This window comes from Microbacterium tenebrionis (assembly GCF_903645325.1).
Taxonomy (GTDB): domain Bacteria; phylum Actinomycetota; class Actinomycetes; order Actinomycetales; family Microbacteriaceae; genus Microbacterium; species Microbacterium tenebrionis.
In genome coordinates this window covers 1-55,422 of sequence record NZ_CAHJXQ010000007.1, presented here as the reverse complement: position 1 = coordinate 55,422, position 55,422 = coordinate 1, and the positions used below count along the sequence as shown (strand labels likewise).

Sequence of the window (55,422 nt, the reverse complement as noted above, 5' to 3'; positions counted from 1 at the left end):
CGTGCCGGAGCCCGGAGACGTCGTGCTCGCCGACATCAGTGGCGGCAGCCTCACGATCGACGAGGCCGCGGCGCTCGCCGCATCCGGCATCCTGCTCGACGTGCGCGCACCCGAGCGCTTCCGCGGCGAGGTCGAGCCGATGGACCCGATCGCCGGTCACATCCCCGGCGCGGTCAATCTGCCGACGACCGCGCACGTGGATGAGCGCGGGATGCTGCGCGATCCGGACGCCCTGCGCCGCACGTTCGCCGAACGGGGCATCACGGACGGCGTCGCGGTCGGCGCGTACTGCGGTTCGGGCATCACCGCCGCGCACACGGCGCTGGTGCTCGCCGAGATCGGCATCGACGCGAAGCTGTTCCACGGCTCGTGGAGTCAGTGGTCGAACACCCCGGGCCGGCCGGTCGCGACGGGGGAGTGAGCACTCAGTCCCGGTCGTCGTAGCCCCAGCGGTGCAGCAGCATCCCCGGTCCCCAGTTGCGGCGGACCTCGTGAATGGCGGTGGCGCCGTCGAGGTAGTGATCTGCGACCTCTGTGCCGTCCGGAGTCTCTTCCACGGCCTCGATCCAGGTCGGAAGGGCGTCGGGGTGGAACCGGGTCCACAGCAGCACGTCGCGCGCGTTGCGCGCGACGCCGTGACCTGTCTCGCGCATGCCGGGATACTCGGGCGGGAACTCGAGCCGCCACTCGATCATGGTGGTCTGCGCCGGGCCGAGCGGCCGCTCGAGCTCGATCATCATACCGTGCACCTCGCCGGTGGGATGCGAGTGCCGCCGCGTGATGCGACCGCCCGAGACCATCGTGAACGTCGGTGCGGGAACCGGCTGGTCGGGAGTGAGATCGAGGTAGGGAACGTGCGTGATGGTGCCCGACGTGCACTGGAGGATCGTTCGGGTGGTGCGTGAGATCACGAAGCCGTCCGCACCGACCTCGGTCACGGCGTGCGTCGAAACGTCGCGTCCTGGATCCATCACGGGCGACCCGAGGGCGATGAACGTCTCGGCGACCGCCTTCTCCAGGCGCGCCTGCTCGAGCGGGTACTGCGGGGTGCCCAGCGGACCTACCCGCTGGGTCGGGCCGATCAGCGACAGCAGTGCGCCCGTCTCGAGACGCAGCAGCGACTCGAGGTGTTCGACGGCGGCGAGCGACTGCGGACCCTCGGGACGCCGCGCCCCCGAACGCCAGTAACTGAGCGTGGCCCCCGAGACGGGGTTTCCGTTCGCGGCGAGACGCTCGCGCAGCCATGTCAGGGTGACGTCTCGTGCGTCGATCGCCGCGCGCAGCGTCGCGGAGAAATCGGCACGCGAACCATTGGCGGCAGGATCCTGCGCTGGCATCACAGCCCTCCCCGGGGTATGTGACGAACGACGAAGTACTGTCGAGCATACGACCAGAAGAGGGCGCCGCGGGCCCGAGGCGCCCGTCGACGGTCGAGTGGACGGGTCGTCGCAGCTGGGGTGAGATTCTGCGCACGACTCGGCCGACGCAGTGCCTCCCTGCGTGCGTCGCGGGGCTCGGAGTCGATCTGGGGAGGATCCCGAGCCCCGCGTCAGCGCCGGCCGTTCGCCCCCGCGTAGACTGGAGAGACCACTCCGACCGAGGATTCGTCATGTCTGCCCCTGCTCGCACGTTCACCGTGCGCCACATCCAATTGCTGCGCGCGCTGTTCGCGGCGGCCGCGGCGCTCATGATCACCTTCTCGCCCGACCACTCAGCAGCGATCGGCTTCTCAGTGTTCGGCGGCTTCGTCGCCGCGAGCGGGTTCATCCTCATTCTCGGCGCCTGGGTGGTGGCATCCGCCGGCCACCGATGGCCGTTCATCCTGCTCGCCGCGATCGATCTCGCTGCGGCGATCATCAGCGGCATCCCGACCTGGCGCACCGACTCGGCGTTCTTCATCGTCGTGATCATCTGGGCGGCGTCATCCGGCCTCGTCGAGCTCATCGCCGGCCTCCGTGAGCGCCGCACCGACCCCGCAGCGAAGGACGCGATCGTCGTCGGCACCCTCGGTCTCGTGCTCGCCGTCGTGCTCCTGCTCATCCCGGCGAACTACGCGCTGCAGTACGTGGTGCCGGGAGCGGGGGAGCTGACCCTCACCGGGATCATCCTCGCCGTCGGCATGTTCGGCGGATACTCCGCGATCGTCGCAGTCTTCCTGGCGATCGCCGGGTTCTCACCGCGCCGCAGCGTGCCGGCGCAGGATTCGACCACGGTGGGAGGCGCCGTATGAGCGACAAGAAGTCCACCCGGCGCGAACTGCTGCGGCCGCTGCACCTCCTCGGGATCGCGCTGGCGGCCGGCATCTTCGCCGCTGTCGTCACCCTCGTCTCGACCGGTGCGTTCACCGCGCGCGTCAACAACGCGATCGCCAGCGGCACCTACCAGGGGCTGACCCCGGTCGGCCTCGGCCTCGTGATCGGCGGCGGTGCGTTCATCGTGACGCTCCTGATCCTCTCTATGCTCATCCTCGCCGTGGATCCGCGCCAGTACGAGGAGAAGACCCTCGACCGACCGGTGCTGTTCGACGAGGACGCCGATGCCTCCGCCGCAGGCCCCGAGGCGAGCGGCCCCCACGCCACGGGCGCTCCCGGCACCGACCCCGCCTGACCGACCGAGTCCCAGCGTCGAAAGAAGACTTTCGGGGCCATCTCGGCTTCGGCAGCCCCGAAAGTCGTCTTTCCGGGCGCGGTCGCGCGCGGACGGCGCGCGGGCGAGGCCGGCCGACGCGCGGGACGACGGGGCGCGAGGACTACTGCGCGAGGCGCTCGGCGAGGCCCGTGTACGTCGCGGGGGTCAGGGCGAGCAGACGCTGCTTCGCGGCATCCCCGATCTCGAGGCCCTCGACGAACTCCGCCAGCTCCGCTGCGCCCACGCGGTGACCGCGGGTGAGTTCCTTCAGCAGCGCGTATGGATCGCTGATCGTCGAACGTCCGGCCACCACCTCGGCGCGGATGACGGTCTGGATGGCCTCGGCGAGGACCTCCCAGTTGTGGTCCAGGTCGTCCAGCAGCACCTCGCGGGCGAGGGAGATCTCGCCGAGGCCGCGGCGCAGGTTGTCGAGCGCGAGCAGCGAGTGCCCGAACGCGACGCCGATGTTGCGCTGCGTGGTCGAGTCGGTCAGGTCGCGCTGCATGCGCGACGTGACCAGCGTCTGAGACAGCGAGCCGAGGAGTGCCGCTGAGAGCTCCAGGTTCGCTTCGGCGTTCTCGAACCGGATCGGGTTGATCTTGTGCGGCATCGTCGACGAGCCGGTGGCGCCCGCGACCGGGATCTGCGTGAAGTAGCCGATCGAGATGTACGTCCAGATGTCGGTGGCGAGGTTGTGCAGGATGCCGCCGACGTGACGCACGCGGTCGTACAGCTCGACCTGCCAGTCGTGCGACTCGATCTGCGTCGTGAGCACGTTGAAGCCCAGCCCCAGGCCCTCGACGTACTCGCGGGCGATGGTCGGCCAGTCGGCATCCGGGTCGGCAGACAGGTGCGCCGACCAGGTTCCGGTCGCGCCCGAGAACTTCGCGAGGTAGTCGGATGCCGCGATCTGGGCGCGCACGCGCTCCAGACGCCACGCGAACACCGCGAGCTCCTTGCCCATGGTCGACGGGGTCGCGGGCTGGCCGTGCGTGCGGGAGAGCATCGCGGCATCCGCGTGCTCCACGCCGAGTTCGCGGAGCTTCGCGATCACGGCATCCAGTGCCGGCAGCCAGACGTTCTCGACCGCGCGCTTGACGGTCAGCGCGTACGAGACCGAGTTGATGTCCTCGCTCGTGCAGGCGAAGTGCGTGAGTTCGGCGATGGCATCCAGGCCCAGAGCCGAAAGGCGGTCGCGCACGAGGTACTCGACGGCCTTCACATCGTGGCGGGTGACCGCCTCCTTCTCGGCCAGCCAGTCGATCTCGGCCTGGCCGAAGTCGCGGTACAGGCCGCGCAGCTGCTCCTTGACGTCTCCCGGGAGCGGCGAGGTCTCGAACAGCGAACGGTCGGTCAGCGCGATCAGCCACTCGACCTCGACCTCGACGCGGGCGCGGTTCAGTCCGGCCTCGGAGAGGTAGTCGCCGAGCGGAGCGACGGCAGGACGGTAACGGCCGTCGAGGGGGCTGAGCGGCTGGACGGGGAAGGCGTTCGGGGAAGTCAGGGGAATCCTCCTGATCGGGCCCCTCAGATCCGGGGCATCGTGCGGGGCGTGCGGCTCTGACGCAGGGCGGGTTCGAGCTGTCGGAACAGGCCTCGGGTCGCCGACTCAATCATAGCCAGCACCGAATCGAACATCGCGGCGTCGGCGTAGTAGGGGTCGGGGACGTCCAGGCCGTCCGCGTCGCGGTCGTACGACAGCAGCAGGGTGACCTTGCCCTCCTGGTCGTCGTCGCGCGCCCACTGCTTGAGGATGCGCTCATGCGTGCGGTCGAGCGCCACGACGAGGTCGTTCTCGGCGAAGGACGCTGCGGTGAACTGCTTCGCGCGATGGTTCGACCCGTCGTAACCGCGGCGCTCCAGCGCCGCGAGGGTGCGGGCGTCGGCGCGCTCGCCGACGTGCCACTCGCCGGTACCGGCGCTGCTGGAGACGATCAGCGGGCCGAGCCCCTGGTGCTCGGCGAGGTCGCGGAATACCGCCTCAGCCATGGGGGAGCGACAGATGTTGCCCGTGCACACGAAGATGACGCGGAAGGGGTCTGTCGGGGACACTCGTCCATTCTGCCGCGCGGGGCGGCATCGCACACCCACCAGATCAGCTCGCGTCTCGTTGTGCACATTCGGACCGGTGCGCCCACTGTGCACCGGTCATGGGATTCCCGCTCATGGCCGATGCCAGGTCGGAGGATGCTGAGCGCATGCTCAACATCGTCGCCGCCGAGGCATGGGCTTCGGACTCCCTGTGGTTCTGGCATTCGGCGCAGCGCGCGCTGCGCGATGCGATCATCGAGCTGGAGGATGCGGGTGCCGCGCTGCTTCCGCTGATCGACGCGAGCCAGTGGCATGCGAAGGGGGCGATGGCTCTGTGCGCGCTCCTCGTCGAGGAGAGGGCGCGCACTGCGGCCGAGATCGGAGAGCTCAACACGAGGCTCTGGGAGATCGAGACGATGGTGACCTCATGAGCGACGACCTCGAGATCCGGCACGGCGGCATCGTCTCGGTCGACCCCGAGGCGCTGCGCGTCGTCGCCGACGCGCTGGTCGCGCTGGCGCCGAAGTTCGCGGATGCTGCGGCCGCCGTCCGCCGGGCGCACGGATGCCTCCTCGCCCTGCCGCCGGCGACGCTGCGCGTCGACACGTCGGCATTGTGGGGGAGTGCCGAGCGGGCCGAGGCGCTGCACGCGGAGTGCCGAGAGACGGGGGAGAACACCCGGCTCATGGCCGATGTGTTCGAGCTGGTCGAGCGCCGGGCGGAGCTCGACGCCCTGGAGATCCAGGGCAAGGCGGTGCCGGATGCCCTGTACGACCGCATCGACGAGCTCGTGGCATCCGACCCGCGGATGCTCGACATGGAGGCATGGCTTCTCTCGGAGTGGGAGGACGGGCACTACGACGGTCCCGTCATCGGCGGGGTCACCGCGTTCGCGGCGCTGGGACTCGGGCGCATCCCACCCGGCGTGAAGCTGGCGGGCGGCGGCGGTCCCGTGAGTCTCACGCCCGTCAGGCAGAGCGCCCCGCTCGTGCCGCCGGGCAGTCTCGCCGAGGCGTTCCGACGCTTCCCGACCGCCGATGGTGCGCAGTTGAAGGTCGAGAAGTACACCATGCCCGACGGTGCTCGTCAGTTCGTCCTGTACTCGAAGGGCACGCAAGTGAGCCTCGATCCGGACGAGCCGTTCGACATGAAGTCGAACGCTCAGTTGTACCTGAGGCAGGAGTCGGCTTCTTACCTGGCGACGGTCGAGGCTCTGGAAGCGTCAGGGGCTCGGGCGGGAGACGAGGTGCATCTCTACGCTCACTCCCAAGCGGCGATGAACGCGGCCTATCTCATCGCCCAGAGTGATCTCGACGTGACGGTGTCGGTGACGGCGGGCGGTCCGATGCAGACGGCGGCGGGTGACGACGTGCTGAAGATCGACTTCGTTCACACCGGCGACATCGTCGGCAGCCTCGCCGACGGCGGCTTCCCCGGCGGTACTGGCTCACCCGACAGCATGGTGATCACCCGCGACACCAGCTCGGTCGATCTGGGTATCCCCGATCACCTGATGTCGGAGTACGAGCACACGGCCGAACTGGTGGACGAGTCCGGGGACCCCCGCCTGGAGGCGTGGCGCGACAAGCAGCGCGTGCTCACCCAGGCCGTCTCGATCGAGTCGACGGAGTACGTCGCGAAGCGGGAGTGACGAGGGTCAGTCGCGCCGCTTGCGCTTCTGCGGACGCAGGATGGCGCCGAACACGGCGTTGATGATCGAGATGATGATCGCGGCGAGCACGCCCCACCAGAAGCTCCCGACGGAGAGCCCCCAGCCGAAGCCGGAGGTGATCCAGGCCGTCAGCCAGAGCAGGAACCCGTTGATCACCAGGCCGATCAGGCCGAGGGTCAGGATGTACAGCGGGAACGCCACGACTTTGATCACCGTGCCGATGATCGTGTTCACGAGGGCGAAGATCGCACCCACCGCGAGCAGCGTGAGTACGAGCTGCAGTGTCTCGCCGGGCGGGAATGCGACGATCGCGACCTGCAGGGCCGGGATCAGCGTCACCACCCAGATGGCGAACGCGTTGATGACGACTCGGATGATGAAGCGCATGGTGGGTTCAGTCTCGCATGGTGCCAGAGGAACTGTCGCAGAATCTGCGACGATTCGAGGTCACCGGATGTGCGCGCGGAACGCTTCGGCGATCTCTGACAGTTCGAGTCGACTCTGTGCGACGGCGAGGACGAGATCAAACGCCTCGTCGTTCGTGAACGTGATGTCGAGTCCGTTGATCCGAATGAACGCGAACGTCACATACAGCGACAGTCGCTTGTTGCCGTCGAACAAGGGGTGGTTCTGGGCGAGCGAGCTGATGAGCGCTGCAGCCTTCTCCGGGATATCGGGGTAGGCGTCAACGCCGAACATGCTGGCTGAGGGGCGGGCGAGCGCCGAGAACAGCAGTCCCTGGTCGCGGACGTGGAGTCCGAGCTTTTCGACGACCGCGAGCGCCTGCTCGGGTTCGATGTACTCGATCACGCGTCTTCAAGGCGGGTGATGGTCTCGGCGTAACGGTCGCCGATCTCATCGATCGCGGCGAGCACGCGCGAGGTCTTCGACTCGGTTGCGCTGAACCGCTCCGCGGCCTCGATGAGCACCGCGTGCTTGGAGATGTGTCGGGCGCGGGCGATCGCCTCGAGCTTCGCGTCGAGTTCTTCGGGGAGGCGCACCGTCATTGCCATACCAGAATGATACCACCGCGAGTTCCGTGGCGACCACGCCGGCGCTCGTAGACTCATCTCGTGACCGAGCCGATCCTTCCCCGCATCCGCCCCGAGATCGCCGCCCTGGCGCCGTACCGACAGGGCAAGCAGGCGGGCCCCGACGCGTTCAAGCTGTCCAGCAACGAGAACCCGTTCGAGCCGCTGCCCTCGGTGCTCGAAGCGCTGCAGGCGACGACGCCGATCAACCGCTATCCGGATGCCACGGCCACCCGTCTGCGCGAGCGCCTCGGCGAGCGCTACGGCGTCGGCGTCGACCAGGTGCACGTCGCGAGTGGCAGTGTCGCGATCCTCTATCAGCTCGTGCAGGCCGCGGCATCCGTCGGCGACGAGATCGTCTACGCATGGCGCTCGTTCGAGGCGTACCCCGGGCTCGTCCTCGTCGCGGGCGCGACAGGCGTGCCCGTGCCGCTCACCGGCGACGGCCGGCACGACCTCGACGCCATGGCGGATGCCGTGACCGACCGGACCCGCGCGATCATCGTCTGCACGCCCAACAACCCCACCGGGCCCATCATCACGAGCGACGAGTTCGAGGCGTTCGTGAATCGGGTGCCGCAGGACGTGCTCATCATCCTCGACGAGGCCTACACCGAGTTCGTCACCGCGCCCGACGCCGTCGACGGCCTCGACGAGCGCGTGTTCGAGAAGCACCCGAACGTCGTCGTGCTGCGCACCTTCTCGAAGGCGTACGGGCTCGCCGGGCTCCGCGTCGGCTATGCGATCGGCCACGCGAAGGTCCTGGATGCGGCCCGCTCCACAGGCATCCCGCTGTCTGTCACCTCGGCCGCCGAGGTCGCGGCGATCGCGAGTCTGGATGCCGAGGCGGAGCTGCTCGAGCGGGTCGCCGTGCTCGTCGAGCGGCGCACCGTGCTCGCCGAGGGCCTGCGGGCTCAGGGCTGGGACGTCCCCGACACGCAGTCGAACTTCGTGTGGCTGCCGACGGGTGAGCGGACGGACGAGATCGCCGACGCCTTCCGTGCCGCCGACATCATCGTCCGGCCCTTCTCCGGCGACGGCATCCGCATCTCCGTCGGCGAGGAGGAATCGATCGAGAAGGTGCTCCGGGTCGCCGCCGACGTCCGCGGCTGAGGCGCCATCGTCCGCATTCCGGGCATTTGCAAGGGACCCCTAATTATGCGTGACCGGGCATGCCGACGTGGGTAGCGTGGGGCCCGTGACCTCGTCAGAGACCGAATTCGTACGCGTCCTGGAGGCGGACGGCAGCTACGCGCCGAACGCCGCCGCCGAGCAGTATCTACCGCTGATCGACGCGATCAGCGACGCCGAGCTCGAGCAGTTCTACCGCGACATGGTGGTGATCCGCGCCATCGACAACCAGGCGACGAACCTGCAGCGTCAGGGGCAGCTCGCGCTGTGGCCGCCCAGCCGCGGGCAGGAGGCCGCACAGGTCGGATCCGCCCGTGCCGCCCGCGCGCAGGACACCGTCTTCCCGTCGTATCGCGAGCACGCCGTGACCCGCGTCCGCGGCGTCGATCCGCTCGGCATCATCAAGATCATGCGCGGCGTCTCGCACGGCGGCTGGGACCCGACCGACCCCGCCAACGGCAACACCCGCCTGTACACGCTCGTGCTCGGATCGCAGACCCTGCACGCCACCGGCTACGCCATGGGTCTCGCGTTCGACGGCCGCAGCGGCACCGGCGACCCCGAGCACGACGAGGCGGTCATCGTATACTACGGCGACGGCGCATCCAGCCAGGGCGACGTGCACGAGGCCATGGTTTTCGCCGCGAGCTACCAGGCGCCGACCGTGTTCTTCCTGCAGAACAACCAGTGGGCGATCTCGGTTCCCGTCTCGACCCAGACGCGGGTGCCGTTCGCGCAGCGCAGCAGCGGATACGGCATCCCGAGCGTGCGCGTCGACGGCAACGACGTGCTCGCCAGCTACGCCGTCTCCCGCGTGGCGCTCGACGAGGCGCGCGCCGGCAAGGGTCCGCGCGCGATCGAGGCCGAGACGTACCGGCTCGGCGCGCACACGACGAGCGACGATCCGACCAAGTACCGCACGAGCGACGAGGAGCGGTCGTGGGAGCGGCGCGACCCGATCGCGCGCATGCGGGCGTTCCTCGTCGGCAGGGGCGCCGCGGAGTCGTTCTTCGACGACGTGGATGCCGAGGGCGCCGCCGCCGCGGACGATCTGCGTGTGCGTACCCTCGAGCTCGGGCCGCCGCCCGCGAACACGGTGTTCGACCATGTCTACAGCGAGCCGCATCCGCTGATCGCCGAGCAGCGCGCCTGGCGTGAGCAGTACGAGGCATCGTTCGAAGGGGGCCAGGCATGACGCTCGAGGCGATGCCGTTCGCGAAGGCGCTCAACGCCGGACTGCGCAAGGCCATGGAGGACGACCCGAAGGTCCTGCTCATGGGCGAGGACATCGGAAAGCTCGGCGGCGTCTTCCGCATCACCGAGCACCTGCAGCGCGACTTCGGCGACAGGCGCGTGCTGGACACGCCGCTCGCCGAGTCGGGGATCGTCGGCACGGCGATCGGCATGGCGATGGCCGGGTTCCGCCCCGTCATCGAGATCCAGTTCGACGGGTTCGTCTTCCCGGCGTTCGACCAGATCACGACGCAGCTCGCGAAGCTGACGAACCGCCACGAGGGCGCCGTGTCGATGCCGATCGTCATCCGCATCCCGTACGGCGGGCACATCGGCGCCGTCGAGCACCATCAGGAGAGCCCGGAGGCGTACTTCGCGCACACCCCGGGTCTGCGGGTGGTGTCGCCATCGACGCCGAACGACGCGTACTGGATGATCCAGGAGGCGATCGCGTCGAACGACCCGGTCATCTTCATGGAGCCCAAGAGCCGCTACTGGCAGAAGGGCGAGGTCGATCTCGAGCAGTCGGCCGTTCCGCTGCACACCTCGCGGGTCGTCCGCACCGGCACCGACATCACGCTCGTCGGACACGGGGCTATGGTCACGACGCTGCTGCAGGCGGCCGCGATCGCCGAGGGTGAGGGCACGAGCTGCGAGGTCGTCGACGTGCGTTCGCTGTCGCCGGTCGACTACGGCCCGATCCTGGACTCGGCGCGCAAGACCGGACGCATGGTCTACGCGCAGGAGGCGTCGGGCTTCACGAGCATCGGCAGCGAGATCGCCGCCACGGTCATGGAGCGCGCGTTCTACGCGCTCGAGGCGCCCGTGCTGCGGGTGTCGGGCTACGACACCCCGTTCCCGCCGGCGAAGCTCGAGGGAACGTTCCTGCCGGATGCTGACCGCATCCTCGAAGCCGTCGACCGCTCGATGGCCTACTGATCCCGTCGGAATGAAGGGCACCTCATGACAACGCAGAACTTCAACCTCCCCGACGTCGGCGAAGGACTCACCGAGGCCGAGATCGTCGCGTGGAAGGTCGCGCCCGGCGACACCGTCGCGGTCAACGACGTGCTCGTCGAGATCGAGACGGCCAAGTCGCTCGTCGAGCTGCCCTCGCCCTACGCAGGCGTCGTCGGCGAGCTGCTGGTGACCGAGGGGACGACCGTCGAGGTCGGGGCGCCCATCATCAGCTTCGAATCGGACCCTTCGACGGGCTCAGGGACCGGTTCGCCATCATCGGCGACTGAGCCTGTCGAAGCCCCGGGCGGATCCGTTCTCGTCGGCTACGGCACGGGCGGGGGTGCCACCTCGCGCCGGACTCGCCCGGCCGACCGCCCCGTGCGCTCGTCGGTGGGTGTGATCGCCAAGCCGCCGATCCGCAAGCTCGCCCGTGACCTCGGGGTCGACCTGTCGGCCGTGGCGCCGACCGGTGCCGACGGCGAGGTCACGCGTGACGACGTGGTGAAGCACGCATCCCAGGCGAGCGTCTTCCGCAACATCGAGACTCCGGAGTGGGGCGACGTGCGCGAGGAGACGGTGCCGGCATCCCTCGCACCGCTGGGTCTCTCGCGCGGCTCCGAGCCCGCACAGGCGGGCGGTGACGCCGACCGCACCGAGTCGATCCCGGTCAAGGGCGTCCGCAAGGTCACCGCCGCCGGCATGGTGCGCAGCGCCTACACCGCACCGCACGTGACGGTGTGGAAGGAGGTCGACGCGACCCGGACGATGGAGCTCGTCAAGCGCCTGAAGTCGTCGCTGGACTACGCCGACATCAAGGTCTCTCCGCTGCTGATCGTGGCCAGGGCCGTGATCTGGGCGATCCGCCGCAACCCGATGGTCAACGCCGCATGGGTCGAGACCGAGGACGGCGCCGAGATCGCCGTGCGCCACTACGTGAACCTCGGCATCGCCGCGGCGACCCCGCGCGGACTGCTCGTGCCGAACATCAAGGACGCCCACGAGCTGAGCATGAAGGACCTCGCCCGGGCCTTGAACCGGCTCACGCTCACGGCACGCGACGGCAAGACGCCGCCCGCCGACCAGCAGGGCGGCACGTTCACGATCACGAACATCGGCGTGTTCGGGATGGATGCCGGCACCCCGATCATCAATCCCGGCGAGGCCGGCATCCTGGCGATGGGGACGATCAGCCAGAAACCGTGGGTCGTCGACGGCGAGGTGCGTCCGCGCTACGTCACGACCGTTGCTGGGTCGTTCGACCACCGCGTCGTGGACGGCGACGGCATGAGCCGCTTCATCGCCGACGTCGCCGCTATCCTCGAGGAGCCCGCGCTGCTCGTGGACTGATGCCGTGCGGGGCAATTCTCATGCCGCCTATTTCCTCGTGTTGAGAATGGTTATCATTAGCGTGTAGCATCGGAGCATGCACAAGTTCCGCGCCGCCGTCATTCTGTCCGCATCCGCCCTCGTCCTGGCCGGATGCTCGACGACGGCGAGCGCCGGCGGCGGCGATGGCGACGGTCTCATCCGCGTCACGGCATCCACGAACGTCTACGGCTCGCTTGCCGAGCAGATCGGCGGCGATCGCGTCGAGGTCACGACGATCATCGACTCCGCGGCGCAGGACCCGCACTCCTATGAGGCGACCGCCCGCGACCGCCTCGCCGTAGCCGATGCCGACCTCGTCATCGAGAATGGCGGCGGCTACGACGCGTTCGTCGACACGCTCCTCGACGGATCGGACGCGCACGTGTTCACAGCCGCCGAGTTCTCGCACGACTACCCGGGCAATGCCGGGCACGACGACGAGGCGACCGAAGAGGGCCACGACCACGCCGAGGACGAAGCGCACGACCACGAGGGCGAAGAAGACCACGAGGGGCACGATCACATCGAGGGCTTCAACGAGCACGTCTGGTTCGACCCGCACACGATGATCCACGTCGTCGAGGGCATCGCCGACGAGCTGTCCGAGCTCGACCCCGACGGCGCCGCCGACTTCACCGCCGCGGCGGACGACATCATCTCCGACCTCGAGGGCGCCGAGTCCGAGCTCGAGACCATCAAGGCGGACGCCGCCGGCGCGGGGATCTTCATGACCGAACCGCTTCCCGGTTACATCGCCGCAGCCGCCGGACTCACCGACCTGACGCCCGAGGGCTTCGCCGAGGCCGTCGAGGAGGGAACCGACGTCGCCCCGGCCACGCTGCTCGAGGCGCTCGATGTCATCGGCAGCGGCGACGTGAGGGTTCTGCTCACGAACGCGCAGACCGGCGGGTCCGAGACGGACAAGGTTGAGCAGGCCGCGCAGGATGCCGGCATTCCCGTCGTCGCGTTCAGCGAGCTTCTCGAGGACGGATCGTCGTACGCTGAGTGGATGCACGACGCGATCCAGAGCCTCGCCGACGCACTGAATTCGTGAGTGCGGACGACGCGGCGCGCGGTACGAAGCGCAGCGCCCCGATCCTCGAGATCGCGGGCGCTGCGCTCCGGCGCGGAGAGCGGGAGCTCTGGTCAGGACTTGACCTGACCGTCGAGCCCGGGGAGTTCATCGCTGTGCTCGGCCCGTCCGGCTCGGGCAAGACCACCCTGATGCGGGCGATCCTCGGCCTGCAGCCCCTGAGCGCGGGCAGCATCCGGGTCGGAGGCGAAGCGGTGCAGCGCGGCAATCCGCGCATCGGCTACATCCCGCAGCAGCGCCCGCTCCCGCCGGACACGAGCATGCGCGCCCGCGACGTCGTCGCACTGGGCGTGAGCGGCACCCGGTTCGGTCTGCCGATCCCGCGCCGCGGCGACCGCGAGCGCGTCGACCGACTCCTCGAAGGAGTGGGAGCCGCGCACTTCGCCGACCGCCGCGTCGGCCTGCTCTCCGGCGGCGAGCAGCAGCGGCTGCGCGTGGGCCAGGCCCTCGCGGACGAGCCGACCCTGCTGCTGTGCGACGAGCCGCTGTCGAACCTCGACCTCGCCAATCAGGTCGGCGTCACCGAGATCATCGACCGGCAGCGGCGCGAGCGCGACGCCGCCGTGCTGTTCGTCACCCACGACATCAACCCGATCCTGGGGCGGGTCGACCGCATCCTCTACATCGCGGGAGGCCGGTTCGTTCTCGGAACCCCGGACGAGGTGCTGCAGAGCCGGGTGCTCACCGACCTCTACGGCACGCCGGTGTTCGTGCTGCGCGCCGGCGACCGGCTGGTCGTCGTCGGAGCTCCGGATGCCACGCCGCACCACCACCACGACCACGACCACGACGAGGGCGAAGCATGATGGTCCCCGCGCTCGACTGGAGCGACATCTTCTCCTTCCAGGACTACGGAGCCCTCGTCGCGCTGCTGGCGAACTCGATCATCGCCGGCGCCGTGCTCGGCGTCGTGGGCGGTCTCATCGGCGTCTTCGTCATGCAGCGCGACCTCGCCTTCGCCGTGCACGGGGTCAGCGAGCTGTCGTTCGCGGGTGCCGCCGCGGCCCTGCTGTTCGGCGGCAGCGTCGTCGCCGGCTCCCTGGGCGGCGCGCTCGTCGCCGCCATCCTCATCGGCATCCTCGGCTCGAAGGCCCGCGACCGCAACTCGATCGTCGGGGTCCTCATGCCGTTCGGCCTGGGCCTGGGCATCCTGTTCCTCTCCCTGTACGAGGGACGCAGCGCCAACCGGTTCGGCCTGTTGACCGGCCAGATCGTCTCGGTCTCGAGCCCCGACCTCGGCTGGCTCGTCGGCATCAGCGCATTCGTGCTCGTCGCGCTCCTGCTGATGTGGAACCCGCTGCGATTCGACTCGCTCGACCCGGTCGCCGCGTCCGCCCGTGGCATCCCGACCCGCTTCGTGAGCCTCGCGTTCATGGTGCTGCTGGGTCTCATCGTCGCCGTCAGCGTCCACATCATCGGGGCGCTGCTCGTGATGGCGCTGCTCGTGACTCCTGCCGCCGCCGCGATGCGCGTCACCGCAGGCCCCCTGGCGGTGCCGCTGCTTGCCGCCCTGTTCGGCTTCGTGTCCGCGGTCGGCGGCATCCTGCTCGCGCTCGCCGGCACTCTGCCGGTGAGCCCGTACATCACCACGATCTCGTTCCTCATCTACGCCGGATGCTGGGCTGCCCAGCGCATCCGCGGACGCGTGCGCCGTGCCGCCTCTCCCAGGTCCGGCACAACGCTTCCGGCCTAGAATCAAGGGCATGGCTCAGCGGAACACCTGGCAGCGCGAACGCGTGCGTGAGGCGCTCTCGGACGCGCGCGGATTCGTCAGCGCGCAGACCCTGCACGCCACTCTCCGCGAGGAGAAGACCGGTATCGGTCTGGCCACCGTCTACCGCGCCCTGTCCGGGCTCGCGGCATCCGGCGACGCCGACTCGCTGCAGAGCCCCGAGGGCGAAGCCCTCTACCGCGCCTGCTCGACCGAGGGCCACCACCACCACCTCATCTGCCGTTCGTGCGGGCTCACCGTCGAGATCGAGGCCAAGGACGTCGAGGCCTGGGCCCAGCGGACTGCCGCGCTGCACGGATTCAGCGAAGCCGAGCACGTCGTCGACATCTTCGGGCTCTGCACGCCCTGCGCCAAGAAGCGCGCAGGCGCCGAAGGCACCGCGTGAGCACGGCGACCGCGACGCGTCCGCCGTCGCATCGACCGCCGGCACGGCGCTCGCCGTGGATCGGGGTGGGCATCGGCGTCGTCGTCATCGCCGCACTGTTCCTCATCGACCGGTTCGCCCCGACGCTCTTCCAGGACTCCCTGCCCGACCGGGCGCAGGACGGACTCACCCTCGCCCTCAGCGTGCTCATCGAGGCGCTGCCGTTCGTCGTCCTGGGTGTCGTGCTCTCGATCGTCGTTCAGGTGTGGCTGCCGCCGGATCTCATCCACCGCTGGCTGCCGCGCGCCGGGTGGGCCCGTCGCGCCGTGCTCTCGCTGCTCGGGATGCTCATCCCGGTGTGCGAGTGCGGAAACGTGCCGTTCGCCCGCGGCCTGATGATGCGAGGCCTCGCCCCGGCCGAGGCGCTGACGTTCCTCATCGCGGCGCCCATCGTGAACCCGATCGTCATCATCACCACGCACGCTGCGTTCGGCTTCGACGGCGGCATCCTCGTCATCCGCCTCATCGGCGGCTACCTCATCGCGAACCTCATCGGATGGATCTACAGCCGCCACCCCGATCCCGACGCGCTGCTCACCCGCCAGTTCACGGCCACGTGCGAGCGCGTCGTGCACGAGCACGGCACGCCCACCCGCCGGAGCCTCACGCAGTTCCTCATCGAGCTGCGCGCGGTGATGCCTGCCCTCGTGATCGGATCGGCGCTCGCCGGAGCCGTGCAGGTGCTCGTGCCCCGCGACGCCCTGCTCGCGATCGGCTCGAACCCCGTGCTCTCGATCGTCGCGATGATGGCGCTCGCGATGACCGTCGCGATCTGCTCGAACGTCGACGCGTTCTTCGCGCTGTCGTTCGCATCGACGTTCTCGTCGGGCGCTCTGATCGCTTTCCTCCTCGTCGGCCCGCTCGTCGACATCAAGATGCTCGCGCTGCTGCGCACGACCTTCACCGCCCGCACGCTCGTCGGCATCGTCGCCGTCGTGCTGACGAGCGCCTTCGCGATCGGGATCGGGGTGAACGTCTTTGGCTGAGTCCTCCTCCCTGTGGGCAGCGGTCGGCAACCGCTGGCTCGGCATCGGCCTCGCCGTCGTCATCTCGATCATCACGCTCGGCCTCGCCGTCACCGGTCAGCTCACGCTCTACATCAGCCCTGAGTCGATCTGGTTCGCGTGCGCGGGCGCCGTCGTCGTCATCCTCGGCGCGATCTGGTCGTTCGCGCTGCCGCTCGGTGCGGAATCCGATCACGGTCACGATCACGGTGACATCGACGCGTCCGCCGAGCCGTCGCGGCGCCCGCTGGCGCTCGCCGGCACCATCTCTGCCGGGGTCGTCGCGACCGGTGTCGTCGTCGCAGCGCTCGTGCTGCCCCCGGCGTCGCTGTCGGTGCAGCTCGCCCTCTCTCGAGCGGATGCCGGAGGCACGCTGTTCGCCGGCGCCGACACCCCGACCCTCGGCGTCGCCGACACCACGACGTTCGGGATCGGCGAATGGTCGAGCGTGTTCGCGACCGCCTCGCGCCCCGAGGCGTACGACGGCTCGCCCGTCACCCTGGTCGGCTTCGTCACGCCGGGCGAATCGGATGCCGTGAACCTCACCCGCATGATCATCACGCACTGCGTGATCGACGCGCAGCCGGCCGCGGTGCCGGTGACGATGGATGCCGGTGAGTTCGGAACCGGACAGTGGATCGAGGTCACCGGCACCGTCAAGGCGGATGCCGACGGCTCGCTGCGCGTGCTCCCCACGTCCGTCAAGGCCGTGGACGAGCCGAAGGACCCGTATGAGTACTGACGACCAGCCCGGCCGTCCGCAGACCCGCGCCGAGGCCCGCGCCGCGCGCGAGGCCGCCGAGCGCGAGGCGGCTGAGGCCGCGGTTCCCGAGATCCCCCAGGCTCCCGAGGACGCGAAGCTTCGACTCCCTCCGGTCGCTCAGCCCGTTTCGGCTTCGGAGGCTGCGCCTCCTCCGCTCAACGCCCCGCATGAGTCTTCCGCTGAGGCCGGGGCTTCATCTCACGGATCGTTGAGCGACCCGCAGGCGAGACGAAACGGGTTGAGCGACGAGCGGAGCGAGGAGTCGAAACCGGCATCGCCCCGCGACCGCCGCTTCCTCACGACGATGCTCGCGGTGGTCGGCGTTCTCGTCGTCATCGCCGGCGGCCTCGGCGCCGTCAGCCTGTTCCAGGGGCCGCGCATCAGCCAGGTGACGGTCGACCCGGCCGAGGCGATCCAGGTCTCGGGCAGCCGCGTGATCCTCACCGCGAACCAGTCGCTGCAGCAGATCGACGAGTCGCAGGTGACCGTCGAGCCCGCCGTCCCGTTCACCGTGGATGCCGCCGGGCGCAGCATCGGCATCCGATTCACCGTCCCGCTCGACGACGCGACCGACTACACGGTCTCGATCGCGGGCGTCACCGGTGAGGGCGGCGGGCCGGCATCCGACCTGCGCACGTCCTTCTCGACGCCGCCATCCGAGGTCTTCCTGCTCAACCGATCCGACAAGGACGATTCGATCTTCCGCACCGATCTCTCTGGTGAGAAGGCGGTGCCGGTGTTCACGCACGCGCGCATCAACGACTACCGCGCGACGGCCACCTCGCTGGTCGTCGCGGTCGAGGACGACGACGGGTCGCGCGTGCTCGTGATGGATCACCAGGGCGAGAACGTGCACGAGTTGACCCTGCCCGGCGACGGTTACGTCAGTTCGGTGCAGGTGTCGGACCGCGGCGGACTGGTCGGCTACATCTACTCCGACCGGACCATCACGGAGGACAGCGGCCGGGCGAGCGTTCTGGTGACGCAGCTGCTGAGCGGGGATGACGAGCCGCACATCGTGGAGGTGGGCGGCGAAGAGGCGAGCATCGCCGAATGGCAGTTCGTGCCCGATTCCGCCGCCGTGCTGTTCATCGACTTCGCCGGGACTCTTTCGCTCGATGACCGCTCCGGCGATGCCGGCGCACAGAACATGGGTATCGCGATGCAGCTGCTCGGGGTCTCCCGCGGCACCTACACCGCGATCGTCGAGCGCGCCGACCAGAGCATCGTGGAGCTGAACCTGGCCGACGGGTCGGAGACGCCGCTGGAGGCATCCGATCCGGATTACGGACCTGCGACGTCGATCTCGCCGTTCCCCGGCGGAACCCTGCGCCACATCGTCGCCCGCGACGAGAGCGGTCTGCCGACCGGACAGGCGATCATCCGCGTGGACGACGACGGCGCGGCCGAACCGATCATCGAGGTGGCCGCAGGCAGTGCGATCCTGCAGGCGTGCCCGTCGCCGAGCGGTCAGTACGCGGCTGTGACGGTCGCTCCGGACCTCGTCGACAACGCGTATGACGACATGCTCGTGCCGTTGCCGACCACGCTCGAGACGCACCTGATCGATCTGCGGTCCGGCGAGGAGCTGGTCGCTCTGACCGGTTTCGACGTGTCGTGGTGTCAGATGGCGCCGGCATTCTGATGCGGCGCGCGCAGCGCTCAGACCTCGAGGGTCTGCCGCTCGAGGTCGCTCCGCGCTTGCTCGGAGCAGAGCTGCGCACGGTCGCCGACGGCACCGAGGTGCGGCTGCGCATCACCGAGGTCGAGGCGTATCACGGTCAGGGGACAGGCGATGTGCCCGACCCCGGTTCGCACGCCCGCATGGGACGGACCGCCCGCAACGACACCATGTGGGGCGAGCCGGGTCACCTGTACGTGTACCTCAGTCACGGCATCCACTCGTGCGTCAATGTCGTGTGCGGTCCGGAGGGCCTGGCGGGCGGTGTGCTGCTGCGAGCCGGATCCGTCACGACTGGGGCGGATGCCGCGGCATCCCGCACCGCATCCGCGACCGGCGCCGTGCGGTCAGGGCGCGACCTGGCGCGAGGACCGGGGCGGTTCGGGCAGGTGTCGGGCCTGCGGCATCCGCTTCACGATGGCATCGACGCGATCACCGGCGAGCCGCGCGCGGGGGCGACCGCGGAGCTGTGGTGGGACGAAGCGCCGGTAGACGTCGTCTCGGGCCCGCGGGTCGGGGTGGCCGGGATCGCGGGGACGGATGCCTTCCCCTGGCGGTTCTGGATCGACGGCGATCCCACGGTGTCGCCGTTCCGCTGGGGAAGGGGCCCGGCCGAAGCGCAGGCCGTGCTAGACTGACTCCTTGTCTGTGCACACTCCTGTGCGCAGTTCGTGTGCCGCTCGATCGCTGAGCCTGTCGAAGCGTCGGCGGCGCGCAGACAAGGGATCTTGGGTGAGGCCGTCCGGTCTCACGGTAATGAAGGAGTAATCACATGGCAGCAGTGTGCCAGGTGACTGGAGCAGTTCCCGGCTTCGGTCACAACGTCTCGCACTCGCACCGCCGGACGAAGCGCCGCTTCGACCCGAACGTGCAGAAGAAGACCTATTTCGTTCCGTCGCTCGGTCGTAAGATCACGCTCAACGTGTCCGCCAAGGGCATCAAGGTGATCGACGCCCGCGGCATCGAGAACGTCGTCAAGGACCTCCAGGCGAAGGGTGTGAAGCTCTAATGGCCAAGAAGGCTCAGGACGTCCGTCCGATCATCAAGCTGCGTTCGACGGCAGGCACCGGTTACACCTACGTGACCAAGAAGAACCGTCGTAACACCCCCGACCGTCTCGTGCTCAAGAAGTACGACCCGGTGGTCCGCAAGCACGTCGAATTCCGCGAGGAGCGCTAAACATGGCGAAGAAGAGCAAGATCGCTCGCAACGAGCAGCGCAAGGTCATCGTCGCCCGCTACGCGGAGCGCCGTGCCGAGCTGAAGAAGACCCTGGTCGACCCGAACGCGACCGACGAGGCCCGCGAGGCCGCACGCGTCGGCCTGCAGAAGCTGCCGCGCAACGCGTCGCCGGTTCGCGTGCGTTCGCGTGACGCCATCGACGGACGCCCCCGTGGAATGCTGACCAAGTTCGGCATCTCGCGCGTGCGCTTCCGTGACATGGCCCACCGTGGCGAGCTGCCCGGTGTGACCAAGTCGAGCTGGTAAGCATCGCTTTGTGAGGGGCGAGGATCTTCGGATCCTCGCCCCTTTCGCGTTCCCGGCATCCTGCTTGCCCGCGCCGCGAACGGGAGGACTTCACACGAACCGGAGGGCGCGGATGCGGCATCCCGTCCTCCATTTCGTGTGAAGTCCTCCGTCTTCGCGTCGCGCATTTCTCCTGCACAGGAGTGGCACGTTGCGCATTTCTGTCCGATCGTGGGATCCCGCGGGCACCCCCGCGCACCGACGGGCATCCTCGAACGATGGATCCCATCGCACAGTTGCGGGAACGCGGCGGAGTCGCGCGGACGAACACCCTGTTGCTCGACGGAGCGAGTCCGCACGCGCTGCGCAAACTCAAAGAGTCGGGACGAATCCAGACCGTTCGCAACGGCTGGGTCGCACTTCCGGATGCCGATCGCATGAAGATCACCGCCGTGAAGCGAGGCGTCATCCTCAGTTGCGTAACGCTCGCGGAGCGAAGCGGTCTCTGGGTGCCGGACGGCTCACGGATCCACGTCGCGGCCGCAGCGCACTCGGGACGCGTCGACCCCGGAGGTGCGGTCGTCCACTGGGCTCGACCGGTCGTGCCCAGGAACCCGGACGCGTGCGAGGACTCTCTCGTGAACGCCCTGGTTCTCGTGGCGATCTGCCGTCCGTTCGAAGAAGCCCTTGTCATATGGGAGTCAGCCCTCAACAAACAGCTGACGGACCGTGAGGCGATCGCTCGGCTGCCGTTGCCACCGTCCGCGCTGGCGGTGTTGGAATCTGCGCGGCCGTTCGCGGATTCCGGACTCGAGACGATGGTGATCCACCGACTGCGGTGGCTGAGGCTGCGTCTGCTTCCGCAGGTGTGGATCCTCGACCGGCCCGTCGACGTCCTCATCGGCGACCGGCTCGTGCTGCAGATCGACGGCGGGCACCATGTCGGTCGGCAGCGCACCAGCGACATCGAACACGATGCGCGCCTCAAACTGCGCGGCTATCACGTCATCAGGGTCGGATACGACCAAGTGATGAATCAGTGGCCGCAGGTACAGGCCCTGATCATGGATGCCGTCGCTCAAGGGCTGCACCTGGGCTGAGTCGCGGTTCTCGACCCCAATCCTTGCACTGCGCACCCGCGAAACGGAGGAGTTTGCTCGAAGCGGAGGGTGCGGATGCGGCATCCACTCCTCCATTTCGTGAGATCTCCTCCGCTTCGGCGGATCGCTGCGGCCGGGCAGCACGCCCCGAAACGTGTGACGGATGTGACGGATGTGACTCGACTCGCCTGAAAAAACCCCAAAACCCGCGAAATGACGCGGAAATACGGGTGTCGGTTGGTACATTCGAGGCGGTCGATCGACCAGGAGCATCCGCTCCGACAAACACGACAATGCGACGTGACATCGTCGCTGGAGGATGACATGGCTGACAAGTCCATCACCAAGACCGAGCTCGTCGCGAGCATCGCTTCCGCCACCGGCCAGAGCCAGGCCACCGTCTCGGGCGTCCTCGACTCGCTCTTCGCCACGGTCTCGGACGCTGTTGCCAAGGGCAGCAAGGTCTCGATCCCGGGCTGGATCTCGTTCGAGCAGGTCGACACCGCTGCCCGCACCGGCCGCAACCCGCAGACCGGCGCCGAGATCAAGATCCCGGCCGGCAAGCGCGTCAAGGTGACCGCCGGCTCCAAGCTCAAGGCTGCCGTCAAGTAAGACTGCTCCCTTCAACGAAGGCCGTCCCGATCGGGGCGGCCTTCGTGCGTCCCGCAGGGCACAGGCGCGAGCTTAGGCTTGAGGGGTGAGTTCCTCCGGCAAGCGCACGCCCACTGCGGCCAGCGGCGCGCCCGCGTCGTCCTACCGCGCCGCCGGCATCCTGATCCTCGCCGTGACAGCGGCGATCGCCCTCGTGGTCGCCCTCGTCCTCGGCGGCGGTGCGGCGCCTCTGCTCGTCGGCGATCCCGGCGACGCCATCCGCTGGGGCCTGCCGATCGCCCGCACCGTGAACAGCATCGGCGCGGCCCTCATGATCGGCCCCATGGTACTCGCCCTGTTCGCCCTGCGCGCGGGCGAGAAGGCGTTCGACACCGCGATGGATGCGGCATCCATCGGCGCGGCCGTGTTCACCGTGTCATCGGCCGCGACCGGATTCCTCACCTTCCTCGCCGCGTTCAACCCGCAGATCAGCCTCGAGCAGCAGTTCGGCGAGCAGCTGGGCCGCTTCCTCCTCGCCCTGCCCCTCGGCCAGGCGTGGCTCATCACGACCGTCATGGGCGCCGCCGTCACGATCCTGGCGTTCGCGTGGCGCAGCTGGACGCCGACGCTGTTCACCGCGATCATCGCGCTCGCAGCCCTCGTGCCGATGGCGACGCAGGGCCACTCCGGCGAGCTGTCCGGTCACGTCGTGGCGGTCAACTCCATCCTGCTGCACACGATCGGCGCGGCCGTGTGGCTGGGCGGCCTCATGCTCCTCGTCATCCTGCGCCTGTCCAAGGGCGTCGACGAGAAGCACCTCGTCAGCCGTTACTCGAGCCTCGCGATCGCCGCGTTCTTCGTGGTCGCCGTCTCGGGTGTCGTGCGCTCCACCGTGGGGCTCGGCAGCTGGGATGCGCTGTGGTCGCCGTACGGGCTCATCATCGTCGCCAAGGCGGTGCTGCTGTGCGCCATGGGGCTGCTCGGCGCCTGGTACCGCACGCGGCTGATCCCGAAGCTCGAGACCGAGCGCGCGTCGAGCCGGTTCTGGATGCTCGTGCTCGGCGAAGTCGCCCTCATGGGCCTCGCATCCGGTGCCGCCGCCGCCCTCGCCCGCACGCCCCCACCGGTCGGTGACACGGCCGCCGTCCGGCAGACCCCGGCCGAGATCCTCACCCGCTCGCCGCTGCCGCCCGAGTTCACGCTCGACAAATGGTTCACCGGCTGGGACATCGACATCCTCTGGCTGCTCGCGGCGATCCTCGGCGCGTTCTTCTACCTCGCAGGTGTCCGGCGGCTGCACCGCCGGGGAGACCGCTGGCCCATCCACCGCACCGTGTTCTGGATGCTGGGCCTCCTCCTGCTCGTCTGGGTCACCTGCGGCCCGATCAACCTGTACCAGGAGTACCTGTTCAGCGTGCACATGCTGGGCCACATGATCCTGTCGATGGCGATACCGCTGCTGCTGGTCTCCGGGGCGCCGATCACGCTCGCCCTGCGCAGCATCCACAAGCGGGACGACGGCACCCGTGGCGGCCGGGAATGGATCCTGTGGGCCGTTCACTCGCCGTTCTCACGCGTCGTGACACACCCGTTCGTCGCGGCCGGCATCTTCATCGGCTCGCTGTGGGCGTTCTACTTCACCGATCTCGTCCGCTGGTCGATGTACGAGCACCTCGGCCACGAGTGGATGATCATCCACTTCCTCATCTCGGGCTACCTGTTCGTGATGAGCCTCGTCGGCATCGACCCGGTGCCGTACCGTCTGCCGTACCCGGGCAGGCTCATCACCCTCATCGCCGTCATGGCCATGCACGCGTTCTTCGGCATGGCGATCATGATGCAGGAGGGGCTCATGGTCGCCGAATGGTTCGGGTCGATGGGGCGCACGTGGGGCCCGACGCCGATGTTCGACCAGTACGTCGGCGGCGGCATCGCCTGGTCGGTGGGCGAGATCCCGACGCTCATCCTCGCGATCACGGTGGCGATCCAGTGGAGCCGCGACGACACCAAGGTGCAGCGCCGGCGTGACCGGCACGCCGACCGCACCGGGGAAGCCGAGCTCGAGGAGTACAACGCGAAGCTCGCGGCGCTCGCCGAGAAGGACGCGCGCGAAGCCGCCCGCTGATCAGGCGCCGTCGGGGTTGCCGACGCGGATGGATGCCGATCCGTCAGGCAGGATCGTGATCGACCCGTCGATCCGGAACGGCACGTCCTCCGAGACGTGCTCGACCGAGCCGTCGTACAGCGACTGGATGTCGACCTCGATGTGCGCCACGGCATCCGTGGGCGGGATCATCCAGTGCGCGCCCGAGGGCTCGACCGTCACGGACGGCTGCGCCGCGATCGACCACACCGGCGGGGCGACGATGCGGTTGTGCACCTCGAGTCCGAATGGGCAGGCGGTCGGCTGCAGCACCTGCTGCGTCGTGCACTCGCTGAGGAACTCTTCGACCTGCTCCTGCACGACCGCGACGAACTTGTCGGTCGGCTCGGTCTGCAGCTCCACCGGTGTCTGGGTGAGCGGCGAATCGGCGAGGAAGCTCACACCGGCAGCCCTCGAGATCGCCGTGTCGACGGTCACCGAGTACAGCCCGGGGGTGAAGACGAGAAGCGGCAGCGGATCTTCGCCCGCGGCATCGGCACCGGCGGCGGAGACCTGGTTCCGATCGACCTCGAATCCGTTCACAGCGAAACGGTCGGCGCCCAGCACGGTGAGCGCGACGGCGGCGAGCGGCGACTGCGCGAACCGCCAGTTCGGTGTGATGCCTGCCCAGCCGTCCTGTTCGACCTGGAAGGTGGAGGTGCCGGGGTGGGTGCCGGCGACGTATTCGACCGTCACGGAGGTGACACCGCGTTCCGAGGTCTTCTCCGACACGACGGCGACGTCTGTCAGCGGTGCCAGTGCGGCCTGGCGGAGCAACGCCTCGGATGCCGTCTCGTCGATGCCCGCGTCGGCGAGGGTCTCGCGGTCGATCGAGACGCCGGGCATGCGCAGGGCGTCGGCGGCGTGGCCGGTAGCGAGCAGATCGATGTAGCGCGTGACGAAGGCGGACGGGCCGTAGAACTCCTTGTACAGCACGGCGATGCCGGCGCCGAGGGCGGCGAGCAGCAGCACGCCGATGACCGCGAGGGCGGTCAGATCGAACCAGAGGCGGCGGCGCGCGCGGGGCGTCGTCGAGGGCTGATCCATGGGCCAAGTCTAGGAGCGCGGGCTGGGACACTGCCGAGCGCCGAGCGATCGGCGACGTACCATGAGAGGCGTGTCCCTCCCCGCCCTCTCCGACGAGCAGCAGGAGCTCTTCCGGCTCATCGAGGACACCAGGGAGCACGTGTTCATCACCGGCCGTGCCGGGACGGGCAAATCGACCCTGCTGCAGTACTTCGCATGGAACACGCAGAAGCAGATCGCCATCTGCGCTCCGACGGGCGTGGCGGCGCTCAACGTCGAGGGACAGACGATCCATTCGCTCTTCCGGTTGCCGATCGGGCTCATCGCCGAGAGCGAGATCGAGCAGAACGACGCCACGCGTCGCATCCTGAACGCGATCGACACACTCGTGATCGACGAGGTGTCGATGGTCAACGCCGACCTCATGGACGGCATGGACCGCGCTCTGCGGCAGGCGCGCGGGCGCCGGGCCGAGCCGTTCGGCGGCGTGCAGGTCGTCATGTTCGGCGACCCGTATCAGCTCGCCCCCGTGCCGCCCCGCGGAGACGAGCTGCGCTACGTGCAGGACCACTACCGCTCGTTCTGGTTCTTCGATGCGAAGGTCTGGGCGGGTGCCACGATGGGCGAAGCCGACGGCCTCATCGATCTCGGCAGGCACGGGGCGCCGCTGCACGTGCGCGAGCTCGTGCAGATCCATCGGCAGTCCGACGACGGTTTCAAGGCGATGCTCAACGCCGTCCGATACGGCCGGGTCACCGCCGACATCGCCGAGGTCCTCAACAAGCAGGGCACTCGCACGCCGCCCGACCCCGAGCCCGGCGAGATCCCCATGATCACGCTCGCCACCCGCAACGACATCGTGAACAACATCAACCGCCGGCACCTGGCGGCCCTCGCCGGCAAAGAGCAGACCGCCCGTGCCGAGATCAACGGCGACTTCGGCAGGGGGGACGGCAACTACCCCGCGGATGCCGAGCTGAAGCTCAAGGTCGGCGCGCAGGTGATGTTCCTGCGCAACGACGTGTCGATGACCGGCGAGCCACCGCGCTGGGTGAACGGCACGATCGGGACGGTCAAGCGCATCCTCGGCGGATCGGTGCGCGTCGAGATCGACGGCGAGGACGTGGATGTCGAGCCGGCGGTCTGGGAGCGGTTCCGCTACTCGTACGACGCGAACTCGAAGACCCTCAGCCGCGACGTGATCGCGGAGTTCATGCAGTTCCCGCTGCGCCTGGCGTGGGCGGTGACGATCCACAAGTCGCAGGGCAAGACCTACGACAGGGCGGTCATCGATCTGGGCAGCGGTGCGTTCGCGCCCGGGCAGACGTACGTGGCGCTCTCGCGCCTCACGTCGCTCGACGGCCTGTACCTGTCACGGCCCCTGCGGCCCAGCGACATCCGCGTCGATCAGGACGTGCGCCGCTTCATGCGCGAGGCGTGGGAGGCGCGGCAGGGATCCACTCCCGAGGTCGCGGGCTCCTGAACGGTGAGGGTCACGCCGCGAGGCGTGCCCGGTCGAGGTCTTCGAAAAGCTCGGTGTTGAACCGGTACGCCAGCAGCACCTCGTCGATGACGCGCTCGCGCTCGGCGTCGTCCCACGGTGCGGCATCCAGCTGCTCGCGGTAGACGTCCTTGAACGCGTTCGGGTCGGCGATGTCGTCGAACAGGTAGAAGCCCACGCCGTTGGTCTCGAACCCGAAGCGGCGCTGCATGACGCGGCCGATGAAGATCCCGCCCGAGAGGTCGCCGAGGTAGCGGGTGTAGTGGTGCGCGACGAAGCCGCCGGCCCAGGTGGCGCCGACCCCGTCGACGCGTGCGACGTACCGTTCGGTCGTCGGCGCGGCGCGATGCGCTCGCCAGTCGGGGCCGACGAGGAACTCGAGGTCGGCCTCGAGCGCGGGAAGGCGCGTGAGCTTGTCGCTGAGGAAGACCGATGCCACCGGGTCGCGGCGCATCCGCTCACCGGCGGATTCGAGCGCCTCGTAGATGAAGTAATGCTGTGAGACGAGCGCGATGTAGTCCTCTCGTGACCCCTCGCCCTTGAGCAGGTCGGCCATGAACCCGGCGTGCTCGCTGCGGGAATGGGAACCGGAGGAGCGTTCGCGCAGTGCGGCGGAGAAGGAGAGGATATCGGCCATGCGTTCAGTGTAAGGGTCGCCTTACCTGTGGCGGAAGTGCCGAGTTCTCAGGCGTGGGGTCGCGGCTCGATGCCGAGCTTCTCGCAGGCGGCGTCGTAGAGCGCGACGACTTCGCGGCGCACTGCCGGGCGCTCGTCGATCGATCCGCCCGGCCACGGCACACGCAGTTCCTCGGGGATGCCGGCGCGGGTGATCTGCCACACGCCGCCGTCGCCGTCGAGATCGGTCATCACGGCATTCGTGATCGGCAGGTCGGATGCCGAGGCGAAGGCGCGCGCGATGAGGAGGTTGTCATCGGAGTGGTCGCCGTTCATGTGGCCGAGGATGGCGTCTGTCACGTCGGCGTCGAAGATGTGAGGCATGGTCATCACTGTACGTCTGCCGCGAGGGCTCCGCCGTGCGCGGGACTTCTCAGCACCGCACCTTAGACTCGGTGGGATAGAACATCGGGGAGTCCGTACATGCACCTTCTCTCGTCGCGCCGGATGCGCGCCGTCGTCGCCGGCGCCGCTGCGCTCGCGCTGGTCCTGACCGGATGCTCCTCTGACGAGACGGTCTCGTACACCCCTCCCGCGCAGGTCGATCAGAAGCTCTCCGACGACACGGCGGCCCAGCTGCAGGCCGCCGTCGAGAACGCGATGCAGAAGACCGGCGCGACCGGCGCGATCGTCGGCGTCTGGGTGCCGTGGAGCGGCACCTGGGTGACGGGCCTCGGGACGCAGTCGGTCGAGGACCAGACCCCGGTGACCAAGGACATGTCGTTCCGCATCGGCGACACCACCCGCCTGATGACCTGCGAGGTGCTGTACGCGCTCGCCGACGAGGGCGTCGTCGAGCTCGACGGCTCCGTTCCGGAGTACGTCTCGGGCGTCGCAGGACTCGCCGATGTCACGCTGCTCGAGCTGTGCAACGGCACGAGCGGGATCGGGTCGTCCGAGGCCGCCGTCAGCGGCATGTGGCAGAACACCCCCGAGCGGGTGTGGGCGCCGCTCGAACTCGCCTCGTACGGCCTGGGAAAGAGCCTCGCGGAGTCGGGCGTCTCGTACGGCGACTCGGATGCGGCGTATCTCCTGCTCGGTCTCGCCCTGGAACGCGCATCCGGGATGACGGCATCCGAGCTCATCGCGAAGTACGTCACCGAACCGTTGCAGCTCGAGAACACGTCGCTGCCGTCGAGTGCCGCGGCCGCCCCCGGGGACGACCCGCTCACCGGCAGCTACCTCCCTGCGATCGAGGGCGGTTACGACTGCACCGCGCCGGTCGACATCACGAAGCTCTCGTCGAGCACAGGATTCACCGATTCCGGTGTGGTCTCCACCATCGACGACCTGGGCCGCTTCAGCCAGGCTGCAGCCGCCCAGGCTCTGCGCGAGGGCAAGGAGCCGAGCCAGTTCGCGAATCCGCTCCCGACGGCCACGGACGCGCCATCGTGGTACCAGGCCACCGGCGGTGCATTCCTCGTCGGCCCGCTCATCGGCCAGCACGGCTGGACGCCGGGATACGTGAGCGCATCGTACTCCGACCCGGAGACCGGGTTCACCGTCTCGGTCGTGCTGAACTCGTCATCGATAGGCGGCAGCCCCGCCGCGTACCTCGCCTGGGAGCTCGCGGCGATCGCGTCCAAGGCGCCGGCCGCCGAGGGCCAGACCGCTCCGGAGTTCGGCCTGCCGTTCACCGCAGAGCAGTACCACGAGACGATCTCCAACCTCGCCGTCTGCGCCACGCCGCCCGCCGGCTGAGCGCGCGCTGCGGTCGCCTCTACCCTGAGGGCATGACCCAGACGGAGAAGTCTGATCGTGTCCGTCGTGCCGTCGTCCTGCTGACGGTGGCCGGTTCCCTTGTCGCGGCCGTGATCGGCTCCGGGCTGGTCGGAGGGACGAGCATCGCGGATGCCGCGGGCGGAGCGTTCGCGGCGGACGCCACCGTGCTCGCTCCGGCCGGCTTCGCATTCTCGATCTGGTCGGTCATCTATCTGGGGCTGCTGGCGTACGCGATCTGGCAGGCCGTGCCCGCACAGGCGGCGAAGCCGCGTCACCGGGCGGTCGGGTACGGCGTCGCGGCATCCGCCCTGCTGAACGCCGTGTGGATCGTCTGCGTCCTGGCCTGGCGGATCGCCGAGTCGTTCGTGATCATCGTCCTGCTGCTGTGCGTGCTGCTCGTGACCTTCGTGCGCGCGTGCCGCAGCCCGCAGCGCCGCACGGTGGCCGAGCTCGTGCTGATCGACGGCGTCATCGGGCTGTATCTGGGCTGGGTGACGGTGGCCGCGGCGGCGAATCTGGCGGCGTGGCTGGCCGACATCGGCATCTCGGCGTGGTCGGAGGCGCCCGGAGTGCCCGGCACGCTGACGCTCATCGCCGCAGGTCTCGTCGCCCTGTTCACGGCGTGGCGCGGCGGGCGCTGGGCGCCGGCGGTCGCGACGGCGTGGGGCCTCGTGTGGATCGCGGTGGGGCGCTGGGCAGAAGACCCGGCTGCTCCCGTCGTGGCATCCACGGCCATCGTGCTCGCGGTGCTGGTGGTGCTGCTCGCGGCGTGGCGCTTCCGGGCGCGCACTCGTGTCGAGAGCGCGGACGCGGCTCGGGAACCCGCCGCGGCTCAGTATGCGACCGAGCGCTGAGCCGGACCCGTCGCCGACATGACGTGCTCGGCGAACAGGCCGGGCCACGCCAGGACGTCGTGCGGGGTGCGGGCGACCGCCAGGTGGCTGCCGCCGATCAGAGAGTGGAGCCGGCGGGCCGTCTTCAGCGGGTGCGCGCGGTCGCCCGTCCACGCGAGGATGAGCGTCGGCACGGTGATGCCGGCGATCACGGCTCTCGCGGGAAGATCCGTGGTCGCAGCCCCGCGCAGCACGGTCGGCAGCAGCTCCGGTACGACCTGGGGAGAGGTCGCGGGAGACCCTGCGATGGCCGGCGGCACAGGTGCGGTGCTGCCCGCCTGCGTCAGGGCGTCGACGCCGTCGCGCTCGACGAGCAGGGCGCCCGCCCGGTAGACGTCGGCCTGCGCCGCTCTGGTCTTCCACGCGGTCGGCGGCACGGCGAAGCAGAGGCTCTGGAAACGATGCGGCTCGCGCGCTGCCGCATGCAGCAGAGTTCCGGTGCCCATCGACGGGCCGACGGCGTGAACCCGCTCTCCGGGCGCGACCTCGTCGAGCAGTCGCAGCAGGTCGTCGGCGAGCCGGTCCCAGCCGTAGTCGGCGGGCTCGGTCGAACCCGTGGAGCGGCCATGACCGCGTGCGTCGTAGCGCACGACGCGGTGCGCGGGCAGCGCCCTCGCCAGATCGAGGCCCAACTGCGCGTCGCGCTCCCTGCTCGATGTCAGCCCGTGCAGCTGGACGACGAGGGGGCCGGTGCCGTCCGTCATGTCGAAGTCGATGGTGGCGCCGTCGAGAATCAGAGATGGCATCGCGGCTCCTGTTCACATGACTGGAATCGAGTGTCCCTAGACTACGGCGATGCGTCTCACCAACGTCGCCCAGATGGAGCTCCCCAGGGAGAGCGCACAGTCTGCGCCTGCGCATGGATGAGGGGCGGGGCGAGGATCTGCCGGTGTCGTTCGATCAGCGACGGCACGTCGAGGCGGGGGAGCGGCCGGGGGCGTGGATGGCGATCGCTTTCCGCGTCCGGGGCGCTGATCGCGATGCGCTCGCCGCGGCGTGGATGCAGGTCGTGCGCCGCCACGGCGCGCTGAACACGGTGTTCGATCGCACCGGATTCGGGCGGCTGGTGCTCGAGCGCAGACCGGTGACCGGAGCGGTGTGGCGACGGCATCCCGTCCCGGAGGGAACCCGATCACGCGATGCGCTGCGCCGGATCCTGGATGCCGACTGCACGCCGCTCTCGCGCCCGTCGCACCTGCTCGCCCTTCTCGTGCCGGATGACGGCGAGGACGATCCGCGACCGGTCGCGGTGATCGGATCGGATCATGCGCACGTGGACATGTGGTCGCTGCTGATCCTCGCGCGCGACCTCGTCTCCGCAAGTGAGGGGATGCTCGACGCGGAGCCTGCTGCGTCGTTCGCCGAGCATTCCGCGCTGCTCGAGCAGGCGCCGCCGGCGCCCGCCGAGATCACGGCGCGGTGGCACCGCATCCTCGACGACGGAGCGGGGGCGATGCCGCGCTTCCCGCTCGATCTCGGCGATCTCGACGAGCTGAAGGACGAAGTGGTCGTGGTGCGCGACGTCATGGATGCGGCCGAGTTCGCCGACTTCGAGGAACGGGCTGCCGAGCACGGCGTGCGTCCGACCGCTCTGGCGCTGTCCGTGCTCACCGCGCTCACGCGATCGATGGCAGACGCTCCGCTGCGTGCCGTGTTCCCCGTGCACAGCAGGAACGAGCCGCGCTGGCACGACAGCTCCGGGTGGTTCATCACCAATTCCGTGATCGAGTGCATCGATGACGACCCGGTCTCGTGCGCTTCGGCCGTCCGCGACGCGTTGACGCTCGGTTCGCATCCGCTCGCGCCGATCCTCGCCCCGTACGGCGGGATGCCGGAGGCCCCGGGGATGTTCGCGATCTCGTGGCTGGACACTCGCCGGCTGCCGGCCGTGCAGGACGACCTGTCCATCCAGTACGTCTCCGCGGTGACCCGCACCGACGGCGTGATGATCTGGTTCATCGTCAACGGCTCCGGCATGCACCTCCGCTGCCGCTACCCGGATACCCCGCAGGCGCGCGCCTCGGTCGGCGCGTGGCTGGACGGCGTCGTGCTCGGAATGCGCGCCCCTGCAGGAGCCGCGGCTCAGTCGAGCGGCCAGCCGGTGTAGGCCTCGGCGAGGTAGGTGCGTCCTGCCTCGGAGTCGACGACCGAGCGGAGCTCGCCGAGCTGCCGACGGCTGTCGAACTCGCCTGCCTCGGGCAGCCGGTGCAGCATGCTCGTCATCCACCACGAGAAGTGCTGCGCCTTCCAGATGCGCTTCAGCGCCTGCTCGGCATAGCCGTCGATCAGACGCTCGTCGCCGTCGCCGAGCAGTGCGTCGAGGGCGCGGGCGAGCAGCACGACGTCCGCGACGGCGAGATTCATGCCCTTCGCGCCGGTCGGCGGCACGGTGTGCGCCGCGTCGCCGACGAGCGCGGTGCGCCCGCGGCGCAGCTCGCTCGCGACGAAGCTGCGGAACCGCAGCACGTCGCGCTGGAAGATCCGGCCCTCCTTGAGCGTGGTTCCGGGAACGCGTGACTGCAGCGCCTCCCAGATCTGCGCCTCGCTCATGGCGTTCGGATCGGCCTCGGGATCGCACTGGAAGTACATGCGCTGCACCTCGGGGCTGCGCTGGCTGATGAGCGCGAATCCGTTCGCGGAGTTGCTGTAGATGAGTTCATCGGCGCTGGCCGGCGCTTCGCACAGGATGCCGAACCAGGCGAACGGGTATTCGCGGAAGTACCCGCTGCGCGAGTCGCCCGTGATCGCCGGGCGCACGACAGACCGCGACCCGTCCGCGCCGACGACGAAGTGCGCCTCGATCGTGAGCTGCCCGCCGTCGGCGTCGGTCGCGATGACGCGCGGGCGGTTCGTCTCGGCATCCTCGACGCGGGATGCCGTCACGCCGAAGCGCAGGTCCTGGCCTGCCCCCAGACGCAGGGCGAGCATGTCCTTCAGCATCTCGTGCTGCGGGTACAGCCACACGCTGCGGTCGACGAGCGCCGCGAAGTCGATGCGGTGACCCTCGCCCTCGAAGCGCAGTTCGATTCCCTCGTGACGGTCGCCGACCGTGTGGACGCGGGTGTTCGGGTCGATGGCGGTGAGCAGATCGACGGTGCCCTGCTCGAGGATGCCGGCGCGGATCGTGGACTCGATCTCGTCGCGCGAGCGCTGGTCGATGACGATCGACTCGATCCCGGCGCCTGCGAGCAGGTGCGAGAGGATGAGGCCCGCGGGGCCGGCGCCGACGATCGCGACGCGGGTGCTGACGGTGGTACTCATGGTGTCTCCTTCGACGGCGGATGCTCAGGCATCCGCTCGTCGATCAGTGTGCACCGTGCGCGATCTGTTCCCCGACGGGTTCCCGTTCAACGGGAAGAGCGCAGATCACCTTCGATGCTCTTCGCAGCCGCGAGCAGTGCGTCGATCGCCGGCTGCGTCGCGGCATCCCGGGGGAGGACGACAGACAGCGCCGCCACCACCTCGCCGTGGTCGCGCACCGGAACGGCTACGCCGGTGGACACGGCCTCGATCGATCCCGGCGCCGAGACGTGCCCCCGTCGCCGGATCGATGCGAGCAGCGACGTCAGCGTCGCGGCATCCGTGACCGTCTCGCGGGAGACGGCCCGCAGGGGTCCGGCGAGAACGCGTTCGCGGAGCTCGGGATCGGCGAAGGCGAGCAGGACGAGCCCGGAGGAGGATGCGTTCAGCGGCAGGCGCCCGGCGATCCGGGTGATGTTGGCGCCGGCATCCGGGTGGGAGAGGCGTTCGAGGAACAGCGCCTCCTCGTGCTCGAGGACGGCGAGCTGGGTGTGCTCGCGGATGACCGCCTGCACGCGCTCCATGTGCGGGAGGGCCGCCTGGCGCAGACGCAGCGCGCTCGAGCCGCGGAGTGCGAGCTCCCACAGGCGCATGCCGAGGCGGATGCGGTGCTCGTCGTCGCGTTCGAGCAGCCCCTGCCCGATGAGCTCGGCGATGATGCGGTGCGCGCTGGAGGACGGCAGACCGGCGCGCCGCGCGATCTCGCTGGCGGTCTGCATGGTCCGCTCGCTCGTGAACGTGTCGAGCACGCGCACGATGCGCTCGGTCATCGAGTCGCCGGAGCGGGAGTTCGCCATGGGGACAGCTTCGCACGGGGGTGGCGCGCGCATCGGCATCCCGGTACTATCGTTGGCACCCCAACGAATCAGGTCGAGTGAACGACCGGTCGTGATCGAAGGAGATCCCATGCAGTTCTACCGCGACGGCTACCGGCCCGGTGACCCCGACATCCAGCTGCCAGCGCCGCAGGTGGCCGTGCGCAGCGCCGACTTCCCCGAGACGCTCGACGTCCTCATCGTCGGCACCGGCCCCGCCGGCACCGTGCTCGCAGCTCAACTGGCCGCGTTCCCCGACATCACCACCCGGATCATCGAGCGCCGCGCAGAGCCGCTCCAGGTCGGCCAGGCCGACGGCGTCGCATGCCGCACAGTGGAGATGTTCCAGGCGTTCGGCCTCGCCGACGCCCTGGTGCGCGAGGCCTACTGGGTCAACGAGGTGCGCTTCTGGGGTCCATCGGATGCGGATCGCTCAACGATCGTCCGCACGGGCTGGGTCGAGGACACCCCTGCGGGGCTCAGCGAGTTCCCGCACGTGATCGTCAACCAGGCGCGCATGCAACAGTTCCTGCTCGAGCACGCCGCGAAATCCGCGAGCCGCCTCGAGGCCGACTACGGGATCGAGTTCACAGGATTCGAGATGGATGCCGCATCCGAGCATCCCGTCGTCGCGACCCTTCGGCGCACGGACGGGAGCGAGCTCACCGTCCGCGCCAAGTACGTCGTGGGGTGCGACGGCGCTCGCAGCAGCGTGCGCCGCGCGCTCGGCATCCACCTGCAGGGCGATGCCGCCAACCACGCCTGGGGCGTCATGGACGTGCTGGCGAACACGGACTTCCCCGACTGGCGCACGAAGAACGTCGTGCAGTCCGACGGCAAGGGCAGCCTCCTCATGATCCCGCGCGAGGGCGGGACGATGGTGCGCTGCTACGTCGATCTCGGCGCGGTCGAGGCCGGATCCGACGTGCGCAGCACCACCGTCGAACAGCTCACGGCTGTCGCGAACGGCATCCTGCACCCGTACACGATCGATGTGCAGCAGGTCGCGTGGTCGAGCGTGTACGAGGTCGGGCAGCGCGTCGCCGACCGGTTCGACGACCTGACGGCCGAGTCGCCGGCGGGAGCCGAGCCGCACCTCTTCCTCGCCGGGGACGCGTGCCACACGCACAGCGCCAAGGCCGGCCAGGGGATGAACGTGTCGATGCAGGACGCGTTCAACCTCGGCTGGAAGCTCGCCGCGGTCCTGCAGGGACGATCGGATGCCGCGCTGCTGCGCAGCTACTCCGAGGAGCGTCAGAGGATGGCGGCCGACCTCATCGCGTTCGACAAGCACTGGTCGGCGTTCATCGCCCAGCCCGCGCTCGACCCCGAGCATCCGGAGCGCGGCGGCGTCACGCCCGCGCAGATGCGCGACGAGTTCGCGCGCCAGGGGCGGTACACGGCGGGGCTCGCCACGAAGTACCACCCCTCGGCGCTCACCGGCGACGCCGGGCACCAGGTGCTGGCAGCCGGGTTCGAGGTCGGCACCCGGTTCCACTCCGCGCCCGTGCGCCGCGTCGCCGACGCCCGCCGGATGGAGCTCGGCCACTCGCACCGCGCCGACGGGCGCTGGCGCCTGTACGCGTTCGGCGACGCCTCCGGTGACGCGTTGCGCGAGTTCGTGACATGGCTGTCCGACGGCCCGGATTCGCCGGTGCGCGCGTTCACTCCGGCGGATGCCGACGCAGACGGCATCATCGACGTGCACGCCGTGTTCCACGGCTCGCACCACGACATCGACGTGACCTCGCTCCCCGAACTGCTCCTGCCGAAGACCGGCCCGCTGGGACTGCAGGACTGGGAGAAGGTGTGGGCGACGGATCCTGCCGATGACATCTTCGCGCTGCGCGGGATCGCTTCCGAGGGGGCGGTCGTGGTCGTGCGCCCGGACCAGTACGTGGCGCACGTGCTGCCGCTGTCGGCACGCGACGAACTGCGGGAGTTCTTCGCCGGGTTCCTGCTGCCGGTCGGGGCACCGGTCGCTGTGGGCTGAGCCTGTCATGCGGGATGGATTCGGTCGGTTTCGCTGCCGCCGGATAGCCGACCGAATCCATCCCGCATCGCGTCCTCACGCCGCCGTGTTGAGAGGATGGATGCCGTGATGACGATGGCAGACCTCCCCGAGCCGCAGCGTCACGTCGGCAACCTGATCCGGCGCGCGCAGCAGTTGCACCTGGCGACGTGGGCTCGGGTGGCCGATCCCGATATCACGAGCACGCAGTACAGCATCCTCGCCGTGCTCGAGCGTCTCGGCGAGGCCAGCCAGCGCGAGCTCGGCGACGAGGTCGATCTCGACCGGTCCACGATCGCCGACCTCGTGCGCCGCATGGAGAAGTCCGGTCTCATCGCGCGGCAGCGCGCGGCATCCGATGCGCGACGGAACGTCGTGACGCTCACCGCGCACGGCGCGGCGGAGCACGCACGACTGGCCCCGCGGGTCGTCGAAGTGCAGCGCGAGCTCACCGGTCATCTGGGGTCTGCCGAGTCGGCGGCGCTGTTCCGGGGTCTGTGGGCGATGCTCGAACGGCCGGGCAGCTCGGAACCGCGCGCGCGGTAGCCTCGTTCTATGCCCGCTTCTGCCGCCGACACGCCATGGGAGCCACTCGACCCGCAGGGTGTGGCTGGGCTCCTGTCGACGGCATCCGTGCGCTGGTGGCTGTCGGGTGGCGCGGCGCTGGATCGCTGGCTCGGGCGTCCGATCCGGGAGCGCGCGAACATCGACGTCAGCGTCGTCGCAGGCGACCTCGCGGCCCTCGTCGCGGGACTTCCCGACGGGTACAGCGCCTGGGCGCCGTCTGGCGTCGACGACGAGCTCGTCCCGTTCGCGGATGCGCCGCAGAACGCCGACCTGCAGCCCGTGCTCATCCGCGATGACGAGAAGAATGCGTGGGTGCTGCAGGTCAACGCCGAGGACGGTGCCCCGCGCGCCTGGGTGTACAAACGCGACCCGCGGCTGACGCTGCCCTGGGATCGTGCGGTCATCGACCTCGACGGCATCCCGACCGGCGCCCCCGAGGTGCAGCTGGTGTGGAAGGCCCTGCGCCCGCGCGAGGAGGACACGGTCGACAAGGATGCCGTGCTGCCCGGGCTCTCGCCCGACGCGGTGCAGTTCTACGAGACGGCGCTGCTGCGCATCCACCCGCACTCGACGTGGTCGATCCACATCCGCAGCCCGTTCGCCCCGGCAAAGGCGAGCTGGAACCGCAAGACGCCGTCCTGACGCGTTGCGCGGAGCGAACTACTGACCGGCACGCCCCCGCCGGTACTCGCCGGCGGCGACGGCATCCAGCACAACGCTTCGGAACCAGCGCTGCGCCGGCCCCAGGCTCGCCTCGCGACGCGTGTACAGCGACACGGGCGTCGACTGCGCCGGCCACGGCAGGTCCGCGAAGCGCAGCCCGCCGAACCAGCCGCTGAACACCTCGGCGATGTGCCGGGGCACGAGCACGACGAGATCCGTCGCCTCGAGAACGGCCGGCACGGTCGAGTACTCCTCGACGGTGAGGGCGACCTGGCCCATGAGCCCGTGCTCGGTGAGCACCTGCAGCGGGAAGACATGCCCGCCGCGTGCGCTCACGCGCACGAACCGGCGCCCCTCGAACATGTCGGGCGACGTCTCGGGCAGCGGATGCCGCCCCGACGACAGCGCCACGTACTCGACGGCACGCACGTGCGTGCGCCACAGTCGTGGACTGCCGATCATCGACACGGTCATGGCCAGGTCGATCGAGCCGCGGATCAGCCCGTCCTCGACCTGATCGGAGTCCAGTCTCGCGACCTGCAGGTGCGGGCTGGCGGCCTCTCGGGCGAGCGCCTCCATGATCGGCGGCAGGAACGTCTGCTCGCCGATCGAGGTGAGCCCGAGCGCCAGTTCGCCGCTGAACCCGGACGGTTCGAACGCGTCGGGATCGCTCACGGTCTGGTCGATCTGCGCGAGCGCCTCGTGGAGCGGTGCGAACAGCGCGGTCGCCTTCGCCGTCGGCACCATGTCGTGCCCCTCGCGACGGAACAGCTCGTCGCCGAACTTCTCGCGCAGGCGCCGGAGCGTGTAGCTCACGGTCGGCTGCGTGACGTGCAGACGCTCGGCGGCGGCGGTGACGCTGCGCAGCTCGTAGAGCACGACGAACGTGCGCAGCTGGTTGAGATCCGCGAGCGCCATGTATAGAGGCTATCTATTCCACATGGGAAAAGAATCTATTGGACGGCGTCCAGACGCCGACCTAGGATCGAGGCGACGGCATCCGAGTGACAAGGACGACACACGTTGATCATCGACATCCACGGCCATTACACGACCGCCCCGGCGCAGCTGGGCGCCTGGCGCGACCTGCAGATCGCCTTCGCCGACGACAAGGGGGATGCCCCGAATCCCGCGGACCTCAAGATCAGCGACGACGACATCCGCGAGACGATCGAGGCCAATCAGCTGAGGGTCATGAACGACCGCGGTAGCGACATCACCGTCTTCAGCCCCCGCGCCTCGTTCATGGCCCACCACATCGGCGACTTCGCCGTCAGCGAGACCTGGGCGCGCATCTGCAACGACCTCGTCGCCCGCGTCTCGCAGCTGTTCCCCGACCGCTTCCTCCCCGGCGCGATGCTGCCACAGTCGCCCGGCGTCGACCCCGCCACCACGGTCGCAGAGCTGACCCGCGCCGTCGAGGAACTCGGCGTCGTCACCGTCAACCTCAACCCCGACCCGTCCGGCGGAAAGTGGTCGGCCCCGGCGCTCACCGACCGCTCCTGGTACCCGATCTACGAGAAGCTCGTCGAGTACGAACTGCCCGCCATGGTGCACGTGTCGACGACCTGCCGCCCCGACGTGTTCCACACCACCGGCGACCACTACCTCGGCGCCGACACGACCGCGTTCATGCAGCTGCTCAAGGGCGACCTGTTCCGCGACTTCCCCGACCTCAAGCTCGTCATCCCGCACGGCGGCGGCGCCGTCCCGTACCACTGGGGCCGGTTCCGGGGCCTCGCCATGGCGCTCGGCAAGCCCGAGCTCGAAGAGCACCTGCTGAACAACGTCTACTTCGACACCTGCGTCTACCACCAGCCGGGCATCGACCTGCTCACCGACGTGATCCCGACGAAGAACATCCTGTTCGCCAGCGAGATGATCGGCGCCGTCCGCGACGTCGACCCCCGCACCGGACACTACTTCGACGACACCAAGCGCTACGTCGACGCCACGACCAACCTGTCCGACGCCCAGCGCGAAGCAGTGTTCGAGGGCAACGCCCGCACCGTCTACCCGCGTCTCGACCGCGCGCTCAAGGCCCGCGGACTGTGAAAGAGAAGAACATGCGACTGAACAATCTCGGCATCGTCCGCACCAGCATCCAGCGCCCCGATCCCGACGACGTCGCCCGTCTGTCGGAGTTCGGTGTCGCGACCATCCACGAGGCCATGGGCCGCGTCGGCCTCATGCGTCCCTACATCCGGCCCGCCTACAACGGGGCGAAGCTCTGCGGCCCCGCCGTCACCGTGCTCTTGCAGCCCGGCGACAACTGGATGTTCCACGTCGCGGCCGAGCAGGTGCAGGAGGGCGATGTGATCGTCGCCGGCTGCACCACCGAGAGCGAGGACGGCTTCTTCGGCGAGCTGCTGGCCACGTCCCTCACCGCCCGCGGCTGCAAGGGACTGGTCATCGACGGCGGCGTCCGCGACGTCGCCGACCTCGAGAAGATGGACTTCCCCGTCTTCTCCCGCGCGATCAACTCCAAGGGCACGGTCAAGGCCACGCTCGGCTCGGTCAACGTCCCCGTCGTCGCCGCCAATGCCCTGGTCAACCCGGGCGATGTCGTCGTCGCCGATGTCGACGGCGTCGTGGTCGTGCCCCGAGAGCTCGTGGGTCCGGTGGCGGATGCCAGCCGCAAGCGCGAGGACAACGAGGAGTCCAAGCGGCAGAAGTTCCGCGAGGGCGTGCTCGGACTCGACCTGTACGGCATGCGCGAGCCGCTCGCGGCCGCAGGTTTCGAATACGTGGAGGACTGACGGGTGCCGCACACGCAGACCACGCACGGTGAGACCACCGGTCCCTTCACGAAGACCGAGGGCTGGCTGGACTGGTACGACGGCCCCACGAAGCCGACGTTCGTCCTGCCCCAGGGTGCCGTCGACGCGCACTGCCACGTCTTCGGACCCGGCGCCGAGTTCCCGTACGCCCCCGAGCGCAAATACACCCCGTGCGACGCCTCGGCCGAGCAGTTGTTCGCGCTGCGCGACCACCTCGGGTTCGACCGCAACGTCATCGTGCAGGCCACCTGCCACGGCGCCGACAACAGCGCCCTCGTCGACGCCCTGAACCGCAGCGAGGGCCGCGCTCGCGGAGTCGCCACCGTGCGCCGCGACGTCACCGACGAGCAACTCGCCGAGTTGCACGCGGCCGGCGTCCGCGGCGTCCGCTTCAACTTCGTCAAGCGCCTCGTCGACCGCGTTCCGACCGACTCGCTCGAGGAGATCGTCTCGAAGATCGCGCCGCTCGGCTGGCACGTCGTCATCTACTTCGAGGCCGAGGACCTCCCCGAGCTGTACGACTTCTTCTCCAGCATCCCGACCGACATCGTCGTCGACCACATGGGCCGGCCCGACGTCACGAAGGACCCGGACGGAGAGGAGTTCGCGCTGTTCCTGCGGTTCATGCGCGAGAACCCCAACGTGTGGACCAAGGTCTCGTGCCCCGAGCGCCTGAGCGTCACCGGCCCACGCGCTCTCCCTGAAGAAATCGGAAACGGCGAGCAGCACGCCTATCAGGACGTCGTGCCGTTCGCCCGCCGCGTGGTCGAGGAGTTTCCCGACCGCGTGCTGTGGGGAACCGACTGGCCCCACCCCAACCTCAAGGACCACATGCCCGACGACGGGCTGCTGGTCGACTACATCCCTCAGATCGCGACGACGCCCGAACTGCAGCGCAAGCTGCTCGTGGACAACCCCCGCCGCCTCTACTGGCAAGAAGGAGAATGACCATGGCACTCGACAAGCCCTACAAGGACATTCCGGGCACCACCATCTACGACGCCGAGCAGGCGCGTAAGGGGTATCACCTCAACCAGTTCGCGATGTCGCTGATGAAGCCGGAGAACCGTGAGCGGTTCCTGGCCGACCAGGCGGCGTACCTCGACGACTGGAAGCTGACCCCCGTGCAGCGCCAGGCTGTGCTCGACATGGACCTGAACACCATGATCGCTGAGGGCGGCAACATCTACTTCCTCGCGAAGATCGGCGCCACGCACGGGCTGAGCTTCCAGCAGATGGCCGGCTCGATGACGGGTATGAGCGAGGCCGCCTACCGCGACATGATGGTCGGTGGTGGTCGGAGCCCGAAGGGCGCCCGCCTGAAGGATCTGGATGGGTGGACGCCTCCGTCGACGGAGAAGGCGACGACGATGCGGCCGGATGCTCCGGCGAAGTACACCTCTGCGCTGTTCACCTCGCACGTGCCGGCGATCGGTGCGGCGATGGACCTCGGCAAGACCGAGGAGCCGTATTGGAAGCAGGTCTTCGACGGGTACCGGTGGACCCGCAAGTGGGCCAAGGAGAACACGCCCGATGTTGTGATCCTTGTGTACAACGACCACGCCACGGCCTTCGACGCGTCGATCATCCCGACGTTCGTGCTCGGCACGGGCGCGGAGTACCCGGTCGCGGATGAGGGCTACGGCCCCCGCCCCGTGCCGGATGTGCAGGGGTACCCGGAGTTCGCCGCGCACTTGGCGCAGTCGATCATCCAGGACGACTTCGACCTGACTCTGGTGAACGAGATGGTCGTCGATCACGGCCTGACCGTGCCGCTGTCGCTCGTGTACGGCGAGCTGGGTCCGGATGAGCGGTGGCCGGTGCGGGTCATCCCGCTTGCGGTGAATGTCGTGCAGTACCCGGTGCCGTCGGGTCGTCGCTGCTATGAGCTGGGCAAGGCGCTGCGTCGTGCGATCGACAAGTGGGATGGCGAGGAGCTCAACGTGCAGATCTGGGGCACCGGGGGTATGAGTCACCAGCTGCAGGGTCCGCGTGCGGGTCTGATCAACAAGGAGTGGGACAACGCTTTCCTCGACCACCTGATCGCCGACCCGCTGGGTCTGACCGAGTGGCCGCACATGGAGTACGTCGACGAGGCGGGCTCGGAGGGCATCGAGCTCGTGGACTGGCTGATCGCGCGCGGTGCGATGGACGACCAGTTCGACGGCGAGGCCCCCTCCACGGACCACCGGTTCTACCACGTGCCCGCATCCAACACCGCCGTCGGTCACCTCGTCCTGAGCAACCCGATCGGCAGGACGGACCTCGCCGAGGACCCGGCCGTGGCCGAGATCCAGGACGGCGCGCCCGCCCCCGAGCCCGCGGAGACCGCGGCCGTGGCGAACGCCTGACATCCTGAGATCGAACGCCTGATATCGAAACGCGAGAAGGAGAGCGAATGACCGACAAGATCCGCGTCGCCGTCGTGGGCGCCAACGGCGCCTTCGGCATGAAGCACCTGGACGGCCTTCAGAACATCGAGGATGCCGAGGTGACCGTCGTCGCCGCCACCTCCCAGGAGAAGGCGGATGCCGTGGCGCAGCAGTACGGCGTCGCGAACGCGGTCGTCGGTCTCGAGGGCGTCCTCGAGCGCGACGACGTGGATGCCGTCATCCTCGCGACTCCGACCGGGCTGCACGCCTCGCAGACCCAGGCCGTGCTCGCCGCCGGCAAGCACGTGCAGGTCGAGATCCCGCTCGCCGACTCGCTGGCGGATGCCGAGGCCACTCTCGCCGCGGCTGAGGCAGCAGAGGCCTCCGGGCTGGTCGCCATGGTCGGACACACCCGCCGCTTCAACCCGTCGCATCAGTTCGTGCACGACCGCATCCGGGCGGGCGAGTTCGCCGTGCAGCAGATGGACGTGCAGACGTACTTCTTCCGCCGCACGAACACGAACGCCAAGGGCGAGAAGCGCTCCTGGACCGACCACCTGCTCTGGCACCACGCCGCGCACACAGTCGACCTGTTCGCCTACCAGGCCGGGAAGATCGTCGACGCGCATGCGATCCAGGGGCCGATCCACCCCGAGCTCGGCATCGCGATGGACATGTCGATCCAGCTCAAGAGCGAGACCGGCGCGATCTGCACGCTGTCGCTGTCGTTCAACAACGAGGGCCCGTTCGGCACGTTCTTCCGCTACATCGGCGACACCGCGACCTACATCGCCCGCTACGACGACCTGTTCACCGGCAAGGAGGAGCAGATCGACGTCTCGAACGTCGCGGTCAGCATGAACGGCATCGAGCTGCAGGATCGCGAGTTCGTGAGCGCGATCCGCGAGGGGCGCGAGCCGAACTCGTCGGTCCGTCAGGTGATCGACTGCTACCGCGTGCTCGGACAGTTGGAGGAGCAGCTCGCGTGATTCTCTCCCGAACCCGGCCTTCGAGTCTCGCGTCATGATGCTCCCGCGCATGGGCCTCGGCTGCATGAATCTCAGCCACGCGTACGGCATCCCGCCATCCGACGAAGAGGGGCTCGCGCTGTTGCGCGCGGCTCTCGATTCGGGCGTGACGCACCTCGACACGGCGACGCTGTACGGCGGCGGCCGCAACGAGGAGCTGGTCGGACGCGCTCTGAAGGGACGTCGCGAGGAGGTCGTGCTCGCCAGCAAGGGCGGCATGGCGATGGTCGACGGGGTGAAGGTCATCGATGGGCGACCGGCGACCCTGACGGCGCAGGTGGATGCTTCGCTGCGGCGCCTCGGCGTCGACCACATCGACCTGTACTACCTGCACCGGTGGGACAAGACGGTCCCGATCGGCGAATCGGTCGGTGCGCTGGCGTCTCTTGTCGAGGCCGGGAAGATCGGCGCGATCGGCCTGTCGGAGGTGTCGGTTGAGCGTCTGCGCGAGGCCCAGGCCGTCGCTCCGATCGCCGCGGTGCAGAACGAGTACTCGCTGTGGAGCCGCAACCCCGAACTGGGGATGCTGTCGGCGACGGCGGATGACGGAATCGCGCTCGTCGCGTTCTCACCCGTTGCGCGTGGTTTCCTCGGCGACGGCGTCGGCGACCCTGCAACGCTCGCCGAGAAGGACATCCGCCGGGGGATGCCGCGGTTCCAGGGCGCGAACTGGGAGGTGAACGCCGCTCTGCTGCCGGCATGGCGCGAGCTCGCCGCCGAGGCCGGATGCACCCCCGCGCAGCTCGCCCTCGCATGGCTGCTCGCGCGCGGCGACCACGTCGTGCCGATCCCCGGGACCACGAGCGTCGATCACCTGCATGAGGACTTCGCGGCGCTGTCGCTGTCGGTCGATGAGGCGTTGCTCGAACGCGCCGGCGAACTGATCGACACGTCGACGGTGTCGGGGCCTCGCTACGCGCCCGGCCCCGCTGCCGAAGTGGATGCCGAGACCTTCGAGGATGCTGCGTGAGAGCCATCTCGTCGATGGCGACGCGTCACCTGCTCGCTGAGTTGCTCGCCGCGGCTGAGGCCGCGGGACTCCCGCCCGTCGAGGTCGAATCCGTCGGGGGAGTGGATGCCGCATCCCGCGTCGAAAGCGGCGAGGCGTTCGATCTCGTCTTCCTCGCCTCCGGTGCTCTTTCTCGCCTGTCTGCCGACGGGCATGTGGATGCTGCGACGGTGCGCCCGATCGTGCAGTCGCAGGTGGCCGTGGCCGTGCCGTCCGGTTCGGGGGAACCGGCGGGGCGGCCCGATGGCCCGGCGTTCGCGGATGCTGCGGAGCTGCGCGACGCGCTGCGCTCGGCGACCCGGATCGGCTACTCGACAGGGCCCAGCGGCACGGCGCTCGTGCAGATGATCGACGACTGGGGCCTGACCGACGAGATCGGAGACCGGCTCGTGCAGGCGCAGCCGGGTGTCCCCGTCGCGAAGTCGGTGGCCGCGGGAACCGTCGACCTGGGGTTCCAGCAGCTCAGCGAGCTCGTCGGACAGCCCGGCATCCGCATCCTCGGTACTCTGCCGAAGGACTGCGCGATCGGCACCGTCTTCGGCGGGGGAGTCGCGACGGCATCCGCGTCGCCCGCTGACGCCGCGCGGGTGCTGTCGTTCCTGGCGTCGCCCGAGGTCGCACCGATCAAGCAGCGCCACGCCTTCGGCATCCCGTCCTGACATGAGAATTGCCCTCCCCGCCGAGAATGCGCGTGATAGCAGCCGTCTCGTCGTGCAAAGCAATTCTCGCGTGGAGGATTCCACGAGCCTAAGCTTCCACTAGGCGGAAGCTTGTACGAGGAGGTGCTCGATGGCCGGACGGACGACACAGCCGGGGCAGAGCGTGACAGGGCGCGTGCTCTCGATCCTCGCGGTGTTCGAGCGCTCGCTCGCACCGCGCAGCCTCACCGACATCAGCGCCGAGACCGCCCTGCCGCTCAGCACCACGCACCGGCTTGTCGGCGAGCTCGAGGACTGGGGCGCCCTCCAGCGCGACGACAACGGGCGCTATCAGATCGGCCTGCGGCTGTGGGAGCTCGGCCAGCACGCAGGACGTCAGGTGCGCGAGATCGCCCGCCCGCTGCTACAGGACCTGTTCACGCTCACGCAGGAGACCGTGCACATCGCGGTCCGCGAGCGCGCCGAGGCGCTGTACATCGACCGCGTCTACGGCACCCGGCGCGTGCCGCAGGCGTCGCGCGTCGGCGGTCGCCTGCCGCTGCACGCCACAGCGGTCGGGAAGGTACTGCTCGCGTTTGAGGAACCGTGGGTGCGCGAGGCGATCCTCGCCCAGCCGCTCGAGCCCCGCACGCCGAACACGCACGTCGACCCCGATGCCCTGCGCGCCGAACTCGCCGTGGTGCGAAGCCGCAGTTTCGCCACGACCGTCGACGAGACCCGCCTGGGTGCCACGTCGATCGCCGTCCCGATCTTCCAGAACGGGCTGGTCGGTGCGGCACTGGGTCTGGTGACCACGACGGACAGCGCGACGACCATTGAGCAGCACCTCCCAGCGCTGCGGGGCATCGCCCGCCGGATCGAGGCCAACGTCGGCGGCTTCCCGCTGCAGTCCCTCCGACATTCCGCTTCCACTGAGCGGAAGACAAACACTCGTGACGCTGACACTGCGCGTTAGATGAGATCCAGGTTCCGGCGGCTCGCCCGCACATGACAGCGGGTCGTCGGACCACCAAGACACTGAACCCGTAGGCGCTGACACGAAGGAGCCGTCATGGCCCTCTCGCCCACCGAAGCACGAGCCGCAGCCGCAGCCGGCTGTCCCGTCGATCACGAGGCGATGCCCCGCGCGGCAGCCGGAGACGACACGGACGCCCACCACGGCTACGAGCCGTTCGCCATGAAGGACCCGTTCGCCGCGTACGCCGAACTCCGCAGCACCGAGCCCGTCATGTACGACGAGCGCATCGACTGCTGGGTCGTCACCCGCTACGAGGACGTCAAGTCCGCGTTCGAGAACTGGGAGACCTTCTCCAGCGAGAACGCCCAGGCTCCGGTCCGCGAACGCGGCCCCCAGGCCACGCAGATCATGAAGGACGGAGGGTTCACCGCCTACTCGGGCCTCTCGGCCCGCATCCCCCCGGAGCACACCCGCATCCGCGCGATCGCCCAGCGCGCCTTCACCCCGCGCCGCTTCAAGGTGCTCGAGCCGACGATCCGCGAGAACACCCGCGCGGCGCTCGCCGAGATGCTCGCCAGCCCCGACCGCACCGGCGACTTCTTCGCCCAGGTCGCCTACGACATCCCGACGATCACGATCCTCACCCTCCTCGGCGTCGATCCCTCGCTCGTCCCCACCTACAAACGCTGGTCGGACTCCCGGGCCGCCATGACCTGGGGCAACCTCGACGACGACGAGCAGGTGCCGCACGCCCACAACCTCGTCGACTACTGGCAGGAGTGCATCGCGCTCGTCACGGCGGCACACGCGGAGAGCGGCGACAACCTCATCTCCGACCTCGTCGCAGCGCAGGGCGACGGCGCCGAGATCACCGATCACGAGATCGCCTCGCTCGCTTACAGTCTGCTGTTCGCCGGTCATGAGACCACCACGACGCTGATCGCCAACTGCATCCGTGTCCTGCTCTCCCACCCCGAGCAGTGGGCGCACCTCGTCGATGATCCCGGTCGCATCCCCAGTGCGGTCGACGAGGTGCTCCGCTTCAGCGGCTCGATCGTGGCCTGGCGCCGCAAGGCGCTGACCGACACCGAGATCGGCGGCGTCGCCATCCCGCAGGGCGCGAACGTCCTGCTCGTCATGGGCTCCGCGAACCGCGACGAGAACGTCTTCGAGAACCCCGACGTCTTCGACATCGGCCGCAGCGACGCCCGCAATCACCTGTCCTTCGGGTTCGGCATCCACTACTGCCTGGGCAACATGCTCGCCAAGCTCCAGGCGAAGATCGCGCTCGAAGAGACCATCGCGGCCGTACCGGGGCTCCGGCTCCAGGACGACGCCGACATCGACTTCCGCGAGAACCTCTCGTTCCGCGTCCCCACCTCCGTCCCCGTCACCTGGGAGGCCTGACATGGGCGACTACCTCTTCATCCGATTCTTCGACGAGGCCGGCCCCGCGACCATCGACCAGCTCGGCGGCAAGTGCGCCTCGCTGGTGAATCTCACCGCCGCCGGGCTCCCTGTCCCTCCCGGATTCGCCGTCACGACCGCCGCCTACACCTCGTTCGTCGAGCTGACCGGGCTCGCCGACGAGATCGATCGACTGCTCGAGGGGCTCGACCCCGAGGACGTCGCGGTCGTCGACGAGGTGTCGGCGAAGATCCGCGCCGAGTTCCTCAGTCGCGAGGTTCCGGATGCCATCGCCGGCGAGTTCAGCCGCGCCTACGAGGCCCTGCAGCAGCGCTTCACCAAGGAGCAGCCGGTCGCCGTGCGCTCCTCGGCCACGGCTGAAGACCTGCCCGACGCCAGCTTCGCCGGCCAGCAGGACACCTACCTGTGGCTCCGAGGACGGGATGCGGTCGCCGAGCACGTCCGCCGGTGCTGGGCCTCGCTCTACACCTCTCGTGCGATCGTGTACCGCCTCGCCAACAGCATCCCCGACGAGGGCCTGTCGATGGCCGTCGCCGTGCAGAAGATGGTGGATGCCCGCACCGCGGGTGTCGCGATGACCATCGACCCGTCCAACGGCGACCGCTCCACGATCGTCATCGACGCGGCCTGGGGCCTCGGCGAATCCGTCGTCTCGGGCACCGTGACCCCCGACAACCTGCACATCGACAAGGTGCTGCTCACGATCTCCGAAGAGCAGATCGGCGAGAAGCACATCGAGATGGTTCCGGATGCCGATTCGCAGGGCGTCGTCGAGCGCGAGGTCGAGGCCGAGCGCCGTGGCATCCGCTGCCTGAGCGACGACGAGGTCACCGCGGTCGCGGCGATCGCCAAGCGCGCCGAGAAGCACTTCGGCAGCCCGCAGGACATCGAGTGGGCCATCGACCGCACGCTGCCCGGCGGCGAGAACGTCCTGCTGTTGCAGTCGCGCCCCGAGACCGTCTGGTCGACCAAGGCGCAGGCCGCGACGCCGACCAGCTCGGGCTTCGGCATCGCCAGCATCACCCAGTCGCTCATGACCCAGATCGGCCGCTGAGGCCGCAGCCTCACCCGCACCGCAAACGAAGCACCCGCACCGCAAACGAAGCACCCGCACCGCAAACGAATACCCGACCCGCAAACGAAAAGGACCAGCCATGTCAGAGACGACCGCTGTCGCCGCCCCCGTCCGCAACTCCTTTCCCAGCCCCTACGATCAGGCGCCGCCCGCCGGTGCCGAGGGCTGGAAGGACCTGTATGCCTACAACCTGGTCTTCCAGGATGGCCTGCGCGAGGTCGAGGAGAAGAAGTTCTGGTTCTGCGACAGCCAGCACTGGCCGACCGTCACCAAGCCCTTCGAGACCATCGGCTTCGAGTTCGCGGTCGGATGCCTCGGCCAGTACAACGCCCGCCAGCTGCTGATACCCACCGCGAACGGCATCGAGTACCGCATCCACAACGGATACGTGTTCATGTCGCCGGTGGCCGTCGACCCGCAGCACGTCGAGGCCCGCGTGCCCGAGTTCATGCAACGCGCCGGCCACTACTTCGAGAACTGGGACAGCCTGCTGCAGAACTGGCACACCAAGCTGCGCGCCACGATCGACGAGATCGACGGCCTCGACTTCACGGCGCTGCCCGACATGATCCCGATCGACGATGTGCTCTCCGGCAAGGGCACCGGTTCCGGCACCGAGTTGCTCGAGAGCTACGACAAGCTCATCTCGCTCGCCTACCGCGCCTGGCAGTATCACTTCGAGTTCCTCAACCTCGGCTACGTGGCGTACCTCGACCTGTTCATGTTCTGCAAGGAGATGTTCCCGCGCATCCCCGACCAGGCGATCGCGACCATGGTGCAGGGCGTCGACATGGAGCTGTTCCGCCCCGACGACGAGCTGAAGAAGCTCGCGAAGATCGCCGTCAGCGACGGTCTCGCAGACCTCTTCGGCGACACCTCGGATGCCGAGGGAACGCTCGCCGCGATCGCCGCGCACCCGGCAGGGGCTGTGTGGACGCAGGCGTGGAACGACGCGCAGGACCCGTGGTTCAACTTCACCACCGGCAACGGCTTCTACGCCCACGACCAGTACTGGCGCGATGTGCCGTCGATCCCGCTCGCCTTCATCAAGGGATACATCGAGCGCCTGCAGGACGACGCCGACATCGACCGCCCCGTCGACGAGCTCGTCTCCGAGCGCGACCGCATCACAGGCGAGTACGCCGAGCTGCTCGACGGCGACGCGCTCGCCACGTTCCAGGGCAAGCTCGGCCTCGCACGCGTCGTCTACCCGTACGTCGAGAACCACAACTTCTACATCGAGCACTGGACCATGGGCGTCTTCTGGCGCAAGGCCCGCCAGCTCTCGGCCGTGCTGCATGAGGCCGGTTTCTGGCCGGAGCCGAACGACATGTTCTACCTGCGCCGCGACGAGGTGCGCGAGACGCTGTTCGACTACGTCAACGGCTGGATGGTCGGAGCCCCCGCCATCGGTCCGTCGCACTGGCCGGCCGAGGTCGAGCGCCGCCGCGGCATCGTCGATGCCCTGTCGACAGCACGTCCGCAGCCCGCGCTGAACACACCGCCCGAGGTCATCACCGAGCCCTTCACCCTCATGCTCTGGGGCATCACCGACGACCAGATCCAGAACTGGCTCGGCAAGAGCGACGTTCCCGAGGGGACGCTGAAGGGCATGGCCGCATCGCCCGGAACCGCCGAGGGCCCCGCACGCGTCATCTCGTCGGCCGATCAGCTCAGCGAGGTGCAGGACGGCGAGATCCTCGTCGCCCCGGTCACCTCGCCCAGCTGGGGTCCGATCTTCGGCAAGATCCGCGCCACGGTCACCGACATCGGCGGCATGATGAGCCACGCCGCGATCGTCTGCCGCGAGTACGGGATGCCGGCCGTCACCGGCACCGGCACCGCCTCGGTCGAGATCACCACCGGCCAGATGCTGCGGGTGGACGGCAACTCCGGCACCGTCACGATCCTCGACTGACCAGGACATCCAGGAGAAGCAGAGCACATGAGTACTTCGACTCGCACGGTGGTCGTCACCGGCGCCGGCGGCGGACTGGGTGCGGCGTTCGCGCGGGCCTTCGCCGCGGCCGGCGACCGGGTGGTCATCGCCGATATCGACGGGGATGCCGCATCCCGCGTCGCGGCGGAGATCGCCGAGACCGCCGCCGTCCCGGCGATCGCCGTGCGGGTCGACGTGACCGACCGGCAGTCCACGGATGCGCTCGCCGCCGCTGCGATGGAGGCCGGCGGCGCGGTCGACGTGCTCGTGAACAACGCCGCGATCTACGCCGCGGTCACCCGCTCGCCGTTCGAGGACATCGACGAGGGCGAGTGGGACCGGGTCATGGCCGTGAACCTCAAAGGTCCGTGGCAGGTCACCCGCGCGCTGTCGCCGCACCTCGCGGACGGCGGCCGGGTGATCAACATCTCCTCCGCCACCGTGTACAGCGGGTCCGCGCAGTGGGCGCACTATGTGGCATCCAAGTCGGGCGTCATCGGCCTGACGCGCGTGCTCGCGAAGGAGCTCGGTGCCCGCGGCATCACGGTCAACGCCGTCGCGCCCGGCTTCACCCTCACCGAGGCCAGCCACGGGCTGATCGAGAACGCCGCCGAGTACGGCGTCGACCGCGGCGCGATCCGCCGCGCGATCGACCCCGAAGACATCGTCGGCACCGTCCAGTACCTGGCCTCGCCCGCCAGCGCATTCGTCACCGGCCAGACCGTCGTCGTCGACGGTGGCCGCCAGTTCATCTGATTCCCCCGGATCGAAGGAGCCCTCATGAGCACCGTCATCTACACCGCCGACGACGGCACCACGACGACCATCGACGGCCGCCCCGGCGACTCGATCATGGAGACCGCCGTGCGCAACGGCGTCCCCGGCATCGTCGGCGAGTGCGGCGGCAGCCTCTCGTGCGCCACCTGCCACGTCTTCGTCGCACCCGAGACCCGCGAGCTCGCAGGCGACCCCGGCGACCTCGAGGACGAGATGCTCGACGGCACCGCCGTCGACCGCCGCGACGAGTCCCGGCTGTCGTGCCAGATCAAGCTGCAGGACGGCTGCGAGTACCACGTCACCACCCCGAGCGATCAGCTCTGACGGAGGACACCATGAATGCGACACTCATCGTCGGGGCTTGCCAAGCGGGCGTCCAGATCGCCTCGATCCTGCGCGAGCGCGGCGACACCGAGCCGATCTACCTCGTCGGCGAAGAGGCCCACCGGCCCTACCAGCGCCCGCCGCTGTCGAAGGGCTGGATCAAGGGCGAGCTGCAGCCCGACGACGTCATCCTCCGCTCCCGCGAATGGTTCGCCGAGCGCGACATCGAGCTCATCACCGGCGACCGCGTGGTGACCGTCCGACGCGATGCCGACGGCATGGGCACGGCGATGACGGAGGGCGGCCGCGAGATCGCCTTCGGACGCCTGGCGCTCACCACCGGAGCAGCCGCCCGGCGCCTACCGCTCGTGGGCACCGACTATCACGGCGTGCACTACCTGCGCGACGCCGACCAGGCCATCACCCTGCAGCCTGCCCTCGCCGAGGACCGGGTGCAGAACATCGTCGTGATCGGCGGCGGATTCATCGGCCTCGAGACGGCCGCCGTCGCCCGGGGGCTCGGCAAGAACGTCACGGTGCTCGAAGCCGCCCCGCGGCTGGTCGGCCGGGTCGTCGCGCAGGAGACGAGCGACTTCTATCTGGCCGCGCACCGGCGCCGCGGCACCCAGGTCGTCCTCGATGGGCGGATCGCGCGCATCGTCGGCGGGGATGCCATCGTGCAGGGCTCGCTCGGATCGGTCACCGGCGTCGAGCTCGAGGACGGCACCGTGATCCCCGCCGACCTCGTGCTCATCGGCATCGGGGTCGTCCCGCGCACCGAGCTCGCGCTGCAGCTCGGCCTGGACGTCGCGGGCGGCATCCTCGTGGATGCTGCAGCGCGGGCGTCCGACGGTCGCACGGTCGCCGCCGGTGACTGCACCATGATGCCCAACCCGTACCCGCAGGGCGTGGGCGGCCGCATACGCCTGGAGAGCGTGAACAACGCTCTCGAGCAGGCCAAGGTCGCCGCCGCATCCCTACTCGGCGAGGACGCCGAGTACCGATCCGTGCCGTGGTTCTGGTCGGATCAGGGCGACCTCAAGCTGCAGATCGCAGGGCTCTCCACCGGTTACGACCAGGTCGTCGTCCGCGGCGAGCCCGACAGCGAGAAGTTCGCCGTCCTCTACTACCGCGCAGGCAGCCTGATCGCCGCCGACGTCGTGAACCACCCCGCCGAGTTCCTCGCGGTCAAGTCCGCGCTCACCAAGGGCGGCACGATCCCGCCTGAGGTCGCCGCCGACGTCACGATCCCGCTGAAGTCCGCCGTGGTGATCCCCGAAGCCGTCACCGCCTGAAACGAGGCCATCATGACCATTCCTACCGCCATCCCCGTCGACACCTCGCCCATCGCGGCCACCGCCGCGAACGACGACCTCGACCCGCTGTGGCGCGCGATCGTCGACGAGTCGCGCTCCCGGCAGAACGACATCCACCTGCCCATCTCCTTCGCGTTCGCCGAGCGGCTGTGCCAGGCGTACCCTGAGGCCGACGCGCTCGTCGTCCGGGTCGCGATCCTGCTGCACGACACCGGGTGGGCGCGCGTCGATCAGGACCGCATCATCTCGGAGGGCTTCGCCGGCGACTGGCGCCGCGCCGACGTCCGCTACGAGCACGAACGGCACGGCTGTGACATCGCGCGCGAGGTGCTGCCTCCGCTCGGCTACGACGACGAGTTCATCGGCCGGGTCACGGCGATCATCGACGGTCACGACACACGGCAGGAGTCGTACTCGATCGAGGACACCCTGGTGCGCGACGCCGACCGGCTGTGGCGCTTCACGCCGACCGGCATCGCGCTGGCCTCGTCGTGGTTCGGGTACACCCCGGCCTTCTACTGCGCGCGGCTGCGCGCCGAGATCGTCCCCGAGCTGCTGACCGAGGCGGCGGTGCAGATGGCCGACGCGGAGCTCGCACGCGCCGAGGTGCTACTGAAGATCGAGCAGCTCTCATGAGCACGATCAGTGCCGACATCGTGACGTCCATGCGCGATCGGCATGCGCGCCACATCGACCGGCTGCCGTACACGCACGTGGCCGGCCACCTGATCGGCGGCGAGGAGACCACGGCCCGCGGGCCGCGCACCCCCGTGATCGACCCGGCCACGGGCGCCGGATGGGGATCGGTCCCCGAAGCGGATGCCGCGGACGTCGACGCGGCGGTCGCCGCCGCCCGTACGGCGCAGCGCGCGTGGGCGCAGCGTTCGCCGTCCGAGCGCGCCGACCTCGTGCGCCGCATGGCCGACGCGATCGAGAGCCGCGCCGACGTGCTGAGCCTGACGAACACGTTCGAGAACGGCTCGCCGGTCGCCGAGACCGCCGGGGCGGCATCGAACGCGGCCGCCATTCTCCGGGTCTTCGCGAGTCTCGCCCCGCACCTCGAGCAGGGCGACGTGCGGGCGTTCCCCGGCGGCGGGAACGAGACGGTCGTCGCGCAGGACCCGATCGGCGTGTGCGCACTGATCGCCCCCTGGAACTTCCCCATCAACCTCGTCGTCATCAAGCTCGCGCCCGCCCTCATCGCCGGCTGCACCGTCGTGATCAAGCCGGCCGGGCCCACGCCGCTGTCGGTGCGGTTCCTGCTGGATGCCGCGGACGAGGCCGGCATCCCCGCCGGAGTCATCAACATCATCACGGGCGAGGGCGCGACGGGCGATCTGCTCGTGCGGCATCCGGGCATCGACAAGGTTGCGTTCACGGGGTCGACGCCGGTGGGTCGGCGCATCGCCGCGGCCTGCGGCGAGCTGCTGCGTCCGGTCACTCTCGAGCTCGGCGGCAAGTCGACCGCGCTGGTGCTGCCGGACGCCGATCTGGATGCCATGTCTCAGGTGCTGATCCGCAGCAGTATGCGCAACACCGGGCAGACCTGTTACATCTCCACGCGCCTGGTCACGACGCCCGATCGCTACGACGAGCTCGTCGACATGGTCACCGCAACGGTCGCCGCGGCCCCCGTCGGAGACCCGCTGGACCCGGAGACGGTGTTCGGACCGGTGGCGACGCTCGCGCAGCGCGACCGCGTGCTCGGATACATCCGTGCCGGGCTGACCGAGGGCGCTCGGGCGACCGTCGGGGGAGACGTGGCGCCGCCGCTGCCCGGCGGAGCGTTCGTGGCCCCGACCGTGTTCGCGGATGTGACGCCGGCGATGACGATCGCCCGCGAGGAGATCTTCGGACCGGTCATCACCCTGCTGCGGGCGCCGTCGGTGGATGCTGCGGTCGACATCGCCAACGGCACCGCGTTCGGCCTCGGCGGCATCGTCTTCGGCGGCGACGAGGATGTCGCATTCCGCATCGCGCGGCGCATGGACACCGGCTCGGTCGGGGTCAACATGTTCGCCTCGAACCATTACGCCCCGTTCGGCGGACGTCACGACTCCGGCCTTGGTGTGGAGTACGGGCTGGAGGGGCTCTCGGCCTACCTCACGCCGCAGTCCGTTCACCGCCGCGCCCGCTGACCCCGCCCGCCCCGGCTCCCAGAGAATTCCGCTGCGCACGGAGAATTCTCCTGCCAGCAGACAGTCGTCACGCCCGGCATCTTCGTGAACCGGGTCGTCGCGGTCGGCGAGCGCGCCTGGCTGCAGGGTAGCGGATTCGTCGGCGGCGTGGACCTCGAGGGCCACCCGCTGGATGCCGCGACGAACGAGGCCGCATGAGCACGCGCATCACCCGGGACGCACTCGCCGCGCGCATCGCCGCCGACATCCCCGAGGGCGCTGTCGTGAACCTCGGGATCGGCGCGCCCACGCTCGTCGCGAACTATCTGCCGGAGGACCTCGAGATCATCCTGCGCACCGAGAATGGGCTGCTCGGCCTGGGCGGCGCCCCCGCGGACCAGCAGGTCGACCCCGAC

At 69.2% G+C, this 55,422-nt stretch carries 60 protein-coding genes (1 of these 60 only partly in view); 47 read left to right on the top strand and 13 right to left on the bottom strand.

Annotation, left to right across the window (positions count from 1 at the left end):
• Positions 1 to 421, top strand: the 3' portion of a protein-coding gene (locus tag HWX58_RS10795) for a sulfurtransferase (protein WP_175987657.1). The gene continues 401 nt to the left of window position 1, outside the view; the window shows 421 of its 822 coding nt (coding positions 402-822); its start codon lies beyond the left edge, outside the window; it ends in the stop codon at positions 419 to 421.
• A gap of 4 nt (positions 422 to 425) precedes the next feature.
• On the opposite strand, the gene HWX58_RS10790 is transcribed toward HWX58_RS10795, so the two are convergent.
• The gene (locus tag HWX58_RS10790; protein ID WP_175987655.1) at positions 426 to 1,337 is read right to left on the bottom strand and encodes a hypothetical protein; all 912 of its coding nucleotides are present in this window, start codon (positions 1,335 to 1,337) and stop codon (positions 426 to 428) included.
• Between the two features lie 272 nt (positions 1,338 to 1,609).
• Between HWX58_RS10790 and HWX58_RS10785 the strand changes: the two genes are divergently transcribed.
• The gene (locus tag HWX58_RS10785) at positions 1,610 to 2,230 is read left to right on the top strand and encodes an acyl-CoA synthetase (RefSeq protein WP_175987653.1); all 621 of its coding nucleotides are present in this window, start codon (positions 1,610 to 1,612) and stop codon (positions 2,228 to 2,230) included.
• Positions 2,227 to 2,607, top strand: a complete 381-nt coding sequence (locus HWX58_RS10780; protein WP_250646195.1) for a hypothetical protein — start codon at positions 2,227 to 2,229, stop codon at positions 2,605 to 2,607. The genes HWX58_RS10785 and HWX58_RS10780 overlap by 4 nt, the downstream gene beginning before the upstream one ends.
• Positions 2,608 to 2,749: 142 nt before the next feature.
• On the opposite strand, the gene purB is transcribed toward HWX58_RS10780, so the two are convergent.
• Complete coding sequence (gene purB, locus HWX58_RS10775) at positions 2,750 to 4,132, bottom strand: adenylosuccinate lyase (RefSeq protein WP_175987772.1); 1,383 nt, start codon at positions 4,130 to 4,132, stop codon at positions 2,750 to 2,752.
• Between the two features lie 23 nt (positions 4,133 to 4,155).
• Positions 4,156 to 4,680 (bottom strand): low molecular weight protein-tyrosine-phosphatase, encoded by a 525-nt coding sequence (locus HWX58_RS10770; RefSeq protein ID WP_175987651.1) that lies wholly within the window; start codon positions 4,678 to 4,680, stop codon positions 4,156 to 4,158.
• Between the two features lie 113 nt (positions 4,681 to 4,793).
• On the opposite strand from HWX58_RS10770, the gene HWX58_RS10765 reads away from it, so the two are divergent.
• Complete coding sequence (locus tag HWX58_RS10765) at positions 4,794 to 5,090, top strand: hypothetical protein (protein ID WP_175987649.1); 297 nt, start codon at positions 4,794 to 4,796, stop codon at positions 5,088 to 5,090.
• Positions 5,087 to 6,310 (top strand): hypothetical protein, encoded by a 1,224-nt coding sequence (locus HWX58_RS10760; RefSeq protein WP_175987647.1) that lies wholly within the window; start codon positions 5,087 to 5,089, stop codon positions 6,308 to 6,310. Before HWX58_RS10765 ends, HWX58_RS10760 begins: the two co-directional genes overlap by 4 nt.
• A gap of 6 nt (positions 6,311 to 6,316) precedes the next feature.
• On the opposite strand, the gene HWX58_RS10755 is transcribed toward HWX58_RS10760, so the two are convergent.
• Genes HWX58_RS10755 through HWX58_RS10745 form a run of 3 tightly spaced genes read right to left on the bottom strand, consistent with a single transcriptional unit; the run spans position 6,317 to position 7,344 of the window.
• On the bottom strand, positions 6,317 to 6,718 hold the full coding sequence (locus HWX58_RS10755; protein WP_175987645.1) for a phage holin family protein: 402 nt from the start codon (positions 6,716 to 6,718) through the stop codon (positions 6,317 to 6,319).
• A 60-nt stretch (positions 6,719 to 6,778) separates the two neighbouring features.
• Entirely contained in the window at positions 6,779 to 7,141 is a 363-nt protein-coding gene (locus HWX58_RS10750; protein ID WP_175987644.1) for a type II toxin-antitoxin system death-on-curing family toxin, read from the bottom strand.
• Positions 7,138 to 7,344 (bottom strand): ribbon-helix-helix protein, CopG family, encoded by a 207-nt coding sequence (locus tag HWX58_RS10745; RefSeq protein ID WP_175987642.1) that lies wholly within the window; start codon positions 7,342 to 7,344, stop codon positions 7,138 to 7,140. Before HWX58_RS10745 ends, HWX58_RS10750 begins: the two co-directional genes overlap by 4 nt.
• Positions 7,345 to 7,404: 60 nt before the next feature.
• Between HWX58_RS10745 and HWX58_RS10740 the strand changes: the two genes are divergently transcribed.
• The 18 genes from HWX58_RS10740 to HWX58_RS10655 all read left to right on the top strand — a co-directional run bounded on the left by HWX58_RS10740 (position 7,405) and on the right by HWX58_RS10655 (position 24,033).
• On the top strand, positions 7,405 to 8,475 hold the full coding sequence (locus tag HWX58_RS10740) for a pyridoxal phosphate-dependent aminotransferase (protein ID WP_175987639.1): 1,071 nt from the start codon (positions 7,405 to 7,407) through the stop codon (positions 8,473 to 8,475).
• An 85-nt stretch (positions 8,476 to 8,560) separates the two neighbouring features.
• A complete protein-coding gene (locus HWX58_RS10735; protein ID WP_175987638.1) occupies positions 8,561 to 9,688 on the top strand; it encodes a thiamine pyrophosphate-dependent dehydrogenase E1 component subunit alpha in 1,128 nt (375 codons plus the stop codon).
• Positions 9,685 to 10,665: an alpha-ketoacid dehydrogenase subunit beta gene (locus HWX58_RS10730; RefSeq protein ID WP_175987635.1), complete on the top strand. Its 981-nt coding sequence runs from the start codon at positions 9,685 to 9,687 to the stop codon at positions 10,663 to 10,665. Before HWX58_RS10735 ends, HWX58_RS10730 begins: the two co-directional genes overlap by 4 nt.
• Before the next feature lie 24 nt (positions 10,666 to 10,689).
• On the top strand, positions 10,690 to 12,033 hold the full coding sequence (locus HWX58_RS10725) for a dihydrolipoamide acetyltransferase family protein (RefSeq protein ID WP_175987633.1): 1,344 nt from the start codon (positions 10,690 to 10,692) through the stop codon (positions 12,031 to 12,033).
• 76 nt (positions 12,034 to 12,109) lie between these two features.
• Complete coding sequence (locus tag HWX58_RS10720; RefSeq protein ID WP_175987631.1) at positions 12,110 to 13,108, top strand: metal ABC transporter solute-binding protein, Zn/Mn family; 999 nt, start codon at positions 12,110 to 12,112, stop codon at positions 13,106 to 13,108.
• Positions 13,105 to 13,953, top strand: coding sequence for a metal ABC transporter ATP-binding protein (locus tag HWX58_RS10715; RefSeq protein WP_175987629.1), 849 nt, complete (start codon positions 13,105 to 13,107; stop codon positions 13,951 to 13,953). Before HWX58_RS10720 ends, HWX58_RS10715 begins: the two co-directional genes overlap by 4 nt.
• A complete protein-coding gene (locus HWX58_RS10710) occupies positions 13,953 to 14,840 on the top strand; it encodes a metal ABC transporter permease (protein ID WP_175987770.1) in 888 nt (295 codons plus the stop codon). Before HWX58_RS10715 ends, HWX58_RS10710 begins: the two co-directional genes overlap by 1 nt.
• A gap of 10 nt (positions 14,841 to 14,850) precedes the next feature.
• Positions 14,851 to 15,264, top strand: a complete 414-nt coding sequence (locus HWX58_RS10705) for a Fur family transcriptional regulator (RefSeq protein WP_175987626.1) — start codon at positions 14,851 to 14,853, stop codon at positions 15,262 to 15,264.
• Positions 15,261 to 16,289, top strand: coding sequence for a permease (locus HWX58_RS10700; protein WP_175987625.1), 1,029 nt, complete (start codon positions 15,261 to 15,263; stop codon positions 16,287 to 16,289). The genes HWX58_RS10705 and HWX58_RS10700 overlap by 4 nt, the downstream gene beginning before the upstream one ends.
• The gene (locus tag HWX58_RS10695; RefSeq protein ID WP_175987623.1) at positions 16,282 to 17,049 is read left to right on the top strand and encodes a TIGR03943 family putative permease subunit; all 768 of its coding nucleotides are present in this window, start codon (positions 16,282 to 16,284) and stop codon (positions 17,047 to 17,049) included. The genes HWX58_RS10700 and HWX58_RS10695 overlap by 8 nt, the downstream gene beginning before the upstream one ends.
• Positions 17,039 to 18,715: an Ig-like domain-containing domain gene (locus tag HWX58_RS10690; RefSeq protein ID WP_175987621.1), complete on the top strand. Its 1,677-nt coding sequence runs from the start codon at positions 17,039 to 17,041 to the stop codon at positions 18,713 to 18,715. The genes HWX58_RS10695 and HWX58_RS10690 overlap by 11 nt, the downstream gene beginning before the upstream one ends.
• On the top strand, positions 18,715 to 19,389 hold the full coding sequence (locus HWX58_RS10685) for a DNA-3-methyladenine glycosylase (RefSeq protein WP_175987768.1): 675 nt from the start codon (positions 18,715 to 18,717) through the stop codon (positions 19,387 to 19,389). The genes HWX58_RS10690 and HWX58_RS10685 overlap by 1 nt, the downstream gene beginning before the upstream one ends.
• Positions 19,390 to 19,523: 134 nt before the next feature.
• On the top strand, positions 19,524 to 19,760 hold the full coding sequence (gene rpmB / locus HWX58_RS10680; RefSeq protein ID WP_025102729.1) for a 50S ribosomal protein L28: 237 nt from the start codon (positions 19,524 to 19,526) through the stop codon (positions 19,758 to 19,760).
• Positions 19,760 to 19,930 (top strand): 50S ribosomal protein L33, encoded by a 171-nt coding sequence (gene rpmG / locus HWX58_RS10675; protein ID WP_046014935.1) that lies wholly within the window; start codon positions 19,760 to 19,762, stop codon positions 19,928 to 19,930. Before rpmB ends, rpmG begins: the two co-directional genes overlap by 1 nt.
• A 2-nt stretch (positions 19,931 to 19,932) precedes the next feature.
• Complete coding sequence (rpsN, locus tag HWX58_RS10670; RefSeq protein ID WP_175987619.1) at positions 19,933 to 20,238, top strand: 30S ribosomal protein S14; 306 nt, start codon at positions 19,933 to 19,935, stop codon at positions 20,236 to 20,238.
• Between the two features lie 257 nt (positions 20,239 to 20,495).
• Positions 20,496 to 21,317 carry an endonuclease domain-containing protein gene (locus HWX58_RS10665; protein ID WP_175987617.1) on the top strand — a complete coding sequence of 274 codons (822 nt, stop codon included), beginning with the start codon at positions 20,496 to 20,498 and terminating at the stop codon, positions 21,315 to 21,317.
• 324 nt (positions 21,318 to 21,641) lie between these two features.
• A complete protein-coding gene (locus HWX58_RS10660; RefSeq protein WP_017203554.1) occupies positions 21,642 to 21,929 on the top strand; it encodes an HU family DNA-binding protein in 288 nt (95 codons plus the stop codon).
• 85 nt (positions 21,930 to 22,014) lie between these two features.
• On the top strand, positions 22,015 to 24,033 hold the full coding sequence (locus HWX58_RS10655; protein ID WP_438268254.1) for a bifunctional copper resistance protein CopD/cytochrome c oxidase assembly protein: 2,019 nt from the start codon (positions 22,015 to 22,017) through the stop codon (positions 24,031 to 24,033).
• On the opposite strand, the gene HWX58_RS10650 is transcribed toward HWX58_RS10655, so the two are convergent.
• Entirely contained in the window at positions 24,034 to 25,098 is a 1,065-nt protein-coding gene (locus HWX58_RS10650; RefSeq protein ID WP_175987615.1) for a hypothetical protein, read from the bottom strand.
• Between the two features lie 70 nt (positions 25,099 to 25,168).
• Here HWX58_RS10650 and HWX58_RS10645 point away from each other — a divergent pair, with 70 nt between their 5' ends.
• Positions 25,169 to 26,560, top strand: coding sequence for an ATP-dependent DNA helicase (locus tag HWX58_RS10645; protein ID WP_175987613.1), 1,392 nt, complete (start codon positions 25,169 to 25,171; stop codon positions 26,558 to 26,560).
• Between the two features lie 10 nt (positions 26,561 to 26,570).
• Here the strand turns inward: HWX58_RS10645 and HWX58_RS10640 are convergent, their stop codons facing one another.
• Both HWX58_RS10640 and HWX58_RS10635 read right to left on the bottom strand, forming a co-directional pair.
• Positions 26,571 to 27,215: a biliverdin-producing heme oxygenase gene (locus HWX58_RS10640; RefSeq protein ID WP_175987611.1), complete on the bottom strand. Its 645-nt coding sequence runs from the start codon at positions 27,213 to 27,215 to the stop codon at positions 26,571 to 26,573.
• A 47-nt stretch (positions 27,216 to 27,262) separates the two neighbouring features.
• Positions 27,263 to 27,577 (bottom strand): DUF2470 domain-containing protein, encoded by a 315-nt coding sequence (locus tag HWX58_RS10635; protein WP_175987609.1) that lies wholly within the window; start codon positions 27,575 to 27,577, stop codon positions 27,263 to 27,265.
• Between the two features lie 99 nt (positions 27,578 to 27,676).
• On the opposite strand from HWX58_RS10635, the gene HWX58_RS10630 reads away from it, so the two are divergent.
• The gene (locus tag HWX58_RS10630; RefSeq protein ID WP_175987606.1) at positions 27,677 to 28,954 is read left to right on the top strand and encodes a serine hydrolase domain-containing protein; all 1,278 of its coding nucleotides are present in this window, start codon (positions 27,677 to 27,679) and stop codon (positions 28,952 to 28,954) included.
• 32 nt (positions 28,955 to 28,986) lie between these two features.
• Positions 28,987 to 29,829: a TspO-related membrane protein gene (locus HWX58_RS10625; RefSeq protein ID WP_175987604.1), complete on the top strand. Its 843-nt coding sequence runs from the start codon at positions 28,987 to 28,989 to the stop codon at positions 29,827 to 29,829.
• Here the strand turns inward: HWX58_RS10625 and HWX58_RS10620 are convergent.
• A complete protein-coding gene (locus HWX58_RS10620) occupies positions 29,808 to 30,614 on the bottom strand; it encodes an alpha/beta fold hydrolase (protein ID WP_175987602.1) in 807 nt (268 codons plus the stop codon). The genes HWX58_RS10625 and HWX58_RS10620 overlap by 22 nt on opposite strands.
• Positions 30,615 to 30,727: 113 nt before the next feature.
• Between HWX58_RS10620 and HWX58_RS10615 the strand changes: the two genes are divergently transcribed.
• On the top strand, positions 30,728 to 31,975 hold the full coding sequence (locus tag HWX58_RS10615; RefSeq protein WP_175987600.1) for a condensation domain-containing protein: 1,248 nt from the start codon (positions 30,728 to 30,730) through the stop codon (positions 31,973 to 31,975).
• Here the strand turns inward: HWX58_RS10615 and HWX58_RS10610 are convergent.
• Complete coding sequence (locus HWX58_RS10610) at positions 31,951 to 33,129, bottom strand: 4-hydroxybenzoate 3-monooxygenase (RefSeq protein ID WP_175987598.1); 1,179 nt, start codon at positions 33,127 to 33,129, stop codon at positions 31,951 to 31,953. The two genes, HWX58_RS10615 and HWX58_RS10610, sit on opposite strands and share 25 nt — an antisense overlap.
• Before the next feature lie 86 nt (positions 33,130 to 33,215).
• Complete coding sequence (locus HWX58_RS10605; RefSeq protein WP_175987596.1) at positions 33,216 to 33,965, bottom strand: IclR family transcriptional regulator; 750 nt, start codon at positions 33,963 to 33,965, stop codon at positions 33,216 to 33,218.
• A 109-nt stretch (positions 33,966 to 34,074) separates the two neighbouring features.
• Here HWX58_RS10605 and HWX58_RS10600 point away from each other — a divergent pair, with 109 nt between their 5' ends.
• The 3 genes from HWX58_RS10600 to HWX58_RS10590 all read left to right on the top strand — a co-directional run bounded on the left by HWX58_RS10600 (position 34,075) and on the right by HWX58_RS10590 (position 37,203).
• Positions 34,075 to 35,976: an FAD-dependent monooxygenase gene (locus HWX58_RS10600; protein ID WP_175987594.1), complete on the top strand. Its 1,902-nt coding sequence runs from the start codon at positions 34,075 to 34,077 to the stop codon at positions 35,974 to 35,976.
• Positions 35,977 to 36,084: 108 nt separating this feature from the next.
• Positions 36,085 to 36,540: a MarR family winged helix-turn-helix transcriptional regulator gene (locus HWX58_RS10595; protein ID WP_175987592.1), complete on the top strand. Its 456-nt coding sequence runs from the start codon at positions 36,085 to 36,087 to the stop codon at positions 36,538 to 36,540.
• Between the two features lie 9 nt (positions 36,541 to 36,549).
• The gene (locus HWX58_RS10590) at positions 36,550 to 37,203 is read left to right on the top strand and encodes a nucleotidyltransferase domain-containing protein (RefSeq protein WP_175987590.1); all 654 of its coding nucleotides are present in this window, start codon (positions 36,550 to 36,552) and stop codon (positions 37,201 to 37,203) included.
• Positions 37,204 to 37,221: 18 nt separating this feature from the next.
• Here the strand turns inward: HWX58_RS10590 and HWX58_RS10585 are convergent, their stop codons facing one another.
• Positions 37,222 to 38,142, bottom strand: a complete 921-nt coding sequence (locus HWX58_RS10585) for a LysR family transcriptional regulator (protein ID WP_175987588.1) — start codon at positions 38,140 to 38,142, stop codon at positions 37,222 to 37,224.
• A 105-nt stretch (positions 38,143 to 38,247) separates the two neighbouring features.
• On the opposite strand from HWX58_RS10585, the gene HWX58_RS10580 reads away from it, so the two are divergent.
• From HWX58_RS10580 to HWX58_RS10495, 17 genes are all read left to right on the top strand, one after another.
• A complete protein-coding gene (locus HWX58_RS10580; protein WP_175987586.1) occupies positions 38,248 to 39,279 on the top strand; it encodes an amidohydrolase family protein in 1,032 nt (343 codons plus the stop codon).
• A gap of 11 nt (positions 39,280 to 39,290) precedes the next feature.
• A complete protein-coding gene (ligK, locus tag HWX58_RS10575; protein WP_217702981.1) occupies positions 39,291 to 39,983 on the top strand; it encodes a 4-carboxy-4-hydroxy-2-oxoadipate aldolase/oxaloacetate decarboxylase in 693 nt (230 codons plus the stop codon).
• A gap of 3 nt (positions 39,984 to 39,986) precedes the next feature.
• Positions 39,987 to 40,952: an amidohydrolase family protein gene (locus HWX58_RS10570; RefSeq protein ID WP_175987583.1), complete on the top strand. Its 966-nt coding sequence runs from the start codon at positions 39,987 to 39,989 to the stop codon at positions 40,950 to 40,952.
• 2 nt (positions 40,953 to 40,954) lie between these two features.
• Positions 40,955 to 42,355, top strand: a complete 1,401-nt coding sequence (locus HWX58_RS10565; RefSeq protein WP_175987581.1) for a protocatechuate 4,5-dioxygenase subunit alpha/beta — start codon at positions 40,955 to 40,957, stop codon at positions 42,353 to 42,355.
• Between the two features lie 47 nt (positions 42,356 to 42,402).
• A complete protein-coding gene (locus tag HWX58_RS10560; protein ID WP_217702980.1) occupies positions 42,403 to 43,365 on the top strand; it encodes a Gfo/Idh/MocA family oxidoreductase in 963 nt (320 codons plus the stop codon).
• Between the two features lie 34 nt (positions 43,366 to 43,399).
• The gene (locus HWX58_RS10555; RefSeq protein WP_175987579.1) at positions 43,400 to 44,374 is read left to right on the top strand and encodes an aldo/keto reductase; all 975 of its coding nucleotides are present in this window, start codon (positions 43,400 to 43,402) and stop codon (positions 44,372 to 44,374) included.
• Positions 44,371 to 45,072, top strand: a complete 702-nt coding sequence (locus HWX58_RS10550) for a substrate-binding domain-containing protein (RefSeq protein WP_217702979.1) — start codon at positions 44,371 to 44,373, stop codon at positions 45,070 to 45,072. The genes HWX58_RS10555 and HWX58_RS10550 overlap by 4 nt, the downstream gene beginning before the upstream one ends.
• A gap of 130 nt (positions 45,073 to 45,202) precedes the next feature.
• A complete protein-coding gene (locus HWX58_RS10545) occupies positions 45,203 to 46,027 on the top strand; it encodes an IclR family transcriptional regulator (RefSeq protein WP_175987577.1) in 825 nt (274 codons plus the stop codon).
• A gap of 96 nt (positions 46,028 to 46,123) precedes the next feature.
• Entirely contained in the window at positions 46,124 to 47,437 is a 1,314-nt protein-coding gene (locus HWX58_RS10540; RefSeq protein WP_250646194.1) for a cytochrome P450, read from the top strand.
• A 1-nt stretch (position 47,438) separates the two neighbouring features.
• Positions 47,439 to 48,512: a PEP/pyruvate-binding domain-containing protein gene (locus tag HWX58_RS10535; protein WP_175987575.1), complete on the top strand. Its 1,074-nt coding sequence runs from the start codon at positions 47,439 to 47,441 to the stop codon at positions 48,510 to 48,512.
• 100 nt (positions 48,513 to 48,612) lie between these two features.
• Positions 48,613 to 50,451, top strand: a complete 1,839-nt coding sequence (locus tag HWX58_RS10530) for a PEP-utilizing enzyme (protein ID WP_175987572.1) — start codon at positions 48,613 to 48,615, stop codon at positions 50,449 to 50,451.
• Between the two features lie 27 nt (positions 50,452 to 50,478).
• Positions 50,479 to 51,228, top strand: a complete 750-nt coding sequence (locus HWX58_RS10525; RefSeq protein WP_175987570.1) for an SDR family NAD(P)-dependent oxidoreductase — start codon at positions 50,479 to 50,481, stop codon at positions 51,226 to 51,228.
• 24 nt (positions 51,229 to 51,252) lie between these two features.
• On the top strand, positions 51,253 to 51,573 hold the full coding sequence (locus HWX58_RS10520; protein WP_175987568.1) for a 2Fe-2S iron-sulfur cluster-binding protein: 321 nt from the start codon (positions 51,253 to 51,255) through the stop codon (positions 51,571 to 51,573).
• Positions 51,574 to 51,584: 11 nt separating this feature from the next.
• Entirely contained in the window at positions 51,585 to 52,868 is a 1,284-nt protein-coding gene (locus tag HWX58_RS10515; protein ID WP_175987566.1) for an NAD(P)/FAD-dependent oxidoreductase, read from the top strand.
• Positions 52,869 to 52,880: 12 nt separating this feature from the next.
• Positions 52,881 to 53,525 (top strand): HD domain-containing protein, encoded by a 645-nt coding sequence (locus HWX58_RS10510; protein WP_175987564.1) that lies wholly within the window; start codon positions 52,881 to 52,883, stop codon positions 53,523 to 53,525.
• The gene (locus tag HWX58_RS10505; RefSeq protein ID WP_250646193.1) at positions 53,522 to 55,027 is read left to right on the top strand and encodes an aldehyde dehydrogenase family protein; all 1,506 of its coding nucleotides are present in this window, start codon (positions 53,522 to 53,524) and stop codon (positions 55,025 to 55,027) included. The genes HWX58_RS10510 and HWX58_RS10505 overlap by 4 nt, the downstream gene beginning before the upstream one ends.
• A gap of 194 nt (positions 55,028 to 55,221) precedes the next feature.
• Positions 55,222 to 55,422, top strand: a 201-nt coding sequence (locus tag HWX58_RS10495) for a CoA-transferase (RefSeq protein ID WP_284690607.1), incomplete at its 3' end; no start/stop codon positions are given.

Coding starts and splice junctions, on each gene's coding strand:
- HWX58_RS10790 (WP_175987655.1), bottom strand. CDS start 1,337: ATGCCAGCGCAGGATCCTGCCGCCAATGGTTCGCGTGCCGATTTCTCC.
- HWX58_RS10785 (WP_175987653.1), top strand. CDS start 1,610: ATGTCTGCCCCTGCTCGCACGTTCACCGTGCGCCACATCCAATTGCTG.
- HWX58_RS10780 (WP_250646195.1), top strand. CDS start 2,227: ATGAGCGACAAGAAGTCCACCCGGCGCGAACTGCTGCGGCCGCTGCAC.
- HWX58_RS10765 (WP_175987649.1), top strand. CDS start 4,794: ATGGCCGATGCCAGGTCGGAGGATGCTGAGCGCATGCTCAACATCGTC.
- HWX58_RS10760 (WP_175987647.1), top strand. CDS start 5,087: ATGAGCGACGACCTCGAGATCCGGCACGGCGGCATCGTCTCGGTCGAC.
- HWX58_RS10755 (WP_175987645.1), bottom strand. CDS start 6,718: ATGCGCTTCATCATCCGAGTCGTCATCAACGCGTTCGCCATCTGGGTG.
- HWX58_RS10745 (WP_175987642.1), bottom strand. CDS start 7,344: ATGGCAATGACGGTGCGCCTCCCCGAAGAACTCGACGCGAAGCTCGAG.
- HWX58_RS10730 (WP_175987635.1), top strand. CDS start 9,685: ATGACGCTCGAGGCGATGCCGTTCGCGAAGGCGCTCAACGCCGGACTG.
- HWX58_RS10725 (WP_175987633.1), top strand. CDS start 10,690: ATGACAACGCAGAACTTCAACCTCCCCGACGTCGGCGAAGGACTCACC.
- HWX58_RS10720 (WP_175987631.1), top strand. CDS start 12,110: ATGCACAAGTTCCGCGCCGCCGTCATTCTGTCCGCATCCGCCCTCGTC.
- HWX58_RS10710 (WP_175987770.1), top strand. CDS start 13,953: ATGGTCCCCGCGCTCGACTGGAGCGACATCTTCTCCTTCCAGGACTAC.
- HWX58_RS10705 (WP_175987626.1), top strand. CDS start 14,851: ATGGCTCAGCGGAACACCTGGCAGCGCGAACGCGTGCGTGAGGCGCTC.
- HWX58_RS10690 (WP_175987621.1), top strand. CDS start 17,039: ATGAGTACTGACGACCAGCCCGGCCGTCCGCAGACCCGCGCCGAGGCC.
- HWX58_RS10685 (WP_175987768.1), top strand. CDS start 18,715: ATGCGGCGCGCGCAGCGCTCAGACCTCGAGGGTCTGCCGCTCGAGGTC.
- rpmB (WP_025102729.1), top strand. CDS start 19,524: ATGGCAGCAGTGTGCCAGGTGACTGGAGCAGTTCCCGGCTTCGGTCAC.
- rpmG (WP_046014935.1), top strand. CDS start 19,760: ATGGCCAAGAAGGCTCAGGACGTCCGTCCGATCATCAAGCTGCGTTCG.
- rpsN (WP_175987619.1), top strand. CDS start 19,933: ATGGCGAAGAAGAGCAAGATCGCTCGCAACGAGCAGCGCAAGGTCATC.
- HWX58_RS10665 (WP_175987617.1), top strand. CDS start 20,496: ATGGATCCCATCGCACAGTTGCGGGAACGCGGCGGAGTCGCGCGGACG.
- HWX58_RS10660 (WP_017203554.1), top strand. CDS start 21,642: ATGGCTGACAAGTCCATCACCAAGACCGAGCTCGTCGCGAGCATCGCT.
- HWX58_RS10650 (WP_175987615.1), bottom strand. CDS start 25,098: ATGGATCAGCCCTCGACGACGCCCCGCGCGCGCCGCCGCCTCTGGTTC.
- HWX58_RS10640 (WP_175987611.1), bottom strand. CDS start 27,215: ATGGCCGATATCCTCTCCTTCTCCGCCGCACTGCGCGAACGCTCCTCC.
- HWX58_RS10635 (WP_175987609.1), bottom strand. CDS start 27,577: ATGCCTCACATCTTCGACGCCGACGTGACAGACGCCATCCTCGGCCAC.
- HWX58_RS10630 (WP_175987606.1), top strand. CDS start 27,677: ATGCACCTTCTCTCGTCGCGCCGGATGCGCGCCGTCGTCGCCGGCGCC.
- HWX58_RS10625 (WP_175987604.1), top strand. CDS start 28,987: ATGACCCAGACGGAGAAGTCTGATCGTGTCCGTCGTGCCGTCGTCCTG.
- HWX58_RS10620 (WP_175987602.1), bottom strand. CDS start 30,614: ATGCCATCTCTGATTCTCGACGGCGCCACCATCGACTTCGACATGACG.
- HWX58_RS10615 (WP_175987600.1), top strand. CDS start 30,728: ATGGATGAGGGGCGGGGCGAGGATCTGCCGGTGTCGTTCGATCAGCGA.
- HWX58_RS10610 (WP_175987598.1), bottom strand. CDS start 33,129: ATGAGTACCACCGTCAGCACCCGCGTCGCGATCGTCGGCGCCGGCCCC.
- HWX58_RS10605 (WP_175987596.1), bottom strand. CDS start 33,965: ATGGCGAACTCCCGCTCCGGCGACTCGATGACCGAGCGCATCGTGCGC.
- HWX58_RS10600 (WP_175987594.1), top strand. CDS start 34,075: ATGCAGTTCTACCGCGACGGCTACCGGCCCGGTGACCCCGACATCCAG.
- HWX58_RS10595 (WP_175987592.1), top strand. CDS start 36,085: ATGACGATGGCAGACCTCCCCGAGCCGCAGCGTCACGTCGGCAACCTG.
- HWX58_RS10590 (WP_175987590.1), top strand. CDS start 36,550: ATGCCCGCTTCTGCCGCCGACACGCCATGGGAGCCACTCGACCCGCAG.
- HWX58_RS10585 (WP_175987588.1), bottom strand. CDS start 38,142: ATGGCGCTCGCGGATCTCAACCAGCTGCGCACGTTCGTCGTGCTCTAC.
- ligK (WP_217702981.1), top strand. CDS start 39,291: ATGCGACTGAACAATCTCGGCATCGTCCGCACCAGCATCCAGCGCCCC.
- HWX58_RS10565 (WP_175987581.1), top strand. CDS start 40,955: ATGGCACTCGACAAGCCCTACAAGGACATTCCGGGCACCACCATCTAC.
- HWX58_RS10560 (WP_217702980.1), top strand. CDS start 42,403: ATGACCGACAAGATCCGCGTCGCCGTCGTGGGCGCCAACGGCGCCTTC.
- HWX58_RS10555 (WP_175987579.1), top strand. CDS start 43,400: ATGATGCTCCCGCGCATGGGCCTCGGCTGCATGAATCTCAGCCACGCG.
- HWX58_RS10545 (WP_175987577.1), top strand. CDS start 45,203: ATGGCCGGACGGACGACACAGCCGGGGCAGAGCGTGACAGGGCGCGTG.
- HWX58_RS10540 (WP_250646194.1), top strand. CDS start 46,124: ATGGCCCTCTCGCCCACCGAAGCACGAGCCGCAGCCGCAGCCGGCTGT.
- HWX58_RS10535 (WP_175987575.1), top strand. CDS start 47,439: ATGGGCGACTACCTCTTCATCCGATTCTTCGACGAGGCCGGCCCCGCG.
- HWX58_RS10530 (WP_175987572.1), top strand. CDS start 48,613: ATGTCAGAGACGACCGCTGTCGCCGCCCCCGTCCGCAACTCCTTTCCC.
- HWX58_RS10525 (WP_175987570.1), top strand. CDS start 50,479: ATGAGTACTTCGACTCGCACGGTGGTCGTCACCGGCGCCGGCGGCGGA.
- HWX58_RS10520 (WP_175987568.1), top strand. CDS start 51,253: ATGAGCACCGTCATCTACACCGCCGACGACGGCACCACGACGACCATC.
- HWX58_RS10515 (WP_175987566.1), top strand. CDS start 51,585: ATGAATGCGACACTCATCGTCGGGGCTTGCCAAGCGGGCGTCCAGATC.
- HWX58_RS10510 (WP_175987564.1), top strand. CDS start 52,881: ATGACCATTCCTACCGCCATCCCCGTCGACACCTCGCCCATCGCGGCC.
- HWX58_RS10505 (WP_250646193.1), top strand. CDS start 53,522: ATGAGCACGATCAGTGCCGACATCGTGACGTCCATGCGCGATCGGCAT.